General features: G+C 45.3%; 46 protein-coding genes, 1 tRNA gene and 1 pseudogene (1 of these 48 running past the window's edge). 23 read left to right on the top strand and 25 right to left on the bottom strand.

All coding sequences use genetic code 11. The annotated features are described in order from the left end of the window. The 3 genes from JK130_RS12925 to bamJ form a co-directional block, all read right to left on the bottom strand. On the bottom strand, positions 1-741 hold the 5' portion of the coding sequence (locus JK130_RS12925; protein ID WP_218354742.1) for a Na(+)-translocating NADH-quinone reductase subunit A. Its footprint begins 600 nt before the window's first position; only the first 741 of its 1341 coding nucleotides appear in the window; the start codon lies at positions 739-741; the stop codon falls past the left edge of the window. A 441-nt stretch (positions 742-1182) separates the two neighbouring features. Next, positions 1183-2361, bottom strand: a complete 1179-nt coding sequence (gene fabV, locus JK130_RS12920) for an enoyl-ACP reductase FabV (protein WP_218354741.1) — start codon at positions 2359-2361, stop codon at positions 1183-1185. Positions 2362-2508: 147 nt separating this feature from the next. Next, positions 2509-3129 (bottom strand): BamJ family beta-barrel-assembly machinery protein, encoded by a 621-nt coding sequence (gene bamJ / locus JK130_RS12915; protein ID WP_218354740.1) that lies wholly within the window; start codon positions 3127-3129, stop codon positions 2509-2511. A 233-nt stretch (positions 3130-3362) separates the two neighbouring features. Between bamJ and ppc the strand changes: the two genes are divergently transcribed. Next, the gene (ppc, locus tag JK130_RS12910; protein WP_218354739.1) at positions 3363-5984 is read left to right on the top strand and encodes a phosphoenolpyruvate carboxylase; all 2622 of its coding nucleotides are present in this window, start codon (positions 3363-3365) and stop codon (positions 5982-5984) included. 225 nt (positions 5985-6209) lie between these two features. Beyond that, the gene (locus JK130_RS12905; protein ID WP_218354738.1) at positions 6210-8864 is read left to right on the top strand and encodes an ATP-binding protein; all 2655 of its coding nucleotides are present in this window, start codon (positions 6210-6212) and stop codon (positions 8862-8864) included. A gap of 122 nt (positions 8865-8986) precedes the next feature. On the opposite strand, the gene mdh is transcribed toward JK130_RS12905, so the two are convergent. Next, complete coding sequence (gene mdh / locus JK130_RS12900) at positions 8987-9925, bottom strand: malate dehydrogenase (protein WP_218354737.1); 939 nt, start codon at positions 9923-9925, stop codon at positions 8987-8989. 221 nt (positions 9926-10146) lie between these two features. Between mdh and argR the strand changes: the two genes are divergently transcribed. Then, positions 10147-10611, top strand: coding sequence for a transcriptional regulator ArgR (gene argR / locus JK130_RS12895; protein WP_218354736.1), 465 nt, complete (start codon positions 10147-10149; stop codon positions 10609-10611). 49 nt (positions 10612-10660) lie between these two features. On the opposite strand, the gene JK130_RS12890 is transcribed toward argR, so the two are convergent. Beyond that, positions 10661-11347 (bottom strand): type 1 glutamine amidotransferase domain-containing protein, encoded by a 687-nt coding sequence (locus tag JK130_RS12890; protein ID WP_218354735.1) that lies wholly within the window; start codon positions 11345-11347, stop codon positions 10661-10663. Positions 11348-11631: 284 nt separating this feature from the next. Beyond that, complete coding sequence (locus tag JK130_RS12885) at positions 11632-14799, bottom strand: TonB-dependent receptor (RefSeq protein ID WP_218354734.1); 3168 nt, start codon at positions 14797-14799, stop codon at positions 11632-11634. A 435-nt stretch (positions 14800-15234) separates the two neighbouring features. On the opposite strand from JK130_RS12885, the gene JK130_RS12880 reads away from it, so the two are divergent. From JK130_RS12880 to JK130_RS12860, 5 genes are all read left to right on the top strand, one after another. Next, positions 15235-16080 carry a type 2 periplasmic-binding domain-containing protein gene (locus JK130_RS12880; protein WP_218354733.1) on the top strand — a complete coding sequence of 282 codons (846 nt, stop codon included), beginning with the start codon at positions 15235-15237 and terminating at the stop codon, positions 16078-16080. A gap of 1 nt (position 16081) precedes the next feature. Continuing rightward, positions 16082-17041 (top strand): hypothetical protein, encoded by a 960-nt coding sequence (locus tag JK130_RS12875; RefSeq protein ID WP_246587798.1) that lies wholly within the window; start codon positions 16082-16084, stop codon positions 17039-17041. A gap of 134 nt (positions 17042-17175) precedes the next feature. Then, complete coding sequence (udk, locus tag JK130_RS12870) at positions 17176-17799, top strand: uridine kinase (protein WP_195812178.1); 624 nt, start codon at positions 17176-17178, stop codon at positions 17797-17799. 23 nt (positions 17800-17822) lie between these two features. Continuing rightward, positions 17823-19034: a NupC/NupG family nucleoside CNT transporter gene (locus JK130_RS12865; RefSeq protein WP_218354731.1), complete on the top strand. Its 1212-nt coding sequence runs from the start codon at positions 17823-17825 to the stop codon at positions 19032-19034. A 137-nt stretch (positions 19035-19171) separates the two neighbouring features. Then, positions 19172-20011, top strand: a complete 840-nt coding sequence (locus JK130_RS12860; RefSeq protein WP_218354730.1) for an isopenicillin N synthase family dioxygenase — start codon at positions 19172-19174, stop codon at positions 20009-20011. Positions 20012-20058: 47 nt separating this feature from the next. Here the strand turns inward: JK130_RS12860 and JK130_RS12855 are convergent, their stop codons facing one another. Both JK130_RS12855 and JK130_RS12850 read right to left on the bottom strand, forming a co-directional pair. Next, on the bottom strand, positions 20059-21369 hold the full coding sequence (locus JK130_RS12855; protein WP_218354729.1) for an IS4 family transposase: 1311 nt from the start codon (positions 21367-21369) through the stop codon (positions 20059-20061). A 115-nt stretch (positions 21370-21484) separates the two neighbouring features. Then, positions 21485-22645 carry a tetratricopeptide repeat protein gene (locus JK130_RS12850; protein ID WP_218354728.1) on the bottom strand — a complete coding sequence of 387 codons (1161 nt, stop codon included), beginning with the start codon at positions 22643-22645 and terminating at the stop codon, positions 21485-21487. A 164-nt stretch (positions 22646-22809) separates the two neighbouring features. On the opposite strand from JK130_RS12850, the gene JK130_RS12845 reads away from it, so the two are divergent. The 3 genes from JK130_RS12845 to JK130_RS12835 all read left to right on the top strand — a co-directional run bounded on the left by JK130_RS12845 (position 22810) and on the right by JK130_RS12835 (position 25159). Next, positions 22810-23319 (top strand): fasciclin domain-containing protein, encoded by a 510-nt coding sequence (locus tag JK130_RS12845; RefSeq protein ID WP_218354727.1) that lies wholly within the window; start codon positions 22810-22812, stop codon positions 23317-23319. Positions 23320-23612: 293 nt separating this feature from the next. Next, positions 23613-24035, top strand: a complete 423-nt coding sequence (locus tag JK130_RS12840) for an MAPEG family protein (RefSeq protein WP_218354726.1) — start codon at positions 23613-23615, stop codon at positions 24033-24035. A gap of 197 nt (positions 24036-24232) precedes the next feature. Beyond that, positions 24233-25159, top strand: a complete 927-nt coding sequence (locus tag JK130_RS12835; RefSeq protein WP_343211001.1) for a GGDEF domain-containing response regulator — start codon at positions 24233-24235, stop codon at positions 25157-25159. A 373-nt stretch (positions 25160-25532) separates the two neighbouring features. Here the strand turns inward: JK130_RS12835 and JK130_RS12830 are convergent, their stop codons facing one another. From JK130_RS12830 to JK130_RS12810, 5 genes are all read right to left on the bottom strand, one after another. Then, the gene (locus JK130_RS12830) at positions 25533-26264 is read right to left on the bottom strand and encodes a hypothetical protein (RefSeq protein WP_218354724.1); all 732 of its coding nucleotides are present in this window, start codon (positions 26262-26264) and stop codon (positions 25533-25535) included. A 619-nt stretch (positions 26265-26883) separates the two neighbouring features. Continuing rightward, positions 26884-27249, bottom strand: a complete 366-nt coding sequence (locus JK130_RS12825) for an outer membrane protein assembly factor BamE (RefSeq protein WP_218354723.1) — start codon at positions 27247-27249, stop codon at positions 26884-26886. A gap of 262 nt (positions 27250-27511) precedes the next feature. Beyond that, a complete protein-coding gene (locus JK130_RS12820) occupies positions 27512-28129 on the bottom strand; it encodes a hypothetical protein (protein WP_218354722.1) in 618 nt (205 codons plus the stop codon). 587 nt (positions 28130-28716) lie between these two features. Beyond that, the gene (locus JK130_RS12815; RefSeq protein ID WP_218354721.1) at positions 28717-28980 is read right to left on the bottom strand and encodes a hypothetical protein; all 264 of its coding nucleotides are present in this window, start codon (positions 28978-28980) and stop codon (positions 28717-28719) included. Between the two features lie 40 nt (positions 28981-29020). Beyond that, on the bottom strand, positions 29021-29278 hold the full coding sequence (locus tag JK130_RS12810) for a hypothetical protein (RefSeq protein ID WP_218354720.1): 258 nt from the start codon (positions 29276-29278) through the stop codon (positions 29021-29023). An 83-nt stretch (positions 29279-29361) separates the two neighbouring features. Here JK130_RS12810 and JK130_RS12805 point away from each other — a divergent pair, with 83 nt between their 5' ends. Beyond that, positions 29362-29568, top strand: a complete 207-nt coding sequence (locus JK130_RS12805; protein ID WP_218354719.1) for a DUF3950 domain-containing protein — start codon at positions 29362-29364, stop codon at positions 29566-29568. Between the two features lie 18 nt (positions 29569-29586). Here JK130_RS12805 and JK130_RS12800 read toward each other — a convergent pair whose 3' ends face one another. From JK130_RS12800 to JK130_RS12775, 6 genes and pseudogenes are all read right to left on the bottom strand, one after another. Then, the gene (locus tag JK130_RS12800) at positions 29587-30483 is read right to left on the bottom strand and encodes a hypothetical protein (RefSeq protein ID WP_218354718.1); all 897 of its coding nucleotides are present in this window, start codon (positions 30481-30483) and stop codon (positions 29587-29589) included. Further along, entirely contained in the window at positions 30480-30812 is a 333-nt protein-coding gene (locus JK130_RS12795) for a hypothetical protein (protein ID WP_218354717.1), read from the bottom strand. The genes JK130_RS12800 and JK130_RS12795 overlap by 4 nt, the downstream gene beginning before the upstream one ends. A gap of 10 nt (positions 30813-30822) precedes the next feature. Next, positions 30823-31095 (bottom strand): helix-turn-helix transcriptional regulator, encoded by a 273-nt coding sequence (locus tag JK130_RS12790; RefSeq protein ID WP_218354716.1) that lies wholly within the window; start codon positions 31093-31095, stop codon positions 30823-30825. 109 nt (positions 31096-31204) lie between these two features. Continuing rightward, positions 31205-32035, bottom strand: a pseudogene (locus JK130_RS12785) (DUF6387 family protein); the annotation flags it as partial. A gap of 48 nt (positions 32036-32083) precedes the next feature. Next, on the bottom strand, positions 32084-33325 hold the full coding sequence (locus JK130_RS12780) for a tyrosine-type recombinase/integrase (RefSeq protein WP_218354714.1): 1242 nt from the start codon (positions 33323-33325) through the stop codon (positions 32084-32086). A 175-nt stretch (positions 33326-33500) separates the two neighbouring features. Next, positions 33501-33587: transfer RNA gene (locus JK130_RS12775), tRNA-Leu, on the bottom strand. Between the two features lie 287 nt (positions 33588-33874). On the opposite strand from JK130_RS12775, the gene JK130_RS12770 reads away from it, so the two are divergent. The 4 genes from JK130_RS12770 (at position 33875) to JK130_RS12755 (ending at position 39862) form a co-directional block, all read left to right on the top strand. After that, on the top strand, positions 33875-37300 hold the full coding sequence (locus JK130_RS12770; RefSeq protein WP_218354713.1) for a hybrid sensor histidine kinase/response regulator: 3426 nt from the start codon (positions 33875-33877) through the stop codon (positions 37298-37300). Positions 37301-37481: 181 nt separating this feature from the next. Next, complete coding sequence (gene rimK, locus JK130_RS12765) at positions 37482-38387, top strand: 30S ribosomal protein S6--L-glutamate ligase (protein WP_218354712.1); 906 nt, start codon at positions 37482-37484, stop codon at positions 38385-38387. A gap of 5 nt (positions 38388-38392) precedes the next feature. Next, positions 38393-39418, top strand: coding sequence for a succinylglutamate desuccinylase/aspartoacylase family protein (locus tag JK130_RS12760; protein WP_218354711.1), 1026 nt, complete (start codon positions 38393-38395; stop codon positions 39416-39418). A gap of 6 nt (positions 39419-39424) precedes the next feature. Further along, positions 39425-39862: an ATP-dependent zinc protease family protein gene (locus JK130_RS12755; RefSeq protein ID WP_218354710.1), complete on the top strand. Its 438-nt coding sequence runs from the start codon at positions 39425-39427 to the stop codon at positions 39860-39862. Between the two features lie 5 nt (positions 39863-39867). On the opposite strand, the gene JK130_RS12750 is transcribed toward JK130_RS12755, so the two are convergent. Further along, positions 39868-40518 (bottom strand): response regulator transcription factor, encoded by a 651-nt coding sequence (locus tag JK130_RS12750; protein WP_218354709.1) that lies wholly within the window; start codon positions 40516-40518, stop codon positions 39868-39870. 10 nt (positions 40519-40528) lie between these two features. Beyond that, a complete protein-coding gene (gene acs, locus JK130_RS12745; protein ID WP_218354708.1) occupies positions 40529-42475 on the bottom strand; it encodes an acetate--CoA ligase in 1947 nt (648 codons plus the stop codon). 273 nt (positions 42476-42748) lie between these two features. Between acs and JK130_RS12740 the strand changes: the two genes are divergently transcribed. Next, positions 42749-43912, top strand: coding sequence for a DcaP family trimeric outer membrane transporter (locus tag JK130_RS12740; protein ID WP_218354707.1), 1164 nt, complete (start codon positions 42749-42751; stop codon positions 43910-43912). Positions 43913-43974: 62 nt separating this feature from the next. On the opposite strand, the gene JK130_RS12735 is transcribed toward JK130_RS12740, so the two are convergent. Beyond that, on the bottom strand, positions 43975-45027 hold the full coding sequence (locus JK130_RS12735) for an aldo/keto reductase (protein WP_218354706.1): 1053 nt from the start codon (positions 45025-45027) through the stop codon (positions 43975-43977). A 219-nt stretch (positions 45028-45246) separates the two neighbouring features. Here JK130_RS12735 and JK130_RS12730 point away from each other — a divergent pair, with 219 nt between their 5' ends. The 6 genes from JK130_RS12730 to JK130_RS12705 all read left to right on the top strand — a co-directional run bounded on the left by JK130_RS12730 (position 45247) and on the right by JK130_RS12705 (position 54110). Next, positions 45247-47730: a S8 family peptidase gene (locus JK130_RS12730; protein WP_218354705.1), complete on the top strand. Its 2484-nt coding sequence runs from the start codon at positions 45247-45249 to the stop codon at positions 47728-47730. A gap of 84 nt (positions 47731-47814) precedes the next feature. Beyond that, on the top strand, positions 47815-48657 hold the full coding sequence (locus JK130_RS12725; RefSeq protein ID WP_218354704.1) for a DUF6689 family protein: 843 nt from the start codon (positions 47815-47817) through the stop codon (positions 48655-48657). Positions 48658-48668: 11 nt separating this feature from the next. Continuing rightward, complete coding sequence (locus JK130_RS12720; RefSeq protein WP_218354703.1) at positions 48669-49502, top strand: GAF domain-containing protein; 834 nt, start codon at positions 48669-48671, stop codon at positions 49500-49502. A gap of 156 nt (positions 49503-49658) precedes the next feature. Then, positions 49659-52790, top strand: a complete 3132-nt coding sequence (locus tag JK130_RS12715) for a protein kinase domain-containing protein (protein WP_218354702.1) — start codon at positions 49659-49661, stop codon at positions 52788-52790. Continuing rightward, positions 52783-53475, top strand: coding sequence for a sensor histidine kinase (locus JK130_RS12710; RefSeq protein ID WP_218354780.1), 693 nt, complete (start codon positions 52783-52785; stop codon positions 53473-53475). The genes JK130_RS12715 and JK130_RS12710 overlap by 8 nt, the downstream gene beginning before the upstream one ends. Continuing rightward, positions 53472-54110 (top strand): response regulator, encoded by a 639-nt coding sequence (locus JK130_RS12705; RefSeq protein ID WP_218354701.1) that lies wholly within the window; start codon positions 53472-53474, stop codon positions 54108-54110. Before JK130_RS12710 ends, JK130_RS12705 begins: the two co-directional genes overlap by 4 nt. A 35-nt stretch (positions 54111-54145) precedes the next feature. Here JK130_RS12705 and JK130_RS12700 read toward each other — a convergent pair whose 3' ends face one another. The 3 genes from JK130_RS12700 to JK130_RS12690 all read right to left on the bottom strand — a co-directional run. After that, a complete protein-coding gene (locus JK130_RS12700) occupies positions 54146-56605 on the bottom strand; it encodes a S8 family serine peptidase (protein WP_218354700.1) in 2460 nt (819 codons plus the stop codon). A gap of 210 nt (positions 56606-56815) precedes the next feature. Next, positions 56816-57319 (bottom strand): hypothetical protein, encoded by a 504-nt coding sequence (locus JK130_RS12695; RefSeq protein WP_218354699.1) that lies wholly within the window; start codon positions 57317-57319, stop codon positions 56816-56818. 271 nt (positions 57320-57590) lie between these two features. Then, on the bottom strand, positions 57591-57671 hold an 81-nt coding region (locus tag JK130_RS12690; RefSeq protein WP_218354539.1), incomplete at its 5' end, for an EF-Tu C-terminal domain-related protein.

The following is a 57671-nucleotide window of genomic DNA, read 5'->3' as shown; positions in this document are numbered from 1 at the left end:
AATAGCCATAACATCCTGATAATTCAGGTGCCATACGGTTTTGCTGTTCCCTACTGCATCGAGGTGATGAATATGGGTGCCCGGCAAGCCTGCAGGATGAGGACCACCAAATTCAGCAACCTCAACCTTTGCATTGCCCGTAGCCACATTTGCACCCGGTGCTTTACACACAAACACTTTGGTTTCACTAAGTACGGTTAAAGCATGCAAACCATTGGCAAAGTCGTTTTCACGCTCTTTGATAATGACCGCAGGATCAGCGGCTAGTGGGTTGGTGTCTATGGCGGTAACAAAGATAGAATGTGGCGTTGACCCCAACGCGGGGGCTTTACTAAATGGGCGGGTACGAAATGCCGTCCACATTCCCGAATCTACCAATGTTTGGGCCAGACTTTCTTTCGATGCGTTAGCAATCTGGTCGGCAGCAATTTTTTCAAAGGCAACACTTTCATTACCTTCAATTTTCACTACTACAGACTGAAGCACACGTTTGGCGCCACGGTTAACCTCAACCACCTCGCCAGCAGCTGGCGCCGTGAACTTAACACCAGAATTCTTTTTGTCTTCAAAAAGAATCTGGCCTTTTTTCACTTTATCGCCAACCTGAACGTGCATGGTAGGACGCATACCCACATATTCTTCCCCCAGAACGGCAACGCGCGTCACAGCTTTTCCTTTAGAAATTTGCTGCTCTGGCGCCCCCTTTATCGGGAGGTCGAGACCTTTCTTGATTTTAATCATATGTAATCGCACTACTCTAATAGAAAAACTCTTTTGCATAGCTGGATATCAACCTGCAATGCAAAAAAACTCTAAATAACAAACTGTTAGCACATGGCGAGCAAATAGCACTTTGCAAGCTTCGGCGGCAAACGTAGTTACGCCCGCTAAAAAACCGTATGCTTTGGATATTTATTCCTGTAGATCCGACGTTGGCCGAGTTTACGAAGCTTTAATTGTTTTTTGCTTCTAAAGACCAAAATCGTGACGCGTGAGTAGAAAAACCCCCGCCTAATTTCTGGGATTTTAACATTATCTGCCAGCTTTTCGCTATGCAAATAATAGGTAAACCAAAAAATTGTTGGCAGTATTATAAAATATCTCGTTTAACGATTATACAACAACGCTGACAAAATCAAAAAAAAGCCATCAAGTATGACGGCTTTTTAATCTTCTTAGTGGTTACCAACTGGCCTGAGGGTCAACATCAGCCTCGTAATCAACGCCTTTAATATCAAACCCGAACAGCTTTAGAAATTCGTGGTGATAACCGGCATAGTCGCTAAGCTGATGGAAGTTTTCCTGAGTGACCTCATCCCACAATGCTTTTATTTTCGCCTGAGTAGCATCGTTGGTTTCCTTACCATCCATACGGTAACGATTTGCCTCATCAAGTGTTGGCGTATCGCCGTATAAGCATTGGTTAAACAAACCTTTGATTTGTTCAATACAGCCTTCGTGCGTCCCTTCTTCTTTCATCACTTTATAAATAAGAGAAATGTATAAAGGCATTACCGGAATGGCTGAGCTGGCTTGTGTTACCAAGGCTTTTAAAGAAGAAACGTGGGCATCGATACGCAACTGTGGATGCTTACCCATAATAGCGGCAGCGGCACGGTCTAAGTCTTCTTTTGCCTTACCTATAGTGGCTTGCCCATAAATAGGCCACGTAAGCTCTTTACCAATATAAGTGTATGCCGTGGTCTTCACGTCTTCGGCTAATACATCAGCTTCAGCCAACGCACTTAGCCACATTTCCCAGTCTTCACCACCCATAACCTTGATGGTATCGCGAATCTCTTCATCAGTGGCCGGTTCTAACGTAATATCATGAACCTTGTCTTTGTCGGTATCATACGTTTTGGTGGTATAAGCCTGACCTACTGGTTTTAATGTCGATTTATATGTTACGCCACTATTTGGCTCAGTACGACGCGGCGACGCCAGGCTGTAAATAACCAGATCAACTTTACCCATCTGTTGTTTTATTTTCTCGATAGCCTGGTTTTTTAGCTCGTGAGAAAATGCATCGCCATTAAGGGTTTCTGCGTAAAGGTCTTGTTCAGCAGCAAATTCGTGAAAAGCGGCCGTATTATACCAGCCGGCGGTACCGGTTTTACGTTCGGTCGGCGCTTTTTCGAAACAAACGCCTAAAGTTTTTGCCCCATAGCCAAACGCTGCGGTTATGCGCGAGGCGAGCCCATAGCCAGTTGAGCTGCCAATCACCAAAACATTTTTTGGACCGTCACCTAAATCGTTCTGCTGACGAACATAATCAATTTGCTCTGCTACCGATGTCTTACAACCTACCGGATGTGCATTGGTGCAGATAAACCCTCTGACTTTTGGCTTGATAATCATCTTTCGTATCCTTTGCTATTTGTGCCCGTATTGTAATCATGGTTTGTAAGATAACAACTCCGAACACTTTCCTTTGCAAACCTGATACGTTTTTTATACCTACTTACAAAACGGCCTGGAACTGACCAGGCCGTTTCAAATATTGCTTTACGCTAAGATATCGAGCAGCTCGACATCAAATACCAAGGTGGTAAATGGTGGGATAGCCCCCCCGGCACCTTGTTCACCGTATGCAAGCTCGCTCGGAACATACACTTTCCACTTAGAGCCAGTTGGCATCATTTGTAAAGCTTCGGTCCAGCCTTTAATAACGCCGTTTACCGGAAACTCAGCCGGTTGGCCACGATCATAAGAGCTGTCAAATACTTTACCGTCGATAAATGTACCGTGATAGTGTACACGTACTGTACTTTCTGCGTCAGGCACTTCGCCGTCACCAGTTTCCAAAATTTCATACTGCAAGCCAGACTCAGTAACCTGTACTTCTTCGCGCTCGGCATTTTCTTTGAGAAACTTTTCGCCTTCCTCAATCTGACCTTTACTTTGCTCAGCCTTAGCAGCCTGCATCCGCTGATGAATCTCGCCAAAGGCACTACGTAAGGTATTGTTATCTACCTTCGCCGTATCACCGCTAAATGCATCGCTCAGCCCATCAAGCACAGCATTAATGTCTAATCCGTCGAACGGATTCGATTTAAGCTGCTCACCCATTTGAAAACCAACGCCGTAGCTTGCCTGAGTTTCGACTGTAGAATAGTTATCGGACACAGTATCTCCTGAAATTAAATTACGAAAATTGTTCAAAAATTCATCTTTTCACGTATTGTACATCGATGAATTTGTTGTCTCGGCGCTAAGTGTAACATACCCTGTATTTACTTGCTCTACGCACCCGATTGAAGTGTTTAAAGCAACCGTATCGAGATGCAATATTGTACAAAGAGGTTAGACAACACATTCACCACACAGTATGGTGAATGGCACGAAAGCAGGAGGATACAATGCAATCAAACTATGATTCGGAACTAAAAGATACCGTCAGATACCTGGGAACGGTCCTGGGTGAAACCATCAAAGCGCAGTTAGGCGACGAATGGCTTGAACGAATAGAACAGATACGTTTGGATGGCCGTGGTTCATATCAGGGCGACACAGATTGTAGTGAAAATCTGAAACAAACTTTCAAAACCTTATCAGATTCAGACCTTCTCACTGTAGGTCGGGCTTTTGCGCAGTTCCTGAACTTAGGCAATATTGCCGAGCAGGAATACAACAGCGCGATGAATGTTGATGCCTCTATTGATACGCTTTTCAATCATTTAGACAAAGCACAGCTGAGTACTGAAAATGTAGAAAAAGCGGTAGCCAAACTCAATATTGATTTGGTTCTGACCGCACACCCTACCGAAGTTACACGACGCACGCTTATCCATAAGCATAAAGAACTTGCCGATTGCCTGCAGTCTATCCACCAGGAAACATTAAGCGACGCTGAACGACGCCGTATCGAAACCCGTATCGCTGATTTGATTAGTCAGGCATGGCATACCGAAGAAATTCGTTCAGAACGCCCCACGCCCGTCGATGAAGCCCGATGGGGATTTTCGGTAATCGAAAATTCGTTATGGGAAGCCGTTCCACAATTTTTGCGTGAGCTGGACGAACGGTTACAACAGGATTATCAGGTAAGTCTGCCGTTAGACAGCGCCCCGGTGCAATTTAGTTCATGGATGGGTGGTGATCGGGATGGCAACCCTTTCGTAACCGCAGAGCTTACCGAGCAAGTACTGTATTTAGCACGCAAACGGGCGGCTAAGTTATTTGCCGGCGACTTTGACCGCCTGCAGGTTGAGCTTTCAATGTTTGATTGCAGCGACGAGCTGCGTCAGCGCGTAGGCGATGCTAACGAACCATACCGAGCGCTGTTGCGCCCATTAGTGCGTCGCCTGCAAACCACTCGCGATGGAATCAACGACTTACTAAGTGGCAATAGTGTCGATAAGCGAGATTGGGTTACAAACAATGATGAATTGTTAAAACCGCTGTTGCTTTGTTACGAGTCGCTATGCCAGTGCGGAATGAAAGTTACTGCCGATGGTCAGTTGTTAGATACTATTCGCCGGGTACGCAGTTTTGGTGTGCATTTATTACGCCTGGATATACGTCAGGACTCAGAACGTCATGCTGATGCGCTGGGCGAAGTTACCCGTTATCTGGGCCTGGGCGATTACTCACAGTGGAACGAAGCTGATAAACAAGCCTTTTTGTTGCGCGAATTGTCATCTAAACGTCCTTTGTTTCCAACCCATTGGGATGCTTCAGATGAGGTAAAAGAGGTATTAAATACCTGCAAAGTTATTTCGCAGCATGACCGTACAGGTTTTGGCATCTATATTATCTCTATGGCAAGCCAACCCTCTGATGTGATGGCAGTGCAATTGTTGTTACAAGAGTCTGGAGTTGACTGGCCTATGCCGGTAGCGCCGCTGTTTGAAACATTAGACGATTTAAACAACTCGCCAGATGTGATGCGTAACCTGCTATCTATCGACTGGTATCGCGGTTATGTAAAAGGCCAGCAGTTCGTCATGATTGGCTATTCTGACTCGGCAAAAGATGCTGGCGCTCTGGCGGCAGGCTGGGCTCAATATGAATCGCAGGAAGCATTAGTCAAAGTCGCCCAGGAGCACGACGTCACTCTTACGTTGTTCCATGGTCGTGGCGGCACAATCGGCCGTGGCGGTTTACCTGCTCACGCCGCTATTTACTCGCAGCCTCCAGGTTCTTTAGAAGGCGGCTTCAGGGTAACAGAGCAAGGCGAAACCATTCGGTACAAGTTTGGCATGCCAAAACTTGCCAAACGCAGCCTGGGCATTTACGCCAGCGCGATTATTGAGGCGATGTTGTTTCCGCCACCGAAACCTAAACCCGAGTGGCGTGAGCTAATCGGCAAAATGGCGGCAAAAGGCCGAGACAATTATCGTCACACCGTCCGTCACGACAAAGACTTTGTTCCTTACTTCAGAGTTGCTACGCCAGAACAGGAATTAGGTAAGTTGCCGTTAGGTAGCCGTCCGTCAAAGCGCAAGCCACAAGGCGGTATTGAAAGCCTGCGCGCAATTCCCTGGATTTTTGCCTGGGCACAAACCCGGTTGGTTCTGCCTTCCTGGTTAGGGGTGATGCGGGCAATAGATGAAGTAAAAGCCGAGTCAGATGAAAAGATTGTGGCCGAAATGTTTGCTGACTGGCCGTTCTACCGGTCTCGTCTGTCTATGCTGGACATGGTGTTTCACAAAGCCGATCCACGAATTAGCGAAGCTTACGATGAGCGGCTTGTACCTAAAGAGCTGAAGCACTTTGGAAAAGCGCTTCGCTCAGAGCTTCAGGACAGTATTGAATCACTACTTAAACTGACTGGCCAACCCGAGATTATGCACAAGGATCCGCAAGGTAAAGAGTCGATGAACATTCGCGCCGCGTATCTGCAACCCTTGCATTATTTGCAAATTGAGCTGCTTGATCGTGTTCGAAAAGCAGGGGATGATGCTAAAAACAGTGAGTTAGAGCTGGCGATGATGGTTACCATTACCGGTATCGCCATTGGTATGCGCAATACTGGCTAAAACAAAATAGCGTATTCATTGTTAATTTCGGCCAGTAGATTCTGGCCGTTTTTTTTGGCAACGCCGTCCCTCTATTATCTTCATCCGATTTATCTTCATACTGGTTAATTTATTTTAATAACTTTTTAATTGAACAATTTTGCTCAAATCTCGTTTAACGTTATTGGACAATCGAGACTGTTTTGATGGGTTGTCCCTGTCATAAATTTTGTTTTCAGGAAACCTATGCCATACGATCCACAAAATATGCCTTTTGATAAATGCGAAGACGAGCCTATCCATATACCCGAGAGTATTCAGGGATACGGCTTTTTAATCGCGTTTAATTACGAGAATTTAAAAGTAAGTGTAGTCAGTGAAAACACATCGGATATTTTCAAAGACGGCATTGTAGGCAAACATTTTTTAGACCTGCTTTCGCCAGAGGCCGATGAACGTAACTTTCTTAACGAGACCTTTGAACGGGTTTCAAAAAACAAAATTCGGTTACCCATTAAGCTACATTTAAAAAAATCTGTTCTTAAACCCGATACTGAAAGTGATTACCTGGCGGTGGTTTATGACTCGGGTGAGCATTATGTTGTCGAGTTAGAGCCTGCCACTGAGTTTCGGGATACCTACAGCGCCGAGCAATTTATTAAGCTTTACGCTATGACGGTGGCCCCCAGGTTTAAAGAAATGTCGACGCTCGAAGAGATGGCAAATGAGATGGTGTCGACCATTAAATATCTTACCAATATGGACCGGGTGGTACTTTATAAGTTTCAGGACGATTTTTCCGGAAAGGTTATCGCCGAAGCAAAAGCAGACGACTTAGACTCTTATAACGAACTGCATTTTCCGGCTAAAGATATCCCTTCGCAGGCACGCGAACTTTATAAAGTAAACTGGGTCAGGCTTACACCAGACACCGAGCTGCCCCCTTCCCCGTTAATACCGAGTATTGAAGAAAGTGGTCGCGAACCACTGGACTTAACCCGGTCATTGCTGCGCACCTTCTCCCCTATTCATTTGCAATATATTAAAAATCAGGGGCAACGTGCGACCTTTTCTATTTCATTGGTAACAGACGGTGATTTGTATGGATTGATCACCTGTCATCATCGTGAGCCGAGCTATATTCCGCAAAATGTACGGCTTCAGTGTGAAAATTTAAGTCAGCTGTTTAGTTGGCATTTAAAAGCCAAAGAAGAAGAGTTAGCGCGCTTACGCTTTGAAAAAACCGAGCAGGCGGTGGATTCAATGCTCGAGAAAATAGGCCCCTCAAATCCTATTGGCAAAGTGGTGAAAAATGCCGAGCCTGAGTTTCTTGAAGCGTTGGATACCGACGGTTTTTTGTATTATTCAGAATATGAAACCATCACACTGGGTGAAAATTTGCCGATTGAGGTCACTAAACACATTTTTAACCAGGCACGAAGCAACGGTGGGTTTCCTTACGTTTGCGACAATTTGTTCGAAGAGTTTCCCGAGACCAAAAAGCATGGCATCGCCGGAATTATGATTATTCCGCTTTTTGAGAAAAAGAAATACTTTACGGCCTGGTTTCGTAAAGAGCGGCCCATGGTTCAAAAGTGGGTAGGCGCTGAAGATGAAACCTCTGAAGACGCGTCAAAAGCAAACCGGCTTAAGCCCAGAACCTCGTTTAGTGTTCACCAGCGCACCATACACGGACACTCAAAACGGTTCGACAATGCAGACATAAATACGGCCCACCGGCTAAATCGTATGTTTTTGGTGTATGCGTTGGAAGTACAGGAACGTATGCATATCAGTATTAAAGAACTTGAAAAGCAAGACAAATACCGAAACGAGTTTTTGGCGACATTAGCCCATGAACTACGCAATCCTTTAGGCCCTATTGTCTCAGGGGCCAGTATTTTAGAAACTGTCGATGATGAAGCTACGCGAAAGCGGGTCACCTCTATTATTAATCGACAAGCCGAGTACATGTCTAAGCTAATCAATGACTTGATGGATGTTTCGCGTATTACGCGCGGCAAAGTGAAATTAGAATTTGAGAAGCTTAACATTCATGAGGTCATTTCAGAATCGCTGGAAATTGTCGATCAGCACATCAAGACAAAGCAACATTCACTGGACGTTCAATATTTAAGTGAAAGAGTGACGGTTTTTGGCGATAAAGCACGCTTGAGTCAGATTTTTTCAAATATTATCCACAATGCGGCTAAATACACTAACGACAATGGCCAAATTAATATCAGTATAAAGAAAGAAGGCACGATGGTGGTGGTTCGGGTCAGCGATAATGGCATGGGTATTCCAGAAGATCGCCTGAAAGATGTCTTTAATATGTTCACCCAAATCGAAGCGCATTCAACCCATACAAAAGGCGGTCTGGGCATTGGACTGACTTTAGTAAGTAAGTTAGTAGCACTTCACCACGGTAGTGTAAGTGTAAACAGTCAGGGCCCCGGTAAAGGCAGTACATTTACGGTAAAACTTCCTATGTCAGAGCTGGCATACGATAAACACGATAATATCGATGAAGGTCAGAGCTTAAGTTCTGGTAAGCGCATTTTGTTTGTTGATGACAATGAAGATCTTATCGACATGTATTGCTTGCTGGCTAACTCAATGGGCTATCAGGCATTAGGCATAACCTCACCACGTAAGGCTATTGAAGAGTTTAAGTCATTCAAACCACACTGTGTTTTTCTGGATATCGGTATGCCAGACATTGATGGCTACGAACTGTGTAAAATCCTTAAAGCTTCGCCTGAGGCCAACTCGGTACGGTTCTACTCTCAAAGTGGCTGGGGGACAGACAAATACATCGAACGCTCTCGACAGGCGGGTTTCGATAGCCACTTTGTTAAGCCATTATCTAAAGAAACCATTAAAAAGGTCATGGACTAAGCCAAGAAAAGCTCTAAACGCTACGTGATAGCTGAAGCAGGGTATTGAGCAGTTCTGAAATACAAACAGGTAAAAAAAAGCCGGGCATGTTGCGCCCGGCTTTTTGAATATATTCCGTTTAATTAACCGTTTACGAAGTCAACACCCAACTTGATGTCACCCCGTAAACCTTCAAGCATGTCTTCTTTTGCTTTTTGTTCAAACTCGCTTAAATCACCATAGGGCAAAATTTCTTCTACGCCGTTGGGACCCAAACGTACTGGATGAGCAAAGAAGCTCGCATCTTCGCTGTCATCAGTTTGTACATAAGTGTACTCAACCACATTTTCGCCCTGCATTGCCGCCGTTAGTGATAAACAAAAACGTGCAGCAGCCTGCCCCATAGACAATGTCGCTGAACCGCCACCCGCCTTGGCCTCAACCACCTCGGTACCTGCATTTTGAATACGGGTAGTTAGCTTCGACACTTCGTCTTCGCTAAAGCTTACGCCTTCAACCTGAGACAACAATGGCAAAATAGTCGTACCCGAATGGCCACCTATTACTGGCACATGTATATTGGCAGGGTCGACGTCTTTTAGCTCGGCTACAAATGTTTCGGCACGAATAACATCAAGGGTAGTAACCCCAAACAGCTTGTTTTTATCGTAAACGCCTTTCGCTTTTAACGTTTCTGCAGCAATGGCTACCGTGGTATTTACCGGGTTAGTAATAATACCCAAACACGCTTCAGGACAATGCTCGGCAACACCTTCGACCAAAGCTTTAACGATGCTGGCGTTAGTATTGAAAAGGTCTGACCGGTCCATACCAGGCTTACGCGGAACACCGGCAGGAATCAAAACAATATTGGCATCGGTAAGTGCTACGCCCAAATCATCTTTACCGTGACCGGTTACTTTTACCGCGGTGGGGATGTGGCTTAAATCAACGGCTACGCCCGGAACAACCGGCGCCACGTCATAAAGTGCTAATTCTGAACCTGCCGGAAGTTGTGTTTTCAACAACAGCGACAGCGCCTGACCAATACCACCGGCAGCACCTAACACGGCTACTTTCATTACATTTCTCCTATGGAAATTTCACGTTTATATAACGGTACGTCACCCTATAGCAACGCTATCGAAAAAACAATTGTAGGAAGAAGTTGACTCCCAAACACAGCTTTATGAACCAAGATATTCATCGACTATGCATGAATATGCAATAAAATTGCATCCAGACCACCTCTACGGCACAATAATAACTCTTTGTGAGACTAACACCAACTTTGGCAGGCGCTATGGCTAATCAAAAACAAGAACAACTTATTAAAGCGTTTAAAGAAATTTTAAAAGCAGAAAGCTATGGGTCGCAAGGCGATATCGTTGAAGCACTGAAAGAACAAGGCTATGACAACATCAGCCAGTCTAAAATATCGCGTATGCTGAGCAAATTTGGCGCAGTTCGAACGCGCAATGCACGTGGTGACATGGTCTATTGCCTGCCTCCAGAAATGGGCATGCCCACAGCAAAAAGCCCGCTTAAACAACTTGTTTTAGATATTGTACACAATAACGTAATGGTTATTATTCGTACCAGCCCCGGAGCAGCACAATTAATCGCACGGCTGCTTGACTCACTAAGCTCAAAAGATGGGGTATTGGGTACCATCGCAGGTGATGACACCATTTTCATCGCCCCAGCTGATGTTAAAAAGATTGAAGACTTGCGTCAGCGGGTAGAAGATTTATTCGACAATGTATAAAGCTAAAGAATAGGGCCTGACCACTGTCAGGACCCTTTTGTCATTCCTGTTATTTGCCCAGCTGCTTAATAAGTGCTTCGGCAGCAGGACGCGAAGAAGGTGGGTTTTGGCCGGTTATCAAACGACCGTCTTCAACAACGTACGACTCAAAATCGCCTTTCTTAGAAAACTCGCCGCCCGCTTTTTTCAGCTCATCTTCAACAAGGTAAGGCACCACATTCGTCAATTCTACTGCATCTTCTTCTGAGTTAGTAAAGCCGGTGACTTTCAAACCCTTAATCATAGATCCGCCTGAGGTGTTTTGCACATTTTTCAGCACAATTGGCGCATGACATACCGCTGCCACGGGCTTGTCGGCGTTGAGCATATCCTCAATCAACTGTTTAGAATGTGCGTTGTCAGACAGGTCCCATAATGGACCGTGGCCACCAGGATAAAATACAGCATCAAATTCATCTGCTCTGACATCTTCTAACGGGATAGTTGACGCCAGGGCCGATTTTGCCTGATCGTCGTTAGTAAAACGCTCGGTATCATCCGTTAATGCATCCTCACCTAAGCTCATTGGGTCGATAGGTACCTGACCACCCATGGTGGAAGCTAAGGTAATGGTGTAGTTAGCATCAACAAACGCATAGTAAGGTGAAGCAAACTCTTCTAGCCAAAGGCCCGTCTTTTTACCTGTATCGCCCATAATATCGTGCGAGGTCATAACCATTAATAAACGTTTCGTCATAGTGCTTCTCCTAAGAGTCAAAAACTTAAATACAGAGTTTGTGATGGATTAGTTTATATTCACCCCTTATTTAAACGCTTATAAGCTGAAGCAACGTGTTTACAAGGTCGAGAGCAAAAGCTATTACCCATAAAAAAACACCGTTTGCAGCAATGTGTGCAAACGGTGTTTTAACCGTGCAGTCTCCGTTGTAGGGGCGCTTAACTTTAAGGCTTAGAACGTGTAGCTAATACCTGCGCGAACTTCCCACAACGACGGCGCACGCTCAATACTTTCGCGCGTTCTTAGAATGTGTAACGAAGACCAATACGTGCTTGCCACAAAGAAGCTTCCTGATTTACACGTTGACCTTGGTCGCCATCAAAGTTGCTATACACATAGGTGCCGTCGCCTTGCACTTCGGCGTCAACAACAGGGTTGTTGTACTCAAAGTTAACCTGACGATATACGCCCCAGTCATCATTTAACAAGTTACCCAGGTTTTGAATGGTGAAGAATATCTCTCCAGTATGGCCATCCATAAACCCTGGTACTTCCTGAGTAAATTTAATATCTACTCGGCTCCACCAGTCACTGTTTTGGCTATTACGTGCTTGAATAGCGCCACGAGTCAAACCATTGCTGCTAATGAAGTCATTAAATGCAGCCTGGTCAAAATCAGGCCCGTAGATAACCAGCGGATCATTTTCTAAAGGTACGTACAACAAACTGCGGTCTTCAAATCCACGAGCATCACCAAAACCTGGGTCGCCGTCAAAAGTGTAGCTGTAAGGCTTACCTGATACACGTTGGGCAAACAAGTTAAAGCGCGATGCGTATCCGTCAAAGAACTCATGACTATAAGACAAACGCAGCACAAAACGGTGTTCTGTTTCGTAGTTACTGGTCGCAACTTCTGGGTTGTTATAATCAACAACAGACAAGTTACCGTAGTTTGATGATGCGGTTGAGCTCGTCATTGGGCTGACATCTTCTGCATCTGTATATGCGTAAGAGAAATTGGCGCTAAAGCCGTTATCCCATATTTTATCAGCAAAAAACGACAACACAGTGTTATTCGCGTCACGGTCGCTGTTGGTTAAATAATAATCTACACCAGCGCGAGAGCCACACGCGTCGCTATTAATATCGGCCTGACATGCTTCAGTTGCCAAATCAACACTCTTATAGATTGTGCGCCCGTCCGGAGCGGTCAAACCTGTATCAACAGTGTGTAATGCCGTAGTGATTGCACTGTCTTTCATTTGTGAGAAGATCACGTCAGCGCCAACAAGCACGTCATAAGGTAACTGATGCTGAACACCAAGATTCCATTTCCATACTGACGGTACATCGAAGTCTGGGTCTAGTGCGTTAACATCACCGTCACCACCGACCAGTGTATCTACCAGGTAATCCGGTACTTCCTGGCCAAAGTTTGTAGTATTTGATGCGTTCAGTGCTGCCTGAGCTGCAGGGTCAGTATCACCTGAGCTTACTTCAGAAGAAAGAATGGTGATACCGTTGTTAGAGTAGTTGTTAGATAACCAGACGTTCGGGTTACCACCGGCGAACAGGCCCACACCGCCGTAGATGAACGTATCTTCGTCAAGGTTATAGTTGAAACCAAAGCGTGGCTGAACAAGACTGAAATCAGGTGCCACAGCATTAGTGAAACCATAACGCGTTTCAAACAGGTCGTTCGCCTGTGGGACATCATCACTGTCCCACTTGTCATAACGCAGACCGAAGGTCAACGACAAATCAGTAGTTACATACCATTTGTCCTGAACATAAAACGTCGTCGTTTCAAAGGTAAACTCAGCGGCTGAATCGTTTGTATCTAGTGAGCCAGGAATCCGATACGTGATTTCGTCAGCAATACCTTGCTCAAAATTATCAAGGCCTTCAAATACAAATAAGCCTTCAGCACCTGGGTTAAACAGGTTAAATACGTCTGTTGCTTCGTATTCAAAACCACCGGTAATGGTGTGGTCGCCGTAGTAGTAAGTACCTGCTAGCTTAGCTGAAAATGTTTCGTAGTTGAGGACATTAGACTGACGGAATTCATCAGCGCCGAAGTGAATATCATAACCATTGACGTCGTTGATTCTGAATTCGCCAAAGCCGGGATCTGTAGTGAATGATTTTTGACCATTCTCTACTTCCAGATAACCAAGCTTTGCTTCAGTCTCGAAATCATTCGTCCATGTGGAGAATAACTGCGCTGAGTAAGTAGTTAACTCATTTCCGCGTTGATAGAAGTGATCAGTAAAAGCATAGCCGTTGCTGCTTGAATCAGTTGTTGAAACGCTGTTGCCATCAGTATTCTGGTAAGTGAAAGAGGCACGGTGATCGGTGTTTATCGTCCAATCCAGCTTCAATAATACTTTTTCTTCTTCTTCGTCGCCTGAATTAAGAATCGGGCCAACAGTATAACCATATTGGTCTTGTGCAATTTGAGCAATATTTTGTAAATCAGCTGTCGACAAGCCTGTTAGCGGGTTAGCAAAACCAGCATCGTCCGGACCGAATTCAAAAACAGAAATCGGGTCGTGTTTTTCATATGCACCAAAGAAGAACAATTTATCTTTGATGATAGGCAGTCCGATTGACACGCCGTAACGGGTTTCGTCATATTCAGGAACATCCAGCGAGTCACCTTCAATTTCATCGCCCTGAAAAGAGTCGCTGGTGTAATCGTAAAAAACACTACCGTGAATTTCGTTGGTCCCTGAACGTGTTACCGCATTAATAGCACAACCAGAGAAGCCACCGTATTCGACATCAAAAGGCGCTAATTCAACGGCTACCTGGTCAATTGCATCATAAGGGAATGGCAGGCGTTCCGTAGGATAACCATTGCTATTCAGACCAAAGTTATCGTTTTGGCGAACACCATCCACAGTCAAGCTATTGAAACGGTTATTTGAACCACCACACTGAATTGCATCGCCGTTGGTTTGGTCGATAGTAATACGCGGGTCTAAAGCAAGCGTATCTTTGATATCACGATCTACAGTAGGTTGATTTTGCAAATCTTCTTGACCAAAGAATGATGCCGGGCCAGTGGTTTCGGTCATCATTTTAGATGCCCGGCCAGTTACGGTGATTTGCTCAATATCCTGAGAGTTTTCAAGCGTAACGGTCAAGTTTAACGGCTCACCAAGGTTAAGGAACACGTCTTCAATGATACGCGAGCCTTCACCATCTTCAACTTTAAGGATGTAAGGACCACCAACACGTAGACCACGTGTATTAAAGACACCATCGGCATTACTTACCAGTGTTTTGGTAGAGCCAGTACGAGTATCAAACAACGTAATCTGGGCGCCACTTACTGTAGTGCCTGTGCTGTTAATAACAGTACCGCTAATGCCTGATGAAGTTTCCTGTGCCATTGCGGTAGAAGCGAGGCCCACCGACAACGCAACCGCAACCGCGACGCGACTGAATTTTGATTTAGAGATCATGTGTGTGTTTCCCTTTTCTACATATATGTAGGTAGTTGTATTTCGAAAGCTGTATTTATTTTGGCGATGGCTGCCTAATTTAGCGCGGTAGATTGTATGGACGCTATGTTTCAAATTGATGACAGTAAAGACCTTACCTGCCATGCCTGCCTCTGATACAGATTATTATCAATTTTTTTCATCAGAAGTTGAAACCGGCAAAACCCCTACGCAAAAGCCATTACCAGAGTCTCTTTTTAATCGCGACTATTCTTTACGCAAATTGCTCAGATAAACACCGTTTAACAAAATTCAGAATAAAACGTATAATAACTATAAATTACATAGGTTTACGTTGTTAAAGTAAAGTTACCTATTGCAATAAATAAGCTTAACTGGTGAAATTGGGGGTATAAATAAGTTTGTAACCCTCAATGCAATTTATTGCCAGAGCTTATGTATAAATACGGAAAAGCACTGATAGTCCTATCTGCAGCGATGATTTGCTTTGCTTTGGGCTATTACCAAAAACAGACATCGTTTTCTCAGGTACCTCCTCAGGTAGGGCAATTTATTTATTGTGAAAAATCGTTGTCGTCGAATAAAGACGTGCTGAATGTATATCTTACCGAAAGCAGTATGGCTGAGCCTCTACTTGAAAGGCTATGTAGTAACCCTATCGTCCGCCGGCAGTTTGGTAATGTTCAGCTAACTGTAGGTCAGAACGACTACGACACATTCCGGTATATTAATCATGGTGTGAGTGACTTAGCGCTGGTAAAAAGCAATGTTGTAGAAGCGTTTGGAGCTAACGAAATCTATGGCTATGAAACGCTGGCGATGCACAATAATTACAGTGCCTATTTTATTGCCCTGCGAGAAAAGCCCGAACTTACCCGCGAGTATCTTATTGGCAAGCGTCTAGGGATTTTAGACTACCCCAGCAGCCGTTCAGGTCACACGGCTCCAAAAACGGTCATGCAGTCATTAGGTTTGAGCGAAAACAATGTTACCTTGTTGTATTACAGCTCCCATGAAGAGCTTAGGCGGGCCCTGAGCGCCGGTGAGGTAGATGTCATTGCCTCTTACTGGAGCAAAGCTGATGAAGAACAGTTGTCAAAAAACTACATCACCGCGCTGGTGAATAATGTCAGTGGCATGCGCTGGTATTTGCGCATGCAAACCCGTAATACCGACTTACGCTGCGCGCTACAACAAATTATAGAGTCTGCGACAGCTCAGAGCGACAAGACTTATTATCAACGTATTCAGATTTTAGACCGATGTAATGAAGAGGGTTAATTTGAAGCAGTATTCAGCGAAACAGTGGTTAAAAGGGCTCGGCGTTGCCGTGGGTTTGTTTATCCTGTTTCAAATGTTCATTTCTGCAGGCCAGCTTGCCGGACATAGTATTGCTTACCATCGGGCATTTGACGCATTAAAGCAACGGGTTAGTTTAGATAGCGCGTATTTAGATATCGGTAACAAAACGTTGAATACGCCTGTTAACCAGTCTGCCGTGGCGCGCTACATTGATAAGTTTAATCAAACGCTTACCGATGAGGGGTTTCCGATTAGGCTGGTCAGTTTGCAAGGCGTGAACGGCACTGACACCTTGCGGGCAAAACATAGTGGGGAAACGACGTTTACTATGCAAAATGCCGAACAGCGGCTAAGTGTTTCTGTATCTGAATCAAACTGGTGGTATATCATTGAGCTGCACCCCGCCAGTGTTGTCGGAGCGCTGATACTGGCCCCCATGTTAGTACGTATCAGACAAACGCAAAAAGCCAAACGCTTAGCTGCAGTGGACGACGCCCTGGAAGATACCCCACAACCGCGCCTGGTTATCGACTTACATAAAAAGACCATTGGTAATGGTGTTGACAATACGCACCCGCTTTTACAAAACAAACCTTTCTGTTTTTATGTCGCGCTGGTGAAATATTGTATTGAGCATCCCGATACACCGCTACTGCATCATAAAGATGTGCCGCCTGAACTTATTAGTGCAGCAAATTCCGTGTTCAGCCGGTTAATAGAGCTGGGGCACACCAAAAGAAAGCGACCCGACTTTAACGCTAATTTAGATAAAACATTAAGCGAAATACGCTCAGCATTAGAAGAGGTCTTCAGCCAGTTCAGCGACGCCAAAGAAAAATATTATCCACCCCGCGCCCAGGGAGAAGGCTCAAGATCAAAACAACATTCTTTCGCACTTACGCACTTACAAGAACAAGATGTTGAAATAATTGGAAACTAACGCCTTTTAAACGCGTTATCAGTCATAACCACAGTAAGCAAGGACTGATCCAAATAAAGATAAATATCAACTTAACATTGATTCATCGGGCATGATTGCGTATCTTTGCACAAGGAAAATCAGCCCAAATCACTATGCAATCTCCATTAATTATCGCTATTTCCGGAGCGTCAGGCTCTGGTAAGTCACTTTTTACCGAAAATTTGCTTAATGCGTTTGCCATTCAGGGGCAACCGGTCCAAATTCTGCGTGAAGATCATTACTATCGCGCGCAGGACCATTTGCCTATGGAAGCACGTGAGCAAAATAATTATGACCACCCCAATGCTTTTGAGCATGAGTTGCTTAAAGCACATTTACAGGCATTGCGTCACGGCGAGCCTATTGACTACCCTCACTACTGCTTTAAAACCCATACCCGGCTTCCCGAAACAGAGCGCCTTAACCCTGCTCCGGTCATTATACTTGAAGGTATCATGTTGTTAGCTCGTCCTGAGCTACTGCCTATGTATGACGTTAAAATATTCATCGATACCCCGTTAGATATATGTTTGATGAGACGAATGATGCGTGATGTAAAAGAGCGCGGACGGACTATTGAATCAGTGGCCAGCCAGTACGAATCTACGGTTAAACCCATGTATCATGAGTTTATCGAGCCAAGCCGGTTTACTGCCGATGTAGTTGTAACCCAGGGTGGAAAAAATCAAATAGCTCTGGATGTCATCAAGTCCCATATTCAACAGGCAATACAATAAAATAATAATAAAGGAATTACCCTATGGTGAGTTTACTGGGCATTGTGATATTGCTTGGCATTGCATTTGTATTGTCATCTTCGCGCCGAAGCATTAGCTGGCGTACAGTGGGTGGCGCATTTGCGGTACAAGCACTTATTGGTGCTTTTATTCTGTATTTCGAACCTGGAATTCAATTCCTGCATGCGGCAACAAAGTTTGTCGGCAATATTATTGGCTATAGTCAGCAAGGTATAAACTTTATCTTTGGTCCCATGGGTGACCAAAGTATGGGGTTTATCTTTGCTTTTAACGTTTTGCCAGTTATTGTTTTCTTTTCTGCTCTTATTGCCGTGTTGTATCACTTAGGCATTATGAACTGGGTCATTCGGCTGATTGGCGGTCTTCTTCAAAAGCTGCTAAAGACAAGTCGCCCAGAGTCTATGTCGGCGGCGGCGAATATATTTGTCGGTCAGACTGAAGCGCCGCTTGTGGTCAGGCCCTTTATCCCACATATGACCAAATCAGAACTGTTCGCAGTCATGGTTGGAGGACTGGCGTCTATTGCAGGCTCGGTTATGGCGGGTTACGCCAGTATGGGCGTAGAACTCAAGTATTTGCTTGCAGCAAGCTTTATGGCGGCCCCAGGCGGTCTGCTGATGGCCAAAATTATTCAGCCTGAAACCGAACAAGCAAAAGATGAATTGGCCGACATTCAGGCCGAAGATACCAACTATGCCAATGTTTTTGACGCGGCTGCCAGTGGGGCCGCATCGGGAGTTCAACTGGCCATAAATGTGGGCGCTATGTTGCTCGCTTTTGTGGCATTAATTGCAATGTTGAATGGCATCATCGGCTGGGGGGGCGGTTTATTCGGTTATGAAGAATTATCGTTTCAGGGCATATTAGGCTTTTTATTGCAGCCTCTAGCCTGGGTACTTGGGGTGCCCTGGGATGAGGCTCAATTGGTAGGAAGCTTCATTGGTCAAAAGATTGTGGTGAATGAGTTTGTCGCCTACTTGGATTTTGTTTCTCACCAGGCGCAGCTGTCTCCGGTTACCCAAGCTATTGTTACTTTTTCTCTATGTGGTTTTGCTAATTTTTCTTCCATTGCTATTTTAATGGGGGGCATCGGAGCCATGGCTCCCTCACGGCGCAAAGAAATCGCCACGCTGGGTTTAAAGGCCGTTATTGCAGCCACATTATCAAATTTGATGAGTGCTGCACTGGCAGGCTTCTTTTTTGCATTAGGTTAAATGCACATTAAGTAGACTAAACAGTCAAGTTTTTATACATTACCGCTTTTGGACGGACTCGTTAACCCACGGCCGTCATTGTTTTTTTAAGAATGAGCACGATTTATAGTGCTCTTCGCGTTATACAGGACACTGTTATGCCATTAGTTGCTGTTGATTATCAATCTGAGACTGCCAAAGAAGATTTTGTAGAGTCATTACGTGAAACTGGCTTTGGGGTGTTAAAAAATCATCCAATCCAGCAGTCAAAAGTGACAGATATTTATGATACCTGGCAAAAATTCTTCGATAGCGAAGAAAAACACAAGTATGTCTATAATAAAGGCACTCAGGATGGTTTCTTCCCTCAAAGTGTATCTGAAACCGCCAAAGGCAATACCAAGAAAGATATCAAAGAATACTACCACTTTTATCCTTGGGGCCAGTGCCCACCAGAGCTACGGGAACAGCTTGAGCAGTATTACAAAGAAGCCAACGAATTAGCGCAGGAACTACTGTCGTGGATTGAAGATTACTCGCCACAAGATGTTGCGAGCTCTTACAGCCAGCCTCTATCGCAGATGATTGAAGATAGCGATCAAACGCTACTGCGCATACTTCACTACCCGCCATTAAATGGCGATGAAGAGCCTGATGCAATTCGGGCCGCCGCTCATGAAGATATTAATCTGATTACAATATTGCCAGCCGCAAACGAACCCGGCTTGCAGGTTAAAGCGCGTGATGGTAGCTGGTTAGATGTGCCATGCGACTTCGGAAATTTGATTGTAAACATTGGAGATATGTTGCAGGAAGCCTCGGGCAATCACTTCCCTTCAACTACGCATCGGGTGGTTAACCCAGATAACACCGACATGACGAAGTCACGTATTTCGTTGCCATTGTTTTTGCATCCTCGCCCGGACGTAAAGTTGTCAGAACGCCATACTGCGGGCTCGTACCTTCAGGAACGGCTTAAAGAGCTGGGCGTTATTTAAACTCCCGTTCAAAAATTAAAAAAGCCGGTTTTATACGCTAATGCCGTTCACTTAAGGTGAGCGGCATTTTTCTTTCTGCTGTATCGCTGTGGTCTCTGCTTAACAGTTCGGGGAAAGCTTCGTTCTCGTCGTGGAGCCAGAATAAGATTCTCAGCCATTTTATGCAGGTATTTATACTGCCTTGGAATAGCGCCGGGCGTTGAATAAGGCAGACCGACCAGCAGCGACGTCACCTGAGCCAGCGCGCCGTTAAAACTAAGCTGGTAAGGCAGGTAGTTTCCTTTAAGGTTAAAGCACATCTGAACCATCTGGTATCGCACCAGATTGTAGGTCAGCAATACCCCCCACAGTTCCTGTTTCACTAATTCAGGCAAGCGACTACGTAGGGTCAGACGGTTCCCCAGCATATATTGTTTTTGCTCCCTGTAACCGAGTTCAATCTCCCAGCGATGCCCGTATAAGTCAGCGATATCGGCTGCAGGGTAGCGCATGGCATCGGTCATTGACGTAAGCACTTCATAGGTTTTGCCTTTGATTTTTCGGCTCACAATACGAGCGGTCAGGTTGTATGGTAATCTCGGCCATAACTTCCTAGAGCGGGGATTACTACTCAGACTGACCAGTTTATCATTGCGTCCTAGAGAGCGAATTTCCTGATATTGCAGATTCTTTTTAACAGGAATAAGCCAGTGCCGGTTTTCCCCTGCGTGCTGCCACTGATGTAACAGGCCCAGGGAGTAAAACCCTTTATCGAACAGGGTGACACTATTATCCGGAGTGGTTTCGATAAGCTGTTCGGCCAGCTTCATTTCATTGACGGCGTAACTATCAAACGCGCTTCCCGTCATCAGGTGGGTACTTAGCTCCATCTGACAAACCATTCTTACTTGTGGGTAAAGAGAGTCTTTTTGGCGTGAAAACGCGTCGGCGTTTTCTGGCGTATCTTCGGTACGCCAGACGACACCATCGACGCCTAACAGCGTCAGCCCATTCCACTGAGGCAAGTTTGCCTGTCTGATCCAATGCGCGGTCATTTGCTGATATACCGCCTTTGCTCCACTTTCACCCAGGGTTTTACGACGCTGCGTTAACGCACTTGGCACCACAAAGGGCTTACCCTCACGGTCAATAATGTCCAGTTGGTTCACCACGTCGGATATCGATTTGTCATTATATAAAGCCATCCCCACAAGCAGCCATACCAAAGATTCCAACGGTAACTTACGTTTGCGCAAGGTGACCGTATCCGTCATCTGATAAGCCTGCTCAATCAGTTCTAAGGGGATGAGGTCTGACAGAGCTTTAACCTGAGGCTGCTTAACAGTATTGATGATGTCTAAAGCTTGAGAAACGTCCATAAAAAAATCCGATATCAGTTACCTGATACCGGATTTTGAAGCCTTACAAAGATCGGTCAACCGATCATTAAATTCTTAACTGATCGGCATTAGTTTTATACGCCGGCTTTTTTGGCTAATTCAGTGCTTGTAATGCCGATAGTTTGCTTTGGTAACGCGCTTTGTCTTGCTCTGAGCTCGCCAAATTAGCTGCCCGAGTTAAAAACCGCTCTGCCTGGGTTATATCGCCCAGCTCGTAAAATGCCCTACCCATTCCAGCCATAACTTCATGTTGAGACCTGTCCAGCCGCAAAGCGGTACGATAATGCACAAGGGCAACTTTAGGTTGACCTTGCTCTAAAGCTTCTTCACCTAAAATAAAGTGATAAAAAGGATTCGAGTCGCGCTGCGCTGAAATACGTGCGTGGATTAAGTCGGCTTCTTCGTTACGCTGAGTAAGTCGATACAAAATAGCCAGGTTTTCCCATGCAGTTAAATTGTTGTAATCAAGTGCAATGGCTTGCTGATAACTTTTTTCAGCGGCCGGGTAAGCCTGATGTTTACGATACAACACACCCAGGTTCACCCATACCTGACCCAATTGTGAATCGGCGTTGGCGGCTGCTTTGAAGTAGGCATAAGCCCGAGAGTAACTATTGGCCATCAGCGCATCTGCGCCCTTATTATTATAAAACATGGCAACGACCCTAGACTTACTGATAGGCACTCTTTTGAAGCGGCTACGCACGGTTTGAGGATCAAAATCGACATCCATATATGGGGTCATGAGATTTAGCTGATGACTATTTTGAGCAACCTGGACCCGAAGATTTATGTGCCCGTTGAGAAGGTTATATCCGTCTCTTCTGGTCCAGTACTCTGGAATATCTACCTGATAAAATTGAGCAGTAAAACCCGCGGCTCTTGCCATTGAGTAGGTCATTACTGATAGAGAAAGACAGTTAGCTGCTCGGTTGGCAAAGGTTTCACTGGCAACCGAATTAGCACTACTCTGATACAGCAGACCCAGCTCAGAATAGTCAAATATTCGGTTTAAAAGCTCACGCATATTTGCATGGGGAACGCGCTGAACCGACTGGCTCTGACGTACAAAGTCACTGGCTTGATCATCAAGACTAAAAATTTCTTTGGCTGACTCTACTGAAAACAAATGATAACTGGGAAATAGATCATCACGCAGTACCCGCACCTGCTCAGGTTCTGTATGAATTTTGCTGGCGCATCCTGTTGTGCCGATGAGTACGACCGCTAAAGCCGCTATAGCGATAGTTTGCATATTCACCTCCTGAGGGCGAAGCCACGCTAACTGTTCACATCGTCTTTACATTATATACCTTTTTGAGCGGTTCAGGAGATCTCTTTGCTCTGTTCAATCCAGATTGGGTGTATCACGTACTTATAGATAACAAATTAAATGGTTTTCACCCAGTGGAGAAAAAAATGAAACTTTTGAAAAATACAAAATACGTTATTGCGCTAACCTGCACTCTTTTGAGTCTGTCAGCGGTAGCGAATCAACCTGAAGAAAAGAAATCACAGGATATTGCGACAGTTTTGCAGGAGCAGGAGCGATTCTCTACCCTGGTAAAAGCACTCAAAGTCGCCGGTATCACTGATATTTTGAGAGACTCCGGCGATGTTACTATTTTTGCACCCAACAATACTGCGTTTGAACAAATGCCAGAAGGCCAGCTTGAAAAGCTGCTTCAACCTGAAAACAAAGAAAGATTAATTAAAGTATTGTCTTACCACATTACTGAAGGTCGGGTCGACGCTGAACAAGCAGCAGCAGACAAGTACGCTGATTCATTAGAAGGCACAAATTTGCAGCTATTGGTAAAAGGCAGCCGACTAACGGTAGAAAAAACGCTGATTGTTGAAGAAAATATTCGTGCCAGTAACGGCATTGTTCATGTTATCGAAAAAGTTCTGATGCCGAAATCTAAGTAGTTCCTGAATCCTGAGCGGGTATGTCTCCAACTGATCCGCCGATATACCTATGATGAATGGGTGGTCTATTCTGGTTAATATCAGTAAGCCGGCCCTAATGGGTTTAATAAATACATTAGCGCTGTTTATCAAATAGCGCTTTTTTATTATTTGATCCATCCTCAATAGCGATGATGGTTTTGCTATATATTTTAACAGGAAAATGGTGAGCAAAAGGCGGCATACGCAGGAGTTTGGCGGGTAAACCGCGATACTTTTTATCTACAAAATAATAATCAATAAGAGAGAAAATAATGACTCATACCTATTGGTGGAGCCTTGCGGGACTGTGGTTTATCTTACTCATGGTTTTTGTTCAAAGCTTTATTGCCGCAGTTGTTCACAGCAAAAAGGATGCTTCGCCACCTGGAAAGCTAAGCCAAAACCTTAGTCATGACTCGTTAGTATTCAGAACTCATCGTACATTTCAAAATTCACTTGAAAACCTCGCGGTATTTGTTGTCCCCGTTATTATCGCAATTATAGCGGGCGCCGATGCAGCTATACTCGGCGCATTGGTTTGGGCTTATGCGTTAGCCCGACTTGGTCATATGTTGTTGTACTACACTATTGCTACAGAAAAGAACCCAAGCCCGAGAAGCTACTTCTTTTTAGGCGGCTGGTTTATAAACCTGGCTTTATATGTATTTGTAGGCATACGTTTGTTCGTCGGATAATCCCCCGCTTTAAAAGATTTGATTTATACTAAATCTGCTATTGATTATCCGACTGAATAAAACGATGTCTTGCGGCCTCAAAAAAACGTTCGATATACTGAGAATAAGTGGTATCAGTGTGTTCTTGCTTACAGAGGTATATGCTTTGCAGCGTGTGGACAGTCGGTACATATTTTAAGACACGGCCGGGAGCCTTTGTGAATTTCGAACAAACCACTAACCGAACACTGAAAGACTGCCGTGTGCTGATTGTTGATGATCAAGAGTCCAGCTTACTTATTATGGAAACTCTGCTTAAGGATATTACCCGGTGCCATACGGCAATGAGCGCAGACGAAGCATTTGTATATTGTCAGCTACAGCAACCTGATCTCGTTATTAGCGATGTTAATATGCCGGGTACCAGCGGCCACGAACTCAGCCAGAAATTGCGCGCCAACTCAGATACCGATCATATCCCGGTTATTTTTGTGACCGCCAGTAGTGAAGATGAAGAGCAGGAAAGATGCTGGGCCGCAGGAGGTGTAGATTTTGTTACCAAACCTATCCACGCTACCACCTTTCGCAACCGGGTAAAGTTTCAGTTAACCCATAAACTTAAATCTGATTTGTTAGAAACGTTAATTTATACCGACAGACTGACCGGTACGTATAACCGCCATTATCTGGATGAACGCCTGCCAAATATTGTCAAAGATGTCGAACGCGATAAGCAATGTCTTTCCATCGCTATTTTTGATATTGATTTTTTCAAACAATATAATGATGAATACGGGCATCCTGCCGGCGATAAATGTTTGTGGCTATTGGCAAATACTGTTCAAAAAAGCCTGATGCGTCCTATGGACCATTTGGTTCGGATTGGAGGCGAAGAATTTTTAATCCTGCTTCCTAATACCGATAGAGCTGGGGCGCAGGTCGTATGCCAGCGTTTATTAGAAACCATCTATTCGTTAAACATTAAACACAATAACGCAGATTTAGGCCGGGTTACGGTAAGTATTGGTCACGCTATTTTCACTCCTGGGGGCCACGAATCGATAGAACAGGTTATTTCACGGGCCGACCAGCTTCTTTATCAGGCTAAAGCGCAGGGCCGAAATTGCTATGTGTGTAGTTCGTAACAACTTTGGTCGTTAAGACCATACTGTTCTGTCTTGAGTTGAGCTGATCAGCAGAAGTATTTAACCGAAGCATTTGGAAGGGTTTGGTAAATTTCACATCAACCTTATCGGTTAAAAAAGTACTTTATCTTGCGTTAAAACGAAGCCCAATGCTTCTGTATTAGCTAAACCGCGCCCTTTATTAATATATCCTGCTTATGCCCAGCCTGCGAAACCCTATGTAATAACTGAATACCTTAATAATTAAATACCTGAATAATTGGTTATCAGAAAACCTCAAATTGTTTATAAATCTCAAACATCCAGGTAAAAAACCATAGCGTCCTGGGTAAACCTTCGGGTCAAAAGTGTCTCAGCAATTAAGCGATTACAGCTAGCATTGACCCGACTGGGGAGCGGCAATGAAACGCGATACTTCCCGGGGTGCACACGGGGATATTTCAAACACAATAAATAAAACAAAAGTAGCGTAAAGCGCGCTTAGCATGACAAACAAGGTACTTACGTCAAACCCGGCCAGGGCCGCACCCACCGCCAGGCTCGCAATGGGGACAAAGGCCACCAGCATCTTTATTTGAGTCAGTAATTTTAGCCAGATAGCTTCACCTTGCTGCTTATTCAAACCAAGACTGTGACAAAAATACCCCAGCACCAAAGGCAATATTTGAGCCATACAAACCAACGCCGCACCTATCACCATGCCACCTACAGCAGGTCCATCGAACATTGTATTTGCAGAGTGGTCCGAAGCCTGCTCAAAACCTTTTAGTGCTAGCATCTGTTGAGCAACCCAAAGGCCACCCCAGCTCAATATGCCCACTCCGGTAATCACCACCAGCCAAACCGGCTGCTGATATTTTAATTCAGCCAGCAGTTGGCTAAGAGAACCTGTTCTGTATTGGGTCGTCACAATAGCAACACTAAAACCAATTAAAGCAACCAGCGCTGCCATTTTTAGCGGAAACTGAGTAACTGACAGTTGGCTAACCAGCCCTGCTAATAATAGTAATACTGCCGCAATGGCCGGATGCTGAAAAAGAAAGCGACCCAAATTTTTATAGGCCTGGGTGAAATCCTGCGTATTTAACCTGGTTTTAATGTTCATACTACCCTCACTTAAGACATCTTAAATATATCCTGTTACCCGGGGATTGGTAGGTATGAAGATTAAACATGGGTATACCTGTCGTTAAAGGCGTATCCCCGCAAATACGCGGGTTGCAACTTTGGTATAGAACAGCATTAGACTATAAAAATGAATCGGGGAAGAAATAAGAACCTGAAACTGAGACTGAAATTACGTTTACCGTTAACCCTTAAGCACCATCAAAATCTATTTAAGACAAAGCTGTTTTCAAGACCTTTGTTTTGCCCTGAACGGAGGATGTTCAGCGCCCTTTCTTATTACGAGCAATTTTGCACACTTGTTTCACTGCTAGTTTGTTATTAGCGGGGCCTTATAACTTTTGGTAGCAATTGCTTTACTTAAGAAAGGAATGGTGCCCAGGGGCAACACTGAACCAAGAACCTAACGATATGATTGTATGCAAATTTGAGCTTTCTCGATATCTAGGATGTTACTTTCAGTGTTACTAAAACCCATTTCGCTCTGATTTCTTTATATGAAAAAGTATTCAAAGTTGCGGGTGGGCAAGAAAGGTTATTGCAGCGGTGCTGTATAGGGAGGCTATAGAGATTTACCCTACCCCTCCCCTTATGGCATGTTAGTTTGCAAATAGCCCTGTGTTAATATCAGAAGCTGATTCAGAATAGTTCCAGTCGCTCACTACGCCCTGCTCATCCAGTGTAACAGTCAACATAGTTGTTGCTGAGGTCGCTCTACCAGCAAACGCGCCATAGATAGGTATAAAGCTACTGGCTTTTGTTGCGCTGGTGGTATACATGTAATGCAAGATCTTATTGCCATTGGAATTCATGGTTATAGTTTGCGGCTTCCCCAGGTTGGCCATTACTTCCTGTTCCGTGGTCACACCTTTTTTTAATTGCTGCGCGTAGCTCTTATCAATTTGATTGCCATAAGACACACACCCGGACAAACAAACTACGATCGCAAAAATAATGTATTTCATTGTTAACACTCCCTGTTTAATTAATCATCACATTACGCCAGCTTTTACCAGCTTACAACTCTGCTCGAGTTGCGCATGGTTGTGGTGTGTATTCAGTGTTGTTCTTCACCATTTCCCTTATAACACAACAACCACCAGCAATAATGAGTCATATATAGAGAAACCTTGCGCTGCTGCGTACCCGTAATGATGAGAAGGTATAGAAGTACCTTAATTTGACGCCAAAGCCATAAAAAAGGCCGCATTGAGCGACCTATCAATATTATTTACGGCTTATACGCCTATAGCCAAGCAAGGCTAAAGGAAGTCCAAATAGTGTCGCTGTATATGGCTCAGGAACTAAAGTAACACTGTCTGATAATGTCCAACTATTTCCAGCGCCAAACCCGAGCGTGATATCGTCACCGACGTAGTAATCATATCCATTCCCATTTTTTGTAAACAACATCAAAGATAGTTGAAAACCGTCGTTCAATTGGGACAAATAATCTTTACCAGTACTAGGGTCATACGAGAAAAATTGTGAGATTACGTCTATGTTAAAACCACCTCGTACATTTCTCTTACGAGGACCAGTATAGTTCGCTTCCATTCCGTAAAAACCATTACCCATGGCCATAAGCAAGAAATCCTCGCCGACTAATTCAGAGCTGGTAGTCATAGGATCAAGGTTGATATCCCAACTGTAATACAGTGGGTCCATACTATAACCATACTCAAATTCATTTTCTCCGAAATACAAAGAGGTGACAAAACCATAATTTGACCCGCTGACAGTGAATGTTTTTCCGTCTAGCTGGGGTTGCTCGTAAGTATAGGTCAAGCTTGCGCTGGCTAAAGTAGGTAAAAGTAACGCGAGAGCTGTAAGTAGTTTTTTCATAACAATTCCTTTTGTGAGGTTTTCGCATTATCAACACATATTGTGACAACTGTCAATTCATTGACGCCGAAGTTCAGATTTTTGGCGCCATTTAAATCACAACTAAGAAAGCATCAAAAATTGTTTAAATATCTGATTAAGTTAGCGTATGTTGATGCGGTGTTGTCGTTGTCACGGGTTTCAGAACTCACGCACGAGGTGAGCTATGTGCTGCGAATTACCCACGTATGAGTTTAGCAAAGGGACCCGTCGAATTTTGACCTAATGGTCAGATTTTTTCTTGCGCTTCCTGAAGCAGTCTTACAGCAGTTTTACGTGAGATCACTACGTCATCATGGGGTATGATAAATCTTTCTCTTCCTGTGTCGCTGAGGGCTAAAAAATTCCACAATATGACTTCGACTTGCTCGGTTAAGTTATCCATTTTGCTTTGCCCATTCGATAGTAATCCTAGTTTACCCAAGAATTTAAAACTGATAACTGTACCTTAGAAGAGGTTTTAAAATAGAAGGCCGATACCGCTATGTTTCGACCTACTATAGATTGTAGTTTGTTGCGCAGAGAGGGGTTAGAGGGTCAGGGGTTCGTTAAAGCCTTACTTGCTTTATTTGGTCACGTCGCTTCTCAGCAATGTTTTTTAGTTTTTTATCCGCCAGCTCGTATTGGTGAATCAAGTCTCTTAATGCCCATGTAACCCCGTTGTACTCTTGAATATCAATAGAGTGGTCGGCCATCATGGCTACATCTGCCAGCAACTTATTTATACTGAAAATTTGTTGTAGGTGCCCATCCTTCAAGTCCTGAAGATCAAGTTCGCTTAGTGAATCTATAAGTGGTTTCGCATCTAACATTATTCGTTTTCCTTTAGTCAGTGCCAATTTATAGCGGGGTTTAGGCTTCTTCTGGGGTATTCTTTTCACGTTCCCAGATAAGTTGCTCAGTTCGGGCCTCTTCTATTTCACCAAGCAAGTCAGCAATAGTTGTGGTGGCACCTTGAAGTATGTCTTTGTCTAAATCTATCTCTTCATCTAAAACAACCTCCATAAGCTTTGCCACGCTATAGGCTTTTGTGACGTTTTTGCTACTGGTCTCAAAGTGCTGCTTCATTGCGTTTTGTGTAGCGGCCTTAGTTATTTGACTAATATCCATAACAGTCCCTTTATGTAAGTTTGTTTAAACTTGCTGTATATTCTCTGGTACACACCCAACACTATAGAAGTGGTACACACCCAATGCAAGAGGAAAATAAAAGTTCTGCAAAGCGTCCCGATGAACGTAAAGGTTCTAAGCGGGTCAATATTCGTTTTGAAGATGACCTGTTGAACCAAATTTACGAACAGTTGCCAGATAACCCAAATGAAAACCAACGAGCTTCAACACCTAAGATTGGTTTATCAGATTGGGTTAAAGATGCTTGCCGTAAAAAGCTCGAAAGTTAACTGCGGGTCGACTCGGTTTCAGCTCGCATTGTCATAGTCTTGTAACCATTCATCATTTGTCTGTTCCTGGGGAGCCTTCTTAACAGAATTAGAAGGAGGCTCTTTATCCTTCATTACTTGATTACTTAATTCGTACTTTGAAAGACTCGTACTTTGGTCATCCGTACTGACATCGACACTTGCATGATTAGACACGCACTTTAAATTAGGCCTTACGCCTTGCGTAACACTGGCTACCGCTGAATGCTTGCCACCAGCCTTTGCCACTTGGCCTTGCCACTCAGTGTTGCCACCTACGCTTGCCACCTGCTTGCCACTTCCTTGCCACTTATCTGCCACTTCCCTGCCACCAGCTAAACGCAGTATTTCATGACTAGAAGCGTGTAGGCTGGTAATGCTACTGTTATCTAATTTGCCCGGGCTTTTTAGTTTCGCTGTAACAAACAAACCGTTCAATTTTCCCAAGCCTTTATAAAGCTCGCTCGGCCTTCTCGGTTCCGGTAAGCCTAAATGTAGCCACAACCGATAGAGCGCGTGGTTTCTAGTAACCCTGAACCGCTTGCCCTTATACTGTGCGCCGGAGCTATTACACTTGGTTGATTTACTGTACTTCAATACAACATTGAAAATGGCGGCTACCTCTTCGCCAGTGACCACATTGAACAATTGTAGCCGGCACCCTGGGCAATGAATTGATCGCCCTGCTTTTTGATATTCATAGTTGCCAACAGTAAAACCAATGAATGAATAAATAGGTAAGTCCGTTAACTTTGACCAATGCTTGATGATGGCCTTTGAGTAACGTCTATACCAATCACTTGTATACCTTGAAGTATCGCCAGTGACTGAAAGCTTACCGTTCTCTACTTCGACTGTGTGACCTCTATCCAGAATAGTTTTTAACGGGCTATTCATGCAGCCCCCTTTTCTATACCTGCAATCTTTCGGGCTACTATCAACGAGCGGCCACTTAGCCAGTACAAACAAACTGATGATTCGCCCCCGTATCTATTTTTTACATTTACCCGTTTTCTATCAAAGCTAATGGAATACATCTTCTGAAGAACGCTGATTGTAGTTGGTAGACAATGATCACCTACTCGTTCCGCACTGAACCGATGATACTGAGCACCATTCGCAAACCGTAAAAGCATAGATTTAAGCTTGCCAGGGTCTTTTGATGCGGTTAAATTGGTAATGGTTTGATTGATGTTGTTGCCCTTCGGGGCAGCTTCATTTTTCATGACAGTCCCCTTACGCTACGAGTTCTTGAAGAAGTTTTGAAGCGGATTGCTTCCGACGTTCCACCAGATTTCTTACCAACTTCTTAACTTCAGTTTCCGGTAAACCTAATGCTCTGGCTGCTATTACGGCTTCTATCTCATGCTTAATGAAACCAGAGGAACGGCCCCCTAGCTTTATAGGCGGTACGAAGATACCTTCTTTGATTTGGTGCCAAAGTGTTGAGCGTTTACTTCCGGATTTAATAAGAACTTCTGGTAAACGAAGGATGGTTATGTCTGTCATGGTCTCGCCCTGTTTGATTAAGTACAGGAGCAATTATCAACGTCGTTTATCTATAAATTAACACATAAAAAATAGTTCTTTTTCTTCGTAAGAATTTTTGAAATTATTTCTATAGTGTTTGATTATTTTGATAGTGGGGATGCTCAATCTTAGTTTTAAACTTAGTTATTACATTACGGTATTCCCCTTCCCCGAACTCACCGTAAGGAAACAACGTAACTATTAGAACGCTTAACTTGATATGAGCTTTTTTGAATTCTAGCCAAAGCTGCAAGTCATAAAGTGGAAGTATCTTATAGTCTAAAAACTTTTCGCGATCTCCTTTTCTAGGGTTAGGAAGACTCGCTGGCTCTGCTATATCTAATTCGCTACGCCATGCTTTCAAAAGTTTTGGCATAACTTTCAATATTTCCTTGTCAGGATAGTTAGCCAGGTCAATATTGATAGGTATAGAGCCTATTAGCTCGCCCTCACGGATACTACTTTTACCATCTTTGTCGGAAAGTAAAGTTGCTAAAGGAATTGCACACTTTACTGTCTCCAAATACCCTTTTGATACATTTTTAGTATCGCTCAAATAGCTTGTTCCTACTTCATGTAGATTTTCAATATTTTTGGGCGTCATCAGGCTCATCACATCACAACCATTAGGGTATGAGTAGTTAGCTAAATCAAACGGGTCCGACGGTATATTGAGTGGCTTTCCTTCTGGTAGTTTGCTGACAACTTTGGAAAGCTCTACACAGCCTGCATTAATAGCTTTGAAAAGATCCTTTTCAAGCCAGCGTTGCTTGCATATGTCACTATAAGCAAGCTCAAGTGTTCCTAGTCTACAAGCCTTCAGTTCCTTCATAATCATTTGACGTAAGCTTAGCTCTCTAATAAGCACTGGATAACTATAATCTTTAAAACATTCATAATTATCCAGCGAGAACCACTCAGGGAGGTCTTTTCAAGATGTTATTTTAGCCATTGTTCAACAAGACCTTTATTTTGCTAAGTACGTGACATTGCTGGTGGATTCAGTAGCCCTACCAGCCAACGAATTTTCAATATGTTCCGACCACCAGCACATCATTACTTTTCGGCGTTCAAGGTATTGCGCCCGGTTGTAAGCAGAGCGGACCTCGCTTTCATCCCTATGAGCTAACGCAGCTTCAATGACATCATGGTCAAACGCTTGTTCATTCAAGGTGGTACTTGCTAACGAGCGTAGGCCGTGGGCTGTTTGCTTGCCCGTTAACCCCATATCTCTAAGAGCTTTGTTCGCTGTTTGTCGATTCGCTGATTTTTTAGGGTTGGTACTGGATGGGAATACATATTTGCGGTGGGCGCTTAATGGCTTCATCGTTTCGAGAATTTCAATTACTTGCGAGGTAAGCGGTACGAAATGATCTCGCGCCATTTTCATTCGGGCGGCTGGGATCGTCCATATGCCTTTTTCTTCGTCAATTTCAGACCATTCCGCTTCGGCAGCTTCACCAGGCCTAACCATCGTATGTAGCTGAAACTCAATTAGGCAGCGGGTGGATATTTTGGCTGAGGAATAGCGGATAGCTTTCATTAGTGTTTGCAGTTCTTCGGGCGGTAAAGCTGCCCGGTGTGCAACCTTCGATGATGGGATGACTTCTCGAATACCCGCTATAGGATTATGGGCGATGATTCCAGAGTTAACCGCGAACGTCATTACGCTATTCATTCTCCTGGATACTTTCCGAGCTATCTCATAGCTGTTACGCCCTACTATTGAGTTTATTACCTCGATAGCTTTAGGGGCCGTTATCTGTTCAATGGGATACTTGCCTACTAGCGGATAAACATCTTTTTCAAGTGAGCGTCTGATGTTGGCTATGGTACCCGGTGTTACCTTTGTAGCGTGAATTGCTAACCATTGCTCCGCTACTGTAATGAATGTGGCTGCGGCCTTCTCTGCGCTTTTGGTGCGCTCTTGCTCACGGTAATCAATCGGGTCGATCTCATTGGCAAGCAAAGTGCGGTATTTATCTCGCTGCTCTCTTGCTTTTGCCAGGGTAAGATCAGGATAAGGGCCAAGGCTTAAATTCTTGCGCTTTTTAGTGTGCGGGTGGTAGTAATTGAATAGCCAGAGTTTTGAGCCATTGGGCTTCACTCTAAGCTGCAACCCTTTACCATCTGAGAGGTTGTATTCCTTCTCTTTCGGTTTGGCCTTCTCAACCTGTGTAGGGTTAAGTGATATGGTAGTCCGTGCCATTTAGTAACATCGCCCCTGGTGATTGAACGTTGATGTTACTATGAATGTTACTAAAATATTTGGACATAGCAAGACGCTTACAGACCCACAAGGACTATAAATATCGATAAACCACTGAAATTAAGCGATTTTTAGTGCGTGATTTTTATTTAAGAGATGTCATGAGACAAAGGAATGGTGCCCAGGGGCGGACTTGAACCGCCACGACCGTTAGGTCACTAGCACCTGAAGCTAGCGTGTCTACCAATTTCACCACCTGGGCTTACAAGCAACAGATACAGGCGTATCCGTGTTGTTGTGGGTGCGCAATTTACGCAAGCTACGCCCTTTTGTCAATTGTTCTGAAGGGCTTTTTGCGGATTATTTTTTTATTATAAGCCGGTAACGGCAACCTCATTATTTCTGTGGGCAGAATTACAGTATCGTTAGCTTTATCAGACACATTTGAGCGTGTTTCGTGATCTTCTTTTTCTAACGTGCGATTATGCCGGTTCTGCAAAAATCGTAATATTTCTCAAAATAGTCAGCAGGTAAAAGGATAACAATTAAATGACTGTGGGCTGGATTGCACTTGCATTATTTTATCTGGTGAGTTTGTTTTATATCGCTCGCTGGGGTGATAAGAATTCTGTAACCGCTCGATGGCTCACCTCGCATCCGGCCGTGTATTCGCTCGCATTAGCGATTTACTGCAGCGCCTGGACATTTTTTGGTTCAGTGGGTCAGGCAAGTCGCTTTTCGTGGACCTACCTACCAATACTTTTAGGCCCGATTCTTTTATATGTGTTCGGCTACCGGTTTATTTACAAAATGACCCTGGTCAGCAAAAAGCAGCATATCACCACTATCGCCGACTTTATTGCATCTCGTTACGGCAAACGCCAGCCCGTGGCTTTATTGGTGACTGTAATTGCACTGCTGGCCACCATTCCCTATATTGCGCTGCAATTAAAAGCGATTGGCGCCACTTTTCAGCTTCTTACCCAGCAAAGTGATACCCGGTTTATCATTGTGGTGGCAACCGTATTTATTGCCTTGTTCGCCATTTATTTTGGTACCCGACAAACCGATGTTACTGAGTATCGGCGCGGACTGATGCTGGCAATCTCCTTTGAATCGTCAATTAAATTACTGGCTCTGGTGTTAGTGGCAATAGTGGGATACACCACGTGGAATGAGCAGGGAGTTTCTGCAATTACCGAATTGTTTTTTACAAGTGAAGCGCTTTCTCAGCTAAGTTCCTCAAGTTTTCTGGCCGAAACTATCATGGCGGCAGCGGCTGTTATCTGTCTTCCGCGGCAGTTTCATGTGGCTATTGTAGATAATTTAAGCCTGAGCCATTTAAAAACAGCCCGCTGGCTGTTTCCGTTGTATCTGACAATCATCGCGTTGGTGATTCCTATTATTGCTATTGCAGGAAATCAGCTTTTTGCCGGTACCGGTGTTGAGCCAGATACTTATGTGTTGTCTATGGCGATGTATTCTGACTCGTTGCTGCTACAAATCATTGTGTTTGTTGGCGGTCTGTCTGCCGCTACCGCAATGATTATTGTAGCAACGCTTACGTTAAGTACCATGCTTACCAATGATGTTATTTTGCCACGCTTATTGTCCCGTTCTCAGCATAGCTCAGGCACGGGCGATTACAGCGCTCAGATTCGCTTGATACGTCGTATTGCAATAGGTGTTATCTTACTTTTGGCTTTTGTTTATCATCAACAGATGACCACCAGCCGCTCTCTGCACTCTATCGGCCTTATTGCTTTTTCTTTGGTCATGCAGTTGCTGCCCGCTATTTTAGGCGCACTGTACTGGAAGCGCGGTCATGCCTATGGGGTCTATGCCGGACTTGTTGCCGGACTTTTTTGCTGGACCGTATGGCTGGCTATGCCTCTTCTTAGCACTGCGCCCCGGGCCATGGCTTCAACCGACCTGCAAGGCCACGGCGCTCTTCTTAGTATGCTGGCAAATGCACTGGTCTATGTGCTGGTGAGTATAATGACATCGCCACGGCTCGTTGACCGGTTGCAGGCAGAAGCTTTTGTGGCACCGGCAGGAGCCTCGTTGCCCGGCCGTACCCGCCAAAACAGCAGCATGACTGTGGACGATCTTATCACCTTACTGTCGACATTTATGGGGCCCGGCCGTTGCGCCCAACTGTTAAATCACTATAAAAAAACCAGCCAACAACCTTTATCCCGCGACGCCCTACCCGATGACGACTTTATCGCATTTTGTGAAAGAGCCTTAGGTGGTGTTATCGGGGCTGCCAGTGCCAAGGTATTGATTGACAGTGTTATCCGCGGAAAAAAACTGGACTTAACCGAAGTGGTTAACTTTTTTGACGATACCACTCAGGCTATGCAATTCAATATGACCGCACTGTTGACCTCGTTAGAAAACATCGACCAGGGTATTAGTGTGATAGACAAGCATTTACACCTTGTCGCCTGGAACAAGCAATACGCTAACCTGTATCACTATCCCGAAAACTTTTTAAATGTCGGCACGCCTATCGAAAAATTGATTCGCTACAATGCCGAACAGGGAGAGTTTGGCCCAGGTGATGTCTCCGAACATATAGAAAAACGTCTACAACACCTGCGGGCGGGTACCGCATACCGCTTCATTCGGCAGCGACGCGATGCCAGAGTAATTGAAATGGTGGGTAACCCCTTGCCCGGGGGCGGGTTTGTTACCAGCTTTAACGATATTACGGGGCATATTGAAGTTCAACAAGCCTTGGAAGAGTCAAATATTGATCTTGAAGCACGTGTTAAAAAACGTACCGAAGAGGTCTACTCGATAAACGCAGAATTGCGCCTGGAAATAGAGCGAAGACGTGAAGCCGAACAAGAACTGATACAAGCCCGCAAAACTGCTGAAGACGCCAATGCCAGCAAGAGTCGGTTTTTGGCTTTGGCCAGCCATGATGTGTTGCAACCTTTAAACGCCGCAAAGCTTTATATCAGCGCACTGCACGACTCCGCGCTACCGGAGTCCAGCCGGCAAATCGTGAATCGGCTAAGTGACAGTGTGAGTTCAAGTGAGAATTTAATCGGCACGCTGTTAGACATCGCCCGCCTGGACCAGGGGGAAATGCGCCCATCTTTACAGCCTTTGTCGGTACCGGCGCAGCTTTCGCCCTTAATAGGCCAGATTCAGATGCGCGCAGCCGAAAAAAACCTGAAGCTTAACGTTGCCATTCGTGATTGTTGGGTAATGGCAGATAAAACCTACTTTTATCGGATTGTTCAAAACTTATTGTCTAATGCGGTCAAATATACTTCTTCGGGTAAGGTGCTCATTACCGCCCGTCCTTATCAGGGCTCAATCCAGATACGCGTATTTGATACCGGAGTAGGCATTAATCCTGCTCAACAGCAGCATATATTCAGTGATTTTTATCGAACCCAGGATAGTATTGAGCCTGGTGTAGGTCTTGGCCTTGCTATTGTTCGACGCTTTAGCATCGCAATGCACGGCACATGTAGCGTTCGATCGATTCCAGGTAAAGGAAGCTGCTTTACCTTACTGCTGCCTATCGCGCAGCCGGCTGCACAGCCCTCGCGCGCAGCGCCGGCGCGTATTGGTTCGTTTTCAGGGCTAAGAATATTGTGTGTTGATGATCAACAAGAAAATCTGAATGCGCTAAAAACCGTATTAGAGAAATGGGGCGTCGAAGTGACCACGGCGCAATACTGGGATGCGGCTTTAGAAGCAGCCCAGCGTGTTCGTCCTCAGGTTTTACTTATGGACTATCAATTAGACGAATTGCGTAATGGTTTGCAGCTTATTGAAGCCATTCGAAATACGTTAGATACGGTGGTTCCTGCTTCTCTTATCACGGCCAATCGTGATGAGACGCTGTTTCATTTAGCTTCTGAGCAAGGGGTTAAATATTTAAGTAAACCACTAAAGCCGGCGAAGTTACGGGCATTGTTGCAAAGCATGGTTCGGCACCGCCAGCTATAGTGAATGGTTTTGTTACTGAACGGCATTAACTAATTAATGCAAATAGATTTTTTTGTTCGTTGTCATAATAAATTTTGTATGTGCATTATTCATACGTCGTTTATGATAGCGTGGCTATTGACCGGCGCAGCAGCAATTAATGGTAGTCGTTGCGCATTTATATATAACAGGACGCTATTTCATGCGCATCGCTATTTTATCCCGTAATCCGCGCCTTTACTCTACCCGTCGCTTGCAAGAAGCTGCCAAAGCACATGGCCACGAGGTAGATATTATCGATACCATGCATTGTTACATGGATGTCACCAGTGCAAACCCTTCTGTACGTTACAAAGGTAAACGCCTGCCCCGCTACGATGCTGTCATTCCACGTATTGGAGCATCAGTCAGCTTTTATGGCACATCGGTGGTACGCCAGTTTGAAATGATGGGCACGTACAGTATTAACGAGTCAGTGGCAATCAGCCGTTCACGCGATAAGCTTCGTTCGTTACAGCTGTTGTCACGTAAAGGCATTGGAATGCCGCGTACCGGTTTTGCTCATCATCCTGATAAAATTGATGATTTGATTAAAAATGTGGGCGGTGCGCCGGTCGTTATCAAACTTCTTGAAGGCACGCAAGGAATAGGCGTGGTTCTGGCCGAGACACAAAAAGCCGCTGAGTCTATCATTGAGGCTTTCATGGGCCTGAACGCCAGTATTTTGGTGCAAGAATACATTAAAGAAGCCGGCGGCTCTGATATTCGCTGTTTTGTTGTTGGCGGTAAAGTGGTGGCAGCCATGAAACGTCAGGCAGCACCCGGAGAGTTTCGCTCTAACCTACACCGAGGCGGCTCGGCCAGCCTTACACGGCTGTCCCCGGACGAACGTAAGTGTGCAATAGATGCTGCGCGCACCATGGGACTAAACTGCTGTGGCGTTGATATTTTACGTGCTGCCAATGGCCCGGTGGTTATGGAAGTAAACTCGTCTCCGGGACTTGAAGGTATTGAGGCTGCAACCGGTAAGGATGTGGCGGGAATGGTCATTGAGTTTATCGAAAAAAATGCCGCTGCCCATAAAACTAAAACTCGTGGTAAAGGTTAACGCTTGTGAACGACTTTGTAATTGGTGGCAAATCTGTTGCTTTGGGCGAAACAACCCGTATAGAACTTGAAATGCCCCCTTTGTATACCGCAACTCATATGAGTATTCCGGTGTATGTAAAGCGCGGTAAACGCCCTGGTCCTACTTTATTTGTTTCTGCGGCAATTCATGGCGACGAATTAAACGGCATCGAAATTGTCGCACGCCTGATTCGTTCAAAATCTATTGAGCGCTTGCGTGGCACGCTGGTAGCAGTACCTATGGTAAATGTTTACGGTGTATTAAACCAGTCACGCTACCTGCCCGACCGTCGCGACTTAAATCGCAGCTTTCCGGGCAGTAAGAAAGGGTCTTTAGCCGGCCGACTGGCGAATTTGTTTTTTACCGAGGTAGTCTCTAAATGCGATGTGGGCATTGATTTGCACACCGGCGCAATTCACCGCAGTAATTTGCCGCAAATTCGGGCCAATCTTGATGATCCCGAAGTACTGGAAATGGCCAAAGCATTTGGTGTGCCGGTGCTATTGAATGCAAATATTCGCGATGGTTCATTGCGACAAGCAGCCAGCGAAGCTGGTATTAAAATGATGCTGTATGAAGCGGGTCAGGCTCTTCGTTATGACGAGTTTTCAATTCGAGCCGGAATGCGCGGAATTATCAGCACTATGCGTCATTTGGGTATGCTGAACAAACGCAAACATACCGGGCACGATATTGAACGTTTTATTGCACGCGAAAGCGGCTGGGTTCGCGCTCCTGAAAGTGGTTTTATTACACACAGAGCCCAGCTAGGCGATTTTGTAGAAAAAGGGGATAAACTGGCTGTAATTGCTGATCCGTTCGGCGATGTTCAAGCAGAAATTATCAGCCCTGCTGAAGGGGTCATTATTGGTAAACAAAATATCCCCCTTGCCCAGGAAGGCGAAGCGGTATATCACATTGCCTATTTTAGCAAAGCTGAATCGGTGGCAGAGCATGTGGAATTATTGCAAGATAACCTGGTTCTGGGTGAACCCCCTGTAGTGGAGTAGTTCCATATGACACAATCTGACTCTAAACAACTGGTAGGAGCGCTGGAAACCTGCGACCTACCCGCGCTGGCTATTGAAGCATTACATATACGAGTGGACACCGGTGCCACGACTTCGTCGTTGCATGTAGATAACTTAGAAGAATTTGAAGAAGACGATCAGCTCTGGGTGAGCTTTGACATACACCCTGATATTCATAATGTAAATCGGGTGATTCGACGAAAAGCTCCGGTGTTGGGGAAAAAACGGGTTAAAAGCTCCACTGCTACACGCGAGCGGCGATACGTGATACAAACTCCAATGGTGTTGGGCGGTGAGCGCTGGGACATACAGTTAACCCTGACCGACCGCTCTGAGATGACCTATTTAATGCTATTGGGCCGGGAGGCCATGGCGGGCCGGGTCATAGTAGACCCGGAACATGAATATCTTTTGAAAAAATAATCAGGTCAGGCCTTGGTAACCGGGGGCTCCAGCTCTAGTTGCGATGCGATTAACACCGCCTGAGTCCGGTTATTAATACCCAACTTTTTGAAAATGGCGGTGACATGCGCTTTCACCGTCGCTTCTGCTATTTCAAGATTGTAGCCGATTTGCTTATTAAGCAAGCCGTCTCGCATATAACACAACACTTTGTACTGCGATGGTGTCAGGCTTGAAACCTTATCAGCTAACGCAGCAAAGACTTCGTCTATTTGCTCAACCTCATGGCTAATTGCCTCGGGTAACCAAATATCGCCCGCCAGAATAGCATTTACCGCATCGCCTATATCTTGAGCACTGGCCGTTTTAGGAATAAACCCTGAAGCACCAGCACTTACAACTTTTGATATAAGACTGGCGTCTTCGGTGCCCGATACCACCGCCACCGGCAGTTCAGGAAACCGGTTGCGCACATGCAATAACCCGAACAGGTCGTGACTACCTGGCATATGTAAGTCAAGTAGCAACAGGTCGACGTCGTTTTTTTGCAGTTCTGCTACGGTGCTAATTAGGTCGCCTGCCTCAAGTAACTTAAGGTCAGGCATTGACACTGATAACGCCCCACGTAGCGCATCGCGATATAATGGGTGATCATCGGCGATGAGCAGCGTTACCATAGATACTCCGTTATTTGTTAAGCCTTTGCTCAATTAGTGTATCAACAACCGACGGGTCAGCCAATGTTGATGTATCGCCTAACTGGTCGTGCTCGTTAGCGGCAATCTTACGCAAGATTCGGCGCATGATTTTGCCTGAGCGAGTCTTGGGCAACCCCTGCGACCATTGAATCATATCGGGAGTAGCTATTGGACTTAGCTCGCTACGCACCCATTCACGTAGTTCTTTGGTAAGTGCCTCATCAGGTTCAACACCATCGTTAGGGGTTACATAGACATAAATGCCCTGCCCTTTGATATCATGTGGAAAACCCACCACCGCAGCTTCGGCCACTTTACTGTGGGCCACCATGGCGCTTTCTATCTCAGCGGTGCCTAACCGGTGTCCAGATACATTGAGTACATCGTCGACCCGGCCGGTGATCCAGAAGTAGCCGTCTTCGTCACGACGCGCGCCATCCCCGGTAAAATACACGCCTTCATAAGCGCTAAAATAGGTATTAATAAAGCGTTCGTGGTCCCCATAAACGGTTCTTGCCTGACCCGGCCAGCTGTCTTTGATGACCAGATTGCCTTCGGCTTCGCCCTGCATATCATTACCTTCAGGATCAAACAGCGCTGGCTGAATACCGAAAAACGGACGCGTAGCTGAACCAGGCTTCAAATTTGTGGCTCCGGGCAGCGGGGTTATCATATGTCCGCCAGTCTCGGTTTGCCACCACGTATCCATGATAGGACAGCGACTCTGGCCAATGACCCGGTAATACCACTCCCAGGCTTCCGGGTTTATCGGCTCGCCTACGGTGCCCAGAACTTTGAGTGAGGATAGATCGCAGCCTTCAGCGGGTTTATCACCATGTGCCATCAGCGCGCGAATGGCCGTAGGCGCTGTGTAAAAACTGTTTACTTTATATTTTTCAATAACCTGAGCTATACGCCGCACATCGGGATAGGTTGGAACCCCTTCAAAGAATACCTGTGATGCCCCATTTGCCAGCGGCCCGTATATCATGTAGCTGTGACCTGTCACCCAGCCCACATCGGCTGAACACCAGTAAATGTCATCAGGTTTGTAATCAAATACATATTTAAAGGTGAGCGCGCTATAAAGTAAGTAACCCCCGGTAGTGTGTACCACGCCTTTAGGGGTACCTGTTGAACCTGAGGTATACAAAATGAACAATGGATCTTCTGCGTTCATTGGTTCAGGTTCGCATTGGCCAGAACACTCCTCTACCAGTGAATCCCAGGCAATATCCAGATCATCATTCCAGGCGACGTCGCCGTGAGTAAGCTGATGCACAATAACGTTGGTTACTGACGGACACGCGTTATTGCTTACCGCCTTGTCGACGTTTTGCTTTAAGGGCACGCTGCGACCGCCGCGGCGGCCTTCATCACAGGTGATCACCACTTTTGCGCTACTGTCGTTGATACGATCGGCAATAGCATTGGGCGAAAAACCGCCGAAAATAACCGAATGTACGGCGCCGATTCGCGCGCAAGCCAGCATTGCATAGGCCGCCTGCGGCACCATTGGCATGTAGATAGCCACCCTGTCGCCTTTTTCTACACCTAGCTTTTTAAGACCATTAGCAAGCTTACACACCTCGTAATGAAGTTGCTGATAGCTGACTTCTTCGCTGTCCTGGGGATTATCACCCTCCCAGAACAGTGCGGTTTTTTTGCCATCGTTCGCCAAATGCCGATCAATACAGTTGTAGCTGGCATTTAATACTCCATCTTCAAACCATTTAATAGAAACTTCGTCTTTTGAAAATGTCGTATTCTGACTTTTTTGAGGATTTGTGTACCAGTCGAGAAAGTCAGCCTGCTCGGCCCAGAATGCAGAGGGGTCTTCTACGGATGCCTGGTACATCTGCTGATATTTTTCAGGTGTAATGTGCGTAGATTCTTTGATTTTTTCAGGAATAGAATACGTCTTGCCGGCCGTCATAGGAGCTCCTTGAGAAGTACAAATTAGATAACTTTATTAATACAGATACTTCAATGTAACGGTTAACGATTAAAGCAAAATGCGACTTTGGTCTTAACAAATTTCTAACACCCGCCTATTTTGGACAGATTTGAGCAAAACGGGATAATGAAGTTAAGACTTTGGTCTTATCAGGGTATAAGCTTGTTTAATATTTTCTTTGACTGATTCACTCTACACACATTCACATAATAGTTACACAGACTTTACTTATAATATAAAGACGAGAACGACATGACTCACACTTTGAAAAAAACCGCCGTCCTCTGTGCCCTTTCTTCTGTGGCATCTTTTGCTAGTGCACAAAATGTCGCCGACACCCAATTTCAGTTTTCAGGTTATATTAAAGCCGATGCCATAGTTAGCGATTACTCTGATGGTGCATTGCCTTCCGGAAGCGTCGGACGAGACTTCTACGTTCCTTCTTTAACGCCGGTGGGCGGATTTGATGAAGGTGCTCAGTTTGACGCGCATATTCGTCAATCTCGGTTTCGGATCACCACCAGCACACCTACGCAAGATGGCAACGAAATAAAAGGTGTTCTGGAACTGGACTTTATTGTGACCGGCGGCGGCGATGAGCGAGTAAGTAACTCATATACTCCCCGTATCCGTCACGCTTATATTGAGTATAAAGACTGGCTGATAGGTCAAACCTGGACCACGTTTATGGATGTTAAAACGTTACCCGAGTCTTTGGACTTTGTTGGCGTGCCAGATGGTGTAATATTTGGGCGTCAAACCATGGTTCGCTACTCAAAAGGGGGTCTTAAGATAGCATTGGAAAACCCCGAGTCTACCATCAGCACCGACAATGTGGGCTCTAAAGAAGTGGCGGACGATAACGCCTTACCCGACCTTACGGCTTCCTATTCAATAAACGACGACTGGGGTCACGTTAAAGTTGCCGGTCTGGTGCGTCAATTATCTTACGATAACGGTATAGACGTAGATGAAGATGAAGTCGGCTATGGCGTCGCATTGACGGGCAAGCTTAAGTTTGCAAATGGTGATGATGTACGTATGTCGTTTAATGCCGGCTCTGGGTTAGGTCGTTATATGGCGATTAATGCTGCCACTGGAGTGGCGGTCAATCCTGATAAAAACAATCAATTGGAAGCGATAGAGTCTTACGGTTACGCGATTTCTTATCGTCACCTGTGGAGTGACAAAGCCCGGACCTCTGTTATGTTTTCGGCATTAGAGGTTGACAACCCTGCGGCTTTAACCGGCCTTTTGGCGACCAAAAGTACCTATAGTACTCGTATAAATTATTTATACTCACCGGTGCCGGCCTTAACCTTCGGGGCCGAGTATGCGTTTGCAAAGCGTGAGATTGAAAGCGGTTCAGATGGGGATATGAACCGTGTGCAGTTTTCAGCTAAATACGCGTTTTGATAAAATCAGGTTAATTTGAAAGACGGTTCGAACCGTCTTTCTATAGTTAATAACAATAATTGCTAAAAACCCGCCGGGTATTGTTGTAATACTGATGCAATAGCCTGCGATGCTTCCTCAGACAGGGTTAGCTCAAAAGCCTGAAGGTTCTCTTGTAGTTGCTTTTGACTGGTAGCCCCGATAATTGTCGAAGTTACTCCAGGCACCTGCCGGCACCAGGCCAAAGCTAACTGCGCGGGTGTTATCGAAAATTGCTGAGCGATATCAACATACGCCTGTGTAGCCTGTTGAGCCATAGGTTTATCTCTGAACAAACCCTGACGTTGCGGGTAGGTCCAGCGAGAACCTTCAGGTCGCGCATTGTGCAGGTACTTTCCGGTAAGTATGCCTGTAGCCAGCGGCGACCAGGGCAAATAAGCAATGTCTTCAAGCGCGCACATTTCAATTAAATACGGCCAATCTTTTATATGCAATAGGCTAAATTCGTTTTGAATAGACACCGGCCGCGCAATGTTCATTTCATCACACAGTTTTAAGAACGTATGAATACCCCAGGGAGTGTCATCTGATAAGCCCCAGTGTCGAATTTTTCCGGTTTTCAGTGCGTTGTCCAGCCCCTGTAATATATCTCGCATACCCGCTATCTGTTGTTCGCGGTTGATATCGTGGGGGTTGGTCATGCCCGGCCAGTGCTTGCCAAAATGCGGAGTGATTCGGTTTGGCCAGTGTAACTGGTAAACATCTATATAATCTGTCTGTAAGCGCGCTAACGAACTTTCGATGGCCTGCTCTACGCTGGCCCCGGTTATATCCTGACCGTTGCGAATCCAGCTTACACCATTGCCCACAATCTTCGTCATTATGATTAGGTCGCCGCGCCTGGCCGTATTGCGGCCCAGCCAGTTACCTAGGTAACGCTCAGTATCAGCATACGTTTCTTCGTCGGGAGGTACGGGATACATTTCAGCGGTATCCAGAAAGTTGACACCTGCATCAATGGCCATCGCGATCTGGTTATCGGTATCTTGCTGTGAATTTTGAATCCCCCAGGTCATGGTACCCAGACAAACTTCGGAAACCTTAATATCACTTGCGCCTAATGGTAAAAACTTCATACATACTTCCTTTAAAAAATACGGTGGTTTCGGGTGGGCAAACCTATTGATGCAGTTATAGGTCACTTTTTGCGTGGCAAAACTTTTATTACTTCGGACAAATATAGGGTGATACCCCTATAGCCGGAATTCAGACAAAAAGCGCATATTGAACAGGTCAACAATTAAACAAGAAAATCTGCGCACGCTGTTTTTGCGCAAATGTCTTTGGAGTTCTACATGAAAAAGTTTGCCCTTTCTACCCTTACTGCCACCCTGCTAAGCATTCCGGCCAGTGCGGCGCTGGCCGATGCTTATATTGGTCAACAGCTAAACACTAAATTGTCTACGTTAGTAGAAGACCAGCAGATTATGGCAGTCGTTACCTTTGAACAAATGACCCCTCTGGCAGAATCTCAAATTCAGCAATTATTGAATTTGGGGATTACTGAAGGAGTTCAGTTTAAGTCTTTGCCTATCATTGGTGTGATGGCAACCCGCCAGCAAATTGAATCTATTGCGGAGCTCGATGGTATTCGGTCCGTTTTTGCAAACCGAAAAATGGAATTCTTTAATGCGGACGCGCGTCAGATTACCGGCGTAGCCGACCTGCAAACGCCACAGTTTGCACAGCGCAATGGCGTAAACTACACCGGCAAAGGTGTAACGGTTATGGTCAATGACTCCGGTGTGGATGCTTCGCATCAGGACCATTTTTTTGGTGATACTGTTGTAGAAAATGTCCAGGCGCTCACGCATGCCTCAGCGCTTAGTATAAGCGGCATGACCAGCGGTACTGTATTAACCGGACAAATCAATACCGATACAAACTCGGGCCACGGCACACACGTTGCCGGCACCATCGCAGGTAATGGTTCAATGTCCGGCGGTAAATATGTTGGCGCCGCACCTGATGCAGATATTATCGGGTATGGTTCAGGAGGTGGGTTATTTCTTCTTGATACTATTGGCGGTTTCGATTTTGCCATTAACAATCTTTATAACTACGACAATCCAATTAAGGTTATCAGTAACTCTTGGGGCTCTAGTGGTAAATATGAACCTAAAGGCCCGGTATCTTTAGCAACCTACAAAGCGCATAAATTAGGAATTTTAAGTGTGTTTGCAGCGGGTAATTCTGGTCCTGGCGAAGACTCGCACAACCCATACGCACAAATTCCCTGGGGTATTTCGGTCGGTGCCGGTGACAAATTCGGTAATTTGGCCGGCTTCTCGTCACGCGGTTTGCGTAGCGAGTCAGGCGATTTTACGATGCCCGATGGTTCGCAGTGGTCTTACAGTAATGAGGTCAGTATTGTGGCGCCAGGCGTAGACATTATCTCTACCCGCGCAGCCACCAACCTTGCTGCTAATGGCGGCGATGCCGATGTAGATGCCATAGAAACTCAAAACCTTCCTTTTTATACCATGATTTCAGGCACCTCAATGGCCACACCGCATGTTTCAGGTATTATTGCCCTGATGCTTGAAGCCAACCCTTCACTGGATAATTTAGCCATCAAAAACTTGCTTCAGGAATCGGCGACCAACATGCCCGGTTATGAACGCTGGGAAGTAGGTGCCGGTTATGTCAATGCACGCTCTGCGGTAGCAGCTGCACTTGATTACGATATGAAACACTCGGTTACGGTTAACAATTTGCCTGGCAAACAGTTTAAAGCGAATGCTTTGGTCAGCGCCAGCGACAATATTGAACAGATTGAATTATTTTACGCCCCCGTAGGCGAACCTGAAGTGAAAACCTTTACTGTAGGAAGTGAGGAAGTACTGGTAAAGGCTTCGGCCAGCACCTCGACTAATCTGACAAAGCTGGTATTGGTCGCACCCGATGGTACCGAATACTTTGGTAATCTTACTACGCCGGTACTTAATGAAACCATGCGCGTAGCCGCCCCTGCTCAACCGGGCACGTGGGGAATTTATGCCTATGGTTTAACCTCACTATCGGGTATTCAGGCTGACCCTCTGGGCGTAACAAATGGCCCTGGTGTACCCGAAACCTTTGACGTCACGGTTACGTTTGAACAAAGTGGCGGCTTCAATGGATTAGATGATATTGAAGGCCACCCCCAACAAGGAGTTATTGAGTTTGCAGTTAGCGAGCGTTTGATGGATGGCCTGACCGACAATAAGTTTTTCCCTGAAGCCAGCCTTAAACGAAAAGACTTTGCCCGCTATGCGGTAATGGGCGGTGCGGTCAGACAATATCGCGATCTATTAAACGAAGCCACGCCGTCATTGGGAAATTTACCGGGCTTTGACAAAGCTTTTATCGAGTCGGTATCGGTGGCAGGAGGTGCGCTTAAAGACAATTTGCGCACGCAGGCTCCCATTATGCCGGCAAAAAATGGTAAAGCAGACCCGTTTGGAAAAATGGATAAAATCGACATGGCCTATGCTTTAGTCCAGATGTTAGGGTTAGAAGAGCTTGCCACCAGCTTTGATACAAATCAGGATATCGTGGTGAACTACAAGGGCGAAGATATTGTTTTGGCCGATCAAGACAGCATTGATGACAATATGAAAGGCTATGTCCAGCTGGCCATCACATTATCTTTAGTCAATGTTGAGTTTGGTATCGAGCAATCTGCGTTTTCAGTAGAGCCCACCCTAACCGCTCGCTTTGACGGCAAAGACACGATAACCCGCGCGCATTATGCTCTACTTGCCACGCGCTTCTTCAGTCAATACCTGAGAAATTAAGCTACACTATGTCAGGTGTCATTATAATTTGATAATGACACCTTTTTCGTATAGTTTTTATACAAGACTTTATGAGGTTGAAAGATGATGAAGATAAAAAGCGTTATTCGACATTTTTGGGCACTGACTGCATTAGTCTCAATGTCTTTGGTCAATGCTCAGGCACAAGCAGCATTACCCCACACTGTGTCATTTGCTAATAATCAGGTAAAAGCAAACTTTACTCTGGGGAATACATACGACCTGGCCCTCTCATTAGAATTTGAACAGGTGGTAGGCTTACATCCGAATAACCTGGATATTACCGCCGAAGTTTTGCTGCCTACCGATCCACGTGTCACCTCCCGGTTACCCTCAACCTTGGTAGAAGGTGTCACAGGCTTTCCTGTGCTGGTATCTGTAAGTCCCAAAACAGACAAAGGCTTTGCTTTTGAAGGGCTGGCTAGCATCGAATTTTATACCAAAGCCATACACTTTGACCCAACCATACCATGGCGTTTATTTACGTCTCACGACGGTGCAACTTTTGAAGATATCACTACTTTAACGAGTACTGGAAGCTATCGCGCCCGCGGCAGCACTGGCCGTTTTTCTGACTTTATCATCTTACTTGACCAGCGCGATTCAGATACCATTATTGATACTAAGTTTGCCAAGTTGAATACCACGGTTCAGGATAATCGTTTGGCAATGTCAGCATCGCTTACCAATGCTATCGATCCTCTTATGTTAACGTTGGAGACTGCTTTAGTAACCCTAGACACCAACACCGCACTTTCAGCCACCGACACACTGATCAATTTGTTAAGTAATGCTTCAGGTAACAATATTGATGACGTATGGCGTTCAAGCGGTGATATTGTTAACGCCAAAGGCGATATTTTGTCGCGCCTTTACACATTGCGCTATAGCTTGCGTACGCTTTAAGGAGTAACGCAATGCCCTTACAAGTTGCGTTCACTCAGCCTGACGGTTCGGTATTTGAGCATCTTCTTTATGAGGGACGTCCATATCATATAGGTCGTTCTGGCGATGCAGACATTATTATTGATCATCCTCAGGTGTCGCGGCTTCATGCCCGTTTAAATGCAGAAAACGATGCCAGCTGGGCCCTAAACGATACCAGTTCGTCTGGCTGCTTTGTCCAGGGTGCGGCGGTTTCTAATCTGACTATCAAGCAGTCCCGAACAATTTTACTGGGCCCTGTAGCATGTCGGTTCACCCCACTTCAAAACCTGGATGTGGTTCGACTTGACAGTAAAAAAGTTTGGCAGGATAAACAACTGTTTCGTCATACAATACAGTTTCAGCAGTGTGCTGATACTCAGGCTTTATTAGCTTTAGCACAGCAATGTCTTCAGCAGTCGCTAGGCTGCGAACGCGCGGCGGTAGTCCTGGTTAACAAAGATAATAGTCACCATCAACCCTTAGGCTTTTTACCGTGGATGCAGGAAGAGGGTTTTACCGGTAGCCGCACGTTTATCAACCAATGTCTGGCACAGCGCGAAGTACTGGCGATCGGAAGTCTGGCGGGCGACGCACAAATGGCTTCTCAGCATAGTGTTATAAGGCACCAGATTAAGGCCGCTTTAGCTGTGCCGTTGCACGTTGAGAATAGCCTGATTGGTGTATTGTATGCGGACTCATTAGAACAGCGGGGTTATTTTTCGCAAACTGATGTCGCCTTTGCGCGAAAATTGGCTAACCTTTTGTCTTTGCGGCTGATATATCACAATATTGAACATGAAATTTCCCAGCTTGCTAATGTTTAGTCTGCTGGTACACTTTTGGCGTCGAGCCTAAACTTAAGAAAAGCAAAGGTCGATTTACAGCGGCGTAGTCGACGGAAAAGACTAGAAGCTTAGTTATCGCACGCATTTATCAGCACAGGAGGGCTGCTGAATAAATACAGGTAATGAGGTAGATATGTGAGCGGGCCTTTTGCTTTACCGTCCACACCCAATACATCAGACACTGAACAGCTACATTCAGATACGACTCTTGCCTGCCAATCAATGCTGGCAGACCGCTTTCGTATTCTTTCACCGCTAGGTAATGGCGCGCAGGCAACGGTCTACCGTGCTCATGATGAGCTTCTGAACATCGAAGTAGCTATAAAGTTACTTATCGGCGCCGCCGCTAATCCCCATCAAATGCAAACTTTGCGCAACGAAGTACTTGTTGCCCGTAAAATTCAGCACAGTAATATTATTCGGGTACACGATGTATTTGCTGATGGCGAAAATGCTTTTTTCACTATGCAGTTGGTCTCGGGCCTGCCCTTAAACGAAAGGCTTTTGCGCTCTACCCGTCCACAGCAATACGAACAATGGCGCCTGGATTTGTTAGAAGCGGTACTGGCGTGTCAGACAGCTGGAATTCATCATGGTGACATAAAACCAGACAATATTTTGATTACTGACGAAGACCGGCTGATGCTCATTGATTTTGGGATAGGCCATACGGTGGATACGCATCATCAAACCAGCGGAAACCGACAATACGCGGCACCAGAGGTGATTGACAGTGGCATATCGACGCTACAGTCAGATACTTATAGCGCTGGTGTCGTGCTGCACGAAGTCTTGACAACGGTAACCCCAAAACGCCGTTCGTTTTTTTATTATTTGTGGCTATTGCGAGCGCGCCGATACAATTCGCAGTTAATGCATAAGCACCCTGAACGTCGACCTAAGCTAAGCCAGGTTTTAGAAAACATAAAACCTGGCTCAGGGAAAGCGAGTGTTTATGTTGGCATCGGTGCAGCCGTAATAGCACTGGTGGCAATAATTACACTTTTTGTAGAGTCTGAATATAATAATGCTCCGCCTGCTCTGCCCGATAAAACTCTGCAAATAACTCTGCTACACGACAACCAGTACCCCTTACTAAAAACAATGACAACCCTGTTGCGTTATCCCATGTCATTGCATCCCGATTTGGCGTTAATTTCGGCCCACAGCACACAGCAGCTTCAGCAAAACCTTGCGTTACAACCATTAACAGATAAACAGGACAGAATTAACTTAGCCTCTAATTTAGCCGCAGATATCGTTATCACGTTAGAGCTTACCCCCGCAAATACCGGCCGCTATTTATTGCATGCTAATGTATTGCAGATGCCCGCGGACGAGGTCATTTTCACCCTTACTCAGGAAGTTGCTTCAGACCAGTTATCACAGTACCTGGAAGAATTTTCAAAACAGCTGATTGATACTCTTTTTAAAAAACTGTCGACACCGGTGAAATTACCAGACCTATCGTATTTAGCCGCACTGGACAATATCGACACTTCTCTACAGACCGCCGATAACAGCGCCCCTTTGCAATTGCTTGAAGAACGCGCCCCGGACTACCCAGGCACCTGGCTCGCTATCGCCGAACAGGCTTTCAACAATAATAATATCGCCAAAAGCAGGCAAGCGTTAGAAACGCTAGGGCGTTTTCCAGATTTGCACGTGTACTGGAAACTTCAGGGCCGGTTGTTACAAGCTAAACTTGACAACGACTTACCCCTGGCGCAACAAAGTATTAATGCTTTGATTGAGTCATTTCCCAATCGTCCAAACTTGTTGGCGATACGGGCAGACATCCATCATTGGGCTAATAATTTAAGCGCCGCTGAAAGTGATTACCGGCAAGCGCTTACTTTGCAGCCCCAAAACGGTCACTTACTGTTTGAGCTGGCCCGCTTACAAATAATACAGGGTGAAATTTCAACGGCATTAGATCAAACGCTAACCAAAGCTTTGGTTGCCTTTCGGCGGGCCAAAGATCATCAGGGCGAAAGTCTGGTATTAAACGCCTTTGGAATTGCGCACCTGCGGCTGGCCGAATATGAATCGGCTCAACGGTATTTTGAAGATGCTTTAGCACTGAGAAATGCCAAAACCTATCCCGAAGAACGGGCAAAAACACTGGCAAATCTCGCTATTGCTGCCTCTATTCAGGGAGGTTTTGAACTAGCCGAACAAAGTCTTCAGGAAGCCCTGACGCTAGTAGAGGCTCAACAAAACCAGACCGAGCAGGCACATATTTTAGATACTTTGGGCTTTTTGTATGAAGAACAGGGGCAATATCCCAATGCTTTAAGATACTACAAGCAGGGACTGGATTTACGGGTGCGAATGCCAGATACCCAGCGTCAGGCTGAAAGTATGAGCAATGTTGCCTATATGCACTTTTTGATAGGTGACATTGCATTAGCTGAAATTTACTGGCAGCAAGCGTTAACGCTTTTTACCCGCAACAACGATCAAAATCACAGACTCAGAACCCAACAAAATTTGATCCATTTGCGCCTTGTAAAAGGCGACAATACGGTAGCTACAAGACAGTTAGGCATGCTAACCAATCAAATTACCGATGAGTTGGGTCAGGAGCGCCTTTACCAGCATTTGTTACTTAGCTATCTTCATTTTGCCAAAGGTGATTTAAATAATGCCCACGAGCATACTTTGGCAGCTCAGCAACTTGCTGATGATAAAGATGACTCTAAAGCCCTGGTAGAAAGTCAGCTGTGGATGGCTGAAATTTGCTTAAAAACAGCTGATTGGGTATGTCTGAATGCCGAACTGGACCGGCTTAAGCCATCAATAACGCAAGCAAACGTTGAGCAACGTCAGGTGTATAACTGGCTAAATTTAGCACGCTCACATCATTTGGAAAAAAAGGTAAGCCAGACTCATCCCACCTATCAGCAACTGGTTAATACCACCAATATGCCCACACATATCGAGTTGAAAATACTTCTGGATATGCAAGAACGCTTTTCGTTACCTATCGACAGCCTTGCCATGCAAAAGGCAAATAAGTTACAACGGCCTGTTTTTTACCAGACCCATCTGCAGTGGTTGTATTTACACGCGATTATGGGTGATGAGACCAGCCAAAGCCGGCTTGAGCAACAACTTGCGGTTCATCCTGGTTATTGGAGAAACCATCTTTATTATCAGGCTGTGCCGGGAAGCGAGCTTCAACAGCAGCAGTTGCTGTCAGACTGGTTTGGGCAGATGTCAGAAGAGCATATCCAACGTTACCAAGAGACCTATCTTGAATAATTCGTATGAGCAGCAATTAGAATCGATACGCGCATTACAGCTGTCGTTAAAAAAACGTTTAGATGGTGAACAGGCTTCGCTTACCGGTCTTGCCAAACGACTTTGGGCGCAACAAGAAGCTGAAAAGGCGCGATTGTCCCGCGAGCTTCACGACGGTGTAGGTCAGTTACTTACCGGCCTTACCCGCCGTTTGGATGATTTAGCTGCCACGGACCCAGGGCTATCTGAGCTGTACAGTATTGCCGAAATGGCACTGGCAGATGTTCGACAATTATCACGTTTAATGAGTCCAACAATTTTAGATGACCTTGGACTTAAACCCGCATTAAAGTGGCTATGTAGAAGTTTATTGGAGCATGAAGATATTGAATATCATTGCGCTATCGATTTTCCGCTGCAACTAGATAAAGAGATTAATGTGTTATTGTTCCGAATTGCTCAGGAGTCTCTTACAAATAGCGTGAAACATGCGCAAGCGAGCCTTATTAAGCTAATGCTGACCGGACATCATAACGTGGTCCGCTTAGAGATTGTAGATAATGGCAAAGGTTTTGATAAAGCCCTGATTACACCCGGTATAGGTTTAGCCAGCATCGCGGATAGAGTAAAAGCGTTTGATGCGACGTTAACCTTAGAAAGCGCGCCCGGTAAGGGCACAAGAACCATTGTTACGGTACCTTTATGACAAACAATACAACCACAAAAATAATTATTGCAGATGACCATGCTCTGATGCGCCAGGGTATTGCAACGATGTTACGGGCTGAAGAACACTTTGAGATTGTGGGTGAGTGCGCTGACGGGCTTGAGCTGGTAGACGTTGTATTGCATCAGCCCGCCGATGTTATCTTGATGGATATTTCAATGCCCCGAATGAGTGGTTTGGTGGCCATCGATAAAATTCTTACCCAGCGTAGCAATGCAAAAATTTTAGTATTGTCTATGCATAATGAAATTGAATATGTGGAAGCCATGCAAGCGGCGGGAGCGAAAGGCTACATTTTAAAAGAGTCTTCTCAGGAAACCTTGGTCGCCGCAATTAAAACAGTAGCCGGCGGGCGCACATGTTTTCCTCAAAAGCAGCCATCGGCAGATCCTGCGGCCGAGACCCATATTAACCCTTTAAGTGTATTGACCCGTCGCGAGCGCGAGGTTTTCTTTTTGGTGGCAGCTGGCAATACCAGTAAGCAAATAGGCGAGCTTCTATCGATGAGCTTGAAGACGGCTGAAAATCATCGCAGCAATATTTATAAAAAGCTTAATTTAAAAAGTTCAGCTGAGTTAGTAAGAATGGCCGGCAAAGCCGGCCTGTTAGAGTAGGTAAATTAAAAGCTACAATTAAGCTTTTAATAGGGTTACTGGTTGAGCTGATGAAACTGGGTAACAATAAATGCAGCTTCTGCGCGAGTTACCGTGTTATCAGGGTTGAAGTAAGCTTTAAGTGTGGGCTCCAGATCAAACTGCCCCTGCGAAACTTCAACTTCTACCTGAATCAACCCAGCAGCGACCGCCTGCTGCACATAGCCACGTAGATGCGGAGCTACCTGATCAGTATCTTCAACCTCAACCGCTTCACCAAAGACCACCGCGACAATTTTATCATCAGGGTTAAATCCTTTAGCTTGCGACTGTAATCCTAATGCCTGCACCATCGAATAGGCCATTGCTTCACGCGACACCGAATCTTTAGACCCGAAAACCTGTGAACCTTCAACCTGAATAAGAGCATCATTGCTTTGAGTTAAATCGCTGAGTACCGAGCCTTGAGTTGTCGCTGAATTTACTGCCGCTGCAAAGCGCGAGTTAACATCAAAAAAGTTACTGCTGTTACCCGCCAATGACTGGCGTACATTAGCACTAAGTGACAATGTGTCTGCTAAATCTTTCATTTTAAACGAAGCATCGGGTTTAAAGCCTTTGTTCTTCGCATCCATTAAGTTGTGGCTCACCACGTATTCAACAAACGCACGCGCCGGATGATTTTCGGTGTCATCTATACCGGTATAGCCCGAGGTTTCCAACAGACGTATATTCACATCGTTAGAGCCAGGTACACCAATACCATTGGTCACACCTAATGGGTCCAGCGACACACCGCTAAGGCTTCCTACCCCACGACTGTAAAGTTTCCAGGTACCTGCCATACCCGGCGCCGCTGTACCTACTGATGAACCCAAAACTGGCAGGCCTATGCCGCTACCGTAACGATTGCCGGCCGGATCTTCCAGTACAAACGCAGTAGCAGTTTCAATAGACGCACTGGCAACGACCATTGACACATTGTCACCGACATTGAAGGTCTCGGTGGGTGATTCACCTGCCGGTAGGTAAGTGGTTGTCAGAGTAAAGCTGTCGCCTTCACTAACATTAGCAAAAGCGTTGAAGTTTCGGTTTAGCTTCACTGTATCGCCGTAAACCTCGACACCGTTAACAACCGCATTAACTGCGGCGTGGGCGTTCACATAGCCAGCACCGACTTCCCACTCCTGCATTCCGGCCATAGGCGTAGCGGTTTGTTGCAAGATGTGCTTAACGTCCCGCCATTGTAAAGAATTGTCTGCCTCAAGCATTAAAGCCACGACACCTGAAATATGTGGTGCAGCCATAGAGGTACCGCTTGATACAGTATAAAAAGGCAGGTGTTGTGGTTCAATCATTTCAGCATCGTTTGAAGCGCTCAAGCCACCCAAACTTGAGGTGGAAGCGCGAGCCGATATTACGTCAACGCCAGGCGCGGTGATAGATGGCTGGTCTTTCCAATGGTATACCTCGCCATCGACTACAACCTCACCGCCTTTGCCGTCTACGCCCCGGGAACTGAAATCAGCCAGCTTACCCTTTTTGTTTCCGGCGGCGACAGTCACTACCCACGGCGCCTTTTTAAAGTTACCCGTGATGGTAGATTCTCCCGGTCCTGAATTACCAGCTGAGAAAACGGTAATAATGCCTCGGTCTGCTAAAGCCTTGGTGGCAATATTTGTCGGATCATCTGGATTAAACTCTGTACCAACATCACCGGTGTTACCGAACGAGTTTGAGATAACCCGAATGTTATAGTCATATTGATGCGTTAAGGCATAGTCAAAACCACCTAACGTATCTAATATAAACAGCCCGGCTCCCGAACCGTACCCAATTATATCAGCACCCGGAGCTACACCGGCGTGCAGGCCACTGCTTTTCGCGCCATTACCACCTACTGTACCCGCCACATGGGTCCCGTGGCCACCGCCAATATCGGTATTGGCTACATCTTCCTGGTAGGTAATGGGTAACAGGTCTGAAAAGCTGGCAAGATTGAGCTGCGCCATGACATTTTGCACAACGTGATCATCAAAAGCCAGGTCTGAATGGGTACCATCAACTCCAGAGTCGTTCACCACGACACCTACGCCGCGTCCTGAAAATGGAATACCCTGATTACGTAGATTTTTGTCCGCCCGTAACGACTGGACTCCCGTTATTTGAGTGGATTCGTGATTTTCAAGAATTAGTTTATCGTTATTCCATACCGAGACAACATCGTCTCGCTGATACAATGCTTCAACCTGGTCCCTGGTGGCAAGTACACCTACAATAGGCAATGACCGCATACTTACTCCGGTATCAATGCCTAAGGCTTTAATCGCGTTTAACTGTTCAGGGGTAGCGGCGCTGTTACCCTCGAAAGTAACAATAACCTGTTGAAGTTCTAGCGGTGCGGCGTCTAACGCATCTGCTAGTGTGTTATCAAATGTTTTTGCGAAAGCGTTACTCGCAGGAAGAGACAAAGCTACCGCAGCAGCTATTAGGGTGTGTTTAGTAGAAAAAGTCATAATAAACCTCAGTCGTGATTACCCTATGAGTATTTCGCACTTAAGTGGCGGGCTCTATGGGGAGTTCCCCCTATTAATAACTTTTTATTAACAGGTTCGAATTAAGTGGAAGCGGTAGGTTTATGGAAGATGAAAGAATTTTGAGCCAAAGAAAAAAGCGCATCCATGCGCTGCAAGTGACGTTTAAAACGGAAGCGTCGAAAGTATAATTTAGCGACGACGCCAAACTAATAGTGCTAACGGAGACAACAATATCGCGGTCCATGGAGCTGTGATATCGGCACTTATCTGGCTTTTTTGTAAACCAAACAGCGAATTAGCACAGAATTGATGTTGTTCTGTAAATAGACAAGTATCTTCACCTATAGCCGCGGCGCCGCTATGCAAAGAATAATCTTGTGAAAACGCGAAAGAAAAGCCTTCATCATCCTCATCCCCAAACACTAAATCATCCAAATCGACGATATTTATCTGACTCAAATCCTCAGGACCTAAGTCAAACTGACTGTCATTAATGGTGACCAGAAAAATGAGTTCACTCCAGTTATTAAAGTCAATTATTGGTGCTGAATCGTAGCGAACACTGCCTTTTACATAAGCGAAATCGCCGCTTTCGCTCTGTAATTCGAGCTCATTGAAGGAATATTCTATAAAATCTGCCTGACTACTAAAGGTAGCCATAAGTGTGAATAACAAGGTAGCCAAGAATCTCATTGCGTCTTACCTGGAACGATTTACCTTATTTTTGCACTATTAATTTATGGCACGCTATAGGTAGATCCCCCTACATTGCGGGTCTCTGGATGGTATTAAATTCGATAGGATAAAGCGGGAAATAAGCGTAGGCAGATCTGGAAATAAAACGAAAAACTAATCAAGCTAGTAAAGTCGAGAGCAAACATTATCGCAAGCGACGTAGTATGAACACAGGCAATAAAAAAGGCCGCTTACGCGACCTTTTTTGGATACCTAATGGTGTTTCAGATTAATCCATAATCTTAGAAACAACACCAGCACCTACAGTACGACCACCTTCACGGATTGCAAAGCGCAGACCTTCGTCCAT

Source organism: Alteromonas lipotrueiana (assembly GCF_019249245.1).
Taxonomy (GTDB): domain Bacteria; phylum Pseudomonadota; class Gammaproteobacteria; order Enterobacterales; family Alteromonadaceae; genus Alteromonas; species Alteromonas lipotrueiana.
Note: the sequence above shows the minus strand (reverse complement) of the source record. Positions and strands in the feature narration are given on the sequence as shown.

What these genes read in the sequence shown, in the direction of transcription:
- JK130_RS12725 (WP_218354704.1), top strand. Translation starts at nt 47,815, where the DNA reads ATGATGAAGATAAAAAGCGTTATTCGACATTTTTGGGCACTGACTGCA.
- JK130_RS12890 (WP_218354735.1), bottom strand. Translation starts at nt 11,347, where the DNA reads ATGACGAAACGTTTATTAATGGTTATGACCTCGCACGATATTATGGGC.
- JK130_RS12780 (WP_218354714.1), bottom strand. Translation starts at nt 33,325, where the DNA reads ATGGCACGGACTACCATATCACTTAACCCTACACAGGTTGAGAAGGCC.
- JK130_RS12845 (WP_218354727.1), top strand. Translation starts at nt 22,810, where the DNA reads ATGAAACTTTTGAAAAATACAAAATACGTTATTGCGCTAACCTGCACT.
- JK130_RS12695 (WP_218354699.1), bottom strand. Translation starts at nt 57,319, where the DNA reads ATGAGATTCTTGGCTACCTTGTTATTCACACTTATGGCTACCTTTAGT.
- JK130_RS12700 (WP_218354700.1), bottom strand. Translation starts at nt 56,605, where the DNA reads ATGACTTTTTCTACTAAACACACCCTAATAGCTGCTGCGGTAGCTTTG.
- JK130_RS12735 (WP_218354706.1), bottom strand. Translation starts at nt 45,027, where the DNA reads ATGAAGTTTTTACCATTAGGCGCAAGTGATATTAAGGTTTCCGAAGTT.
- JK130_RS12860 (WP_218354730.1), top strand. Translation starts at nt 19,172, where the DNA reads ATGCCATTAGTTGCTGTTGATTATCAATCTGAGACTGCCAAAGAAGAT.
- mdh (WP_218354737.1), bottom strand. Translation starts at nt 9,925, where the DNA reads ATGAAAGTAGCCGTGTTAGGTGCTGCCGGTGGTATTGGTCAGGCGCTG.
- JK130_RS12795 (WP_218354717.1), bottom strand. Translation starts at nt 30,812, where the DNA reads ATGAAAAATGAAGCTGCCCCGAAGGGCAACAACATCAATCAAACCATT.
- JK130_RS12755 (WP_218354710.1), top strand. Translation starts at nt 39,425, where the DNA reads ATGACACAATCTGACTCTAAACAACTGGTAGGAGCGCTGGAAACCTGC.
- udk (WP_195812178.1), top strand. Translation starts at nt 17,176, where the DNA reads ATGCAATCTCCATTAATTATCGCTATTTCCGGAGCGTCAGGCTCTGGT.
- JK130_RS12840 (WP_218354726.1), top strand. Translation starts at nt 23,613, where the DNA reads ATGACTCATACCTATTGGTGGAGCCTTGCGGGACTGTGGTTTATCTTA.
- JK130_RS12880 (WP_218354733.1), top strand. Translation starts at nt 15,235, where the DNA reads ATGTATAAATACGGAAAAGCACTGATAGTCCTATCTGCAGCGATGATT.
- JK130_RS12825 (WP_218354723.1), bottom strand. Translation starts at nt 27,249, where the DNA reads ATGAAATACATTATTTTTGCGATCGTAGTTTGTTTGTCCGGGTGTGTG.
- JK130_RS12810 (WP_218354720.1), bottom strand. Translation starts at nt 29,278, where the DNA reads ATGGATATTAGTCAAATAACTAAGGCCGCTACACAAAACGCAATGAAG.
- JK130_RS12805 (WP_218354719.1), top strand. Translation starts at nt 29,362, where the DNA reads ATGCAAGAGGAAAATAAAAGTTCTGCAAAGCGTCCCGATGAACGTAAA.
- JK130_RS12730 (WP_218354705.1), top strand. Translation starts at nt 45,247, where the DNA reads ATGAAAAAGTTTGCCCTTTCTACCCTTACTGCCACCCTGCTAAGCATT.
- JK130_RS12905 (WP_218354738.1), top strand. Translation starts at nt 6,210, where the DNA reads ATGCCATACGATCCACAAAATATGCCTTTTGATAAATGCGAAGACGAG.
- ppc (WP_218354739.1), top strand. Translation starts at nt 3,363, where the DNA reads ATGCAATCAAACTATGATTCGGAACTAAAAGATACCGTCAGATACCTG.
- JK130_RS12830 (WP_218354724.1), bottom strand. Translation starts at nt 26,264, where the DNA reads ATGAACATTAAAACCAGGTTAAATACGCAGGATTTCACCCAGGCCTAT.
- JK130_RS12800 (WP_218354718.1), bottom strand. Translation starts at nt 30,483, where the DNA reads ATGAATAGCCCGTTAAAAACTATTCTGGATAGAGGTCACACAGTCGAA.
- rimK (WP_218354712.1), top strand. Translation starts at nt 37,482, where the DNA reads ATGCGCATCGCTATTTTATCCCGTAATCCGCGCCTTTACTCTACCCGT.
- JK130_RS12850 (WP_218354728.1), bottom strand. Translation starts at nt 22,645, where the DNA reads ATGCAAACTATCGCTATAGCGGCTTTAGCGGTCGTACTCATCGGCACA.
- JK130_RS12820 (WP_218354722.1), bottom strand. Translation starts at nt 28,129, where the DNA reads ATGAAAAAACTACTTACAGCTCTCGCGTTACTTTTACCTACTTTAGCC.
- fabV (WP_218354741.1), bottom strand. Translation starts at nt 2,361, where the DNA reads ATGATTATCAAGCCAAAAGTCAGAGGGTTTATCTGCACCAATGCACAT.
- acs (WP_218354708.1), bottom strand. Translation starts at nt 42,475, where the DNA reads ATGACGGCCGGCAAGACGTATTCTATTCCTGAAAAAATCAAAGAATCT.
- JK130_RS12750 (WP_218354709.1), bottom strand. Translation starts at nt 40,518, where the DNA reads ATGGTAACGCTGCTCATCGCCGATGATCACCCATTATATCGCGATGCG.
- JK130_RS12815 (WP_218354721.1), bottom strand. Translation starts at nt 28,980, where the DNA reads ATGTTAGATGCGAAACCACTTATAGATTCACTAAGCGAACTTGATCTT.
- JK130_RS12770 (WP_218354713.1), top strand. Translation starts at nt 33,875, where the DNA reads ATGACTGTGGGCTGGATTGCACTTGCATTATTTTATCTGGTGAGTTTG.
- JK130_RS12885 (WP_218354734.1), bottom strand. Translation starts at nt 14,799, where the DNA reads ATGATCTCTAAATCAAAATTCAGTCGCGTCGCGGTTGCGGTTGCGTTG.
- JK130_RS12705 (WP_218354701.1), top strand. Translation starts at nt 53,472, where the DNA reads ATGACAAACAATACAACCACAAAAATAATTATTGCAGATGACCATGCT.
- argR (WP_218354736.1), top strand. Translation starts at nt 10,147, where the DNA reads ATGGCTAATCAAAAACAAGAACAACTTATTAAAGCGTTTAAAGAAATT.
- JK130_RS12720 (WP_218354703.1), top strand. Translation starts at nt 48,669, where the DNA reads ATGCCCTTACAAGTTGCGTTCACTCAGCCTGACGGTTCGGTATTTGAG.
- JK130_RS12865 (WP_218354731.1), top strand. Translation starts at nt 17,823, where the DNA reads ATGGTGAGTTTACTGGGCATTGTGATATTGCTTGGCATTGCATTTGTA.
- JK130_RS12855 (WP_218354729.1), bottom strand. Translation starts at nt 21,369, where the DNA reads ATGGACGTTTCTCAAGCTTTAGACATCATCAATACTGTTAAGCAGCCT.
- JK130_RS12740 (WP_218354707.1), top strand. Translation starts at nt 42,749, where the DNA reads ATGACTCACACTTTGAAAAAAACCGCCGTCCTCTGTGCCCTTTCTTCT.
- JK130_RS12790 (WP_218354716.1), bottom strand. Translation starts at nt 31,095, where the DNA reads ATGACAGACATAACCATCCTTCGTTTACCAGAAGTTCTTATTAAATCC.